Genomic DNA, 57671 nt, shown 5'->3' with positions numbered 1-57671 from the left:
TGTAATATATATTGGGCAAGGTGGTTGGCAGTCCATCGGTTACGCAACCCCCTCGGCGTTCGGTGCTATTATGGCTGTGCCTGAACGCCGAGTGTTTCTGTTTACAGGGGATGGAGCCTTACAACTGACAGCTCAAGAAATCAGCACCATGCTTTATTATGGATGCAAGCCTATAATTTTTGTCTTAAACAATGATGGTTATACGATTGAAAAATATTTGAATGTAAAAACAAAAAATCAAAAGTACAACAAAATTCCTCAATGGTCTTATACTAAGCTAGCGGAAGTTTTTGGAGGCAATGCGCTTACAGCTACAGTCCGTACCTACGGAGAGCTTGATCAGGCAATAAACCAAGCTGTAATAGAAAGTACTGAAAAACTCTGTATTATTGAAATGATTGTAAAAGATCCAATGGATGCATCTAGATATATGAAAAAGATGCGCAATTATATGGAGAAGCAGGAAATGCAGCGTACTCAGCAATAGTCTTGAATAGACCAGGAAGATAAGTCTAATTTTTTTAGAGGAATTCTGAAAAATTGTTAGGTGTATTTTAAGATATAAAGTTGATGAATGTTCGATATATTAGGAAGAAGCGTGTTTTGAAGAAGATAATCATAACACGCTTTTTTTATATTCAATTGCCATCCCTTATTTGATACTAATAGCACAGTCCAAATCATATTCTTATAATAGAAAGGGGTGTAAAGTTAATTGATAAAAGTAAAAGTTCGTTTACAACCCATTGTAAGTAAGATAAATCTACCCACTGTTTTAAGAACAACTATACTTCCAGGTGATTCAATTGAAAGATTATTTATTGCAACCCAAATAGGAGAAATCTTTTACATAGGAGACGGAGAAATAAGAACTTTTTTAGATATTCGGTCTCGAATCATAAAATTAGGGAAGTCTGAACAAGGTGGATATGATGAAAGAGGGTTGCTAGGACTAGCGTTTCATCCACAATTTTATTATAATGGTTTGTTTTATCTTCATTATTCATTAGCTGGAACACAAGGACCGGGCGCTCTTGCTGAACCTTTTAAGCCTAATCCATGTGACCTAAAAACGTTAAATTTAAGATGGATAAACAGGGAAACTCAATATGATCATATTGATACCGTAGAAGAATGGATTTTACAACCGAATGGTCAACCGCAAAAAAGACGTACATTACTTAATATAAGAAGGCCATTTCTTAATCATAATGGGGTTAATAGCCTAAGTTTTTCACCTGAAACTGGGGCACTTGTTTTAACAACTGGAGATGGTGGATCAGGCTATGATCCATTTAATTTAAGTCAGGATGATATGGAGATAGCCGGTAAAATAATTGAAATTGATGTAGCTAAGAATACACTTATCAATAATCCCCCTGTAGTCACACGTTTTGATGAACTTCCCTCATCTATTCAGGAAACTCTTACGGTAATTGCTAAAGGCGTTCGTAATATCACAGGTATTTCATTTCAAAGGTTTTATAATCAGTATATTAAATATGTGGGAAATGTTGGGCAAGATTTGGTGGAATCAATTTTTTCATTTGTTCATTATAGACCTATACCAGTCACTCAACTTGTTCAAGCTTCTTTAATGATGAGATCTACTTCTGATCAAGACGGATTTATTAACTTTGGTTGGCGTGGATGGGAAGGGAATTTTCCTACTTCTTTTATAAGACGCTGTGCTTCAACTCCCACTTTAGATGAAAAAATAATAGCTTATTATAATGAAACAGTTAAAACGTCAATGAAGCGGCTTCAACCATTCATTAGTTATTTTCATAAAGGTTCAGGACCTGATAAGTTTGATGGAACTGCACTTACAGGTGTCCAACCATATATGGGAAATGGAATTCCGAATTTAACAGGAAGTATTGTGTTTACCGATCTTACTCGGAAGGAAGAATCTAACTCCCCGGTTAGAGGGGGTTTAGCCTATACTCGTCCTAGTATAGATGGTAAATTAAATGATTTTAGTGTTATTGAAACCGATTATAATTTTGGATCTCAATCAGCTTATTATGTTAATTTGGGAACAAATCTGAATCAAACTAGATTATATTTAGGGGTTTATGAATCTACAAATGTGACTGATTTAAACAAAGGTACTATTTTTGAAATTGTTCTATAAGACATTACCATAAAAATTCAAACGGTAGGGCATGTTATATCTTTATGAAAATAAAGAGAGGGCATTTCAAAATAAATATAATTGCGAATTTAGAAAAAGGGTATTCAGCAATATCTTGCAAAATTTATGTTCATGAATTTATAGTAATGCCAATTGAATTAGCTGCTATTTTAAAATATTTTCAGAGGAGCAATCATTCTTACAATTTTATTATAAAGGCAATACCGCATAAAATACGTGGGAATGAATAGTATAGAAAATGACTGTTTGGATATTTTTGGGTGGTGATTTTAATCAAATGGTTTGTCCGTTATTGGTATCAATCAATGAGAGAGATAGATGGAGACCATATTCACTTGAAAAAGCTCCCTTTTGCAGCCAACTTGGTTATTACAGCCTTGCTGAGTACGCTTGCTGCCATGTTTCAATCAGCAGGAGGCTTGATGCCGGGTATAGGCTACTTAATTAGTTTTTTAGCGACATTACCAATTTTTTTAGTTACGTTCCTTTCTATTCGTCAAGGAATCCTTTCTTATATCCTTACAATTCTCCTTTTATTTATCATTCAGCCGAGTGAATTAATTATTTTTCCATTTACAACAGGTTTATTAGGTATAGCTATAGGTGTGTCTTTTTTCCAATTGAATAAGAGAATTTTGGTTGTTTCTTTTTCATCAATATGTCTACTGGCGGGGATCATGGTGATATTGTATGTATTCCGCTTCCCAGTACTGGGCCCTACTGTTAATACAATTATAGATGCAAAGGTTATTGCAATAATATTTATATTAAGTTTTTTTTACTCCTGGCTATTCGTTGAACTTTGTAGGGTATTTTTGAATAGATTGTACCGTTTTTTATAAATATTGACTAAATTCCATTGAACGAATAAGTGTTGTAATATTAGACGCTTTAAAAGGAGGGGCAAGATGAAGCTAGCTTTTAGTACAAATGCATTTACAACATACACATTACCCGAAGCTATTTCAGAAATTGGAAAGTTGGGGTATAAAGGGGTTGAAATTTTAGCGGATGTTCCTCATGCTTTTCCACCTGTACATACTGCTGATTGGGTAACTGATGTACGACAAGAAATAGAAAAATATGGCCTCGAGGTCTCAAATATAAACGGAAATACAGCAGCTGGATTTTTTCCATATTCTACTGGAGAACCTACATTTGAGCCTTCATTATGTAATGCAAGAGAAGAGGTGAGGAATCAGAGAATTAAATATACAAAACAATTAATAGATTTAGCTGTAATAGTAAATGCCAAAAACATCAGTATTACAAGTGGAAAGTGTCTTTCAGGAAACCCGCCAGATCAAGCAATTAATCATCTTATAAATTCACTAATAGAGATTATGGACTATGCTGAACGATGTGAAATCAACGTAGGGATTGAGTACGAACCTGGTCTTTTAATAGAAAATGGAAAAGAATTGAATGAATTAATTCAAATAGTGGGATCAAATAGGCTGGGCGCAAATCTTGATCTCGGGCATGCAGATGTAATAAGAGAGGATATTCCCACTTTATTATCAAGTTTAAAGTCTAGGATATGGAACATCCACCTAGAGGATATAGCAGATCACAAACACTATCATCTTATACCTGGTCATGGGAATATTGATTTTAATCAATTATTTAATTATGTAAAGCAAATTAAATATAAGGGATTTATTACAGTAGAATTATATACCTATTGCAATGATCCAGTACTGGCAGCAAAGGAATCTATAGAATTCCTTACACCATATTTTAAGAATAGCCTTTTATGAGGGGAGATAATTTATGAAATATTTTGATCCGCACATCCATTGTTATTCTCGTACAACCGATGATTATGAAAATATGAGTCTGGCCGGTGTACGCGCTGTTGTAGAACCCGCATTTTGGCTTGGAAGCGAACGCCGTTATCCTGAAACCTATTTTGATTACTTCCAACATTTGCTTACCTTTGAACCTGAGCGTGCTAAGCAATATGGAATCACTCATTATTGTTGTTTAGCTATGAATCCAAAAGAAGCAAATAACATTGATATTGCCTATCAAGTAATTGATGGATTGTCCGAGTATTTGCAACATGAACGGTGTCTTGCAATTGGAGAGATTGGATTTGATAGGATTACTCCTGAGGAAGAAGATGTGATGCGGAGACAAATGAAATTAGCTAAGGACCTCGATATGTTGGTTATGGTGCATACTCCCCATCAAAATAAGCGGGAGGGAACAAGAAGAACAATAGAAATCCTAAAGGAAGAAGGGCTTGAACCTGATAGGGTATTAATAGATCATAATAATTCAGATACTATTGATCTTTCCGTTGAATATGGAGGCTGGAGCGGAATGACAATTTATCCGACGAAAGTTTCAACTGATGAAGCAATTGAAATAATCGCACATTACAGCATAAATAAGATTATGGTTAACACCGCAGCAGATTGGGGACCATCTAATCCTCTTAATGTTGTAAAAACTGCGCTCGAGATGCGAAAGAAAGGGCATGCGGAAAATATCATTCAAGAACTAGTTTGGAATAATCCAGTTCGTTTTTATGAGCAATCTGGAAAATTAAAACTAGATTCATAAGGGGTGAAAAGATTATGAAACTTGCATATAGCAGTAATGGATTTAAAAGATATGACTTGTTAAAAACAATAGATGTATTATCTGAAATTGGATATGAGGGTATAGAAATCTTACTAGATATCCCGCACGCTTTTCCACCTGAGGTAACGAATGAGAAAATACTCATGATAAAAGACAAGTTGAAACAAAAGAACATGACTATATCAAATTTGAATGCATTCATGCTGTATGGAATAAAAGATAATTGGCACCCGTCTTTTGTAGAGGTAGATGAAACAGAAAGAAGACAACGTATAGAGCATACTCATAAATGTATTGACTTAGCTCAAAAACTTGGTGCAAAGACACTATCTACCGAACCAGGGGGACCCCTCATCAATGTAGGGAGGGAATGGGCAAATAAAGTTTTTATTTCTGCAATGGAAGAATTGGCTGATCATGCTGAAAAGTCTGGCGTAACAATCCTTGTTGAACCTGAGCCTGATTTATTAATTGAAACATCAGATCAATTTATAGAATTTAAGAAGGCTGTTCCTTCGCAGGCAATTGCATTAAATTTTGATATAGGACATTTCTTTTGTGTTGGAGAAGATCCAGCTGCATTGGTTTATAAATTGCTACCATATACACAACATTATCACCTGGAGGATATTGCAGCGAATCGCGTACATGAGCATCTAATTCCTGGTCACGGTGCTATTCCTATTCTAGAAGTTTTACAATCTATAAAGAAAACGGGTTATGACGGTTTTATTACCATTGAATTATACCCTTATGAAAATCATGCAATATCGGCCGCCAAAGAATCTTATGACTATGTGCAAAGTATCCTTAACAGCCTATGAGAAAAATTCGTACGTATTTTGAACTGATAAGATTTCCAAATACCTTTACAGCGATGGCAGATATATTGGCAGGCACCTGGATTGCAGGAATAGTTTTGAATCAAAGTTATTTTAGTAAGATTATTCTTCTAATGTTAGCGAGCGCATGCATATATGCGTCAGGGATTATTTTAAATGATTTTTTTGACTTTGAAATAGATAAAAGAGAGCGTCCTGAAAGACCTTTACCATCTGGTCGTATATCAATTCGTTCTGCTTTATGTTTTAGTTTTGTGCTTCTTACTGTAAGTATCATATCTGTATGTTTTGTTTCAGGTATCAGCTTTTTGATTGCTTGTATCCTCATTATGTTGGTATTTGTATATAATCGCTATTCAAAGCAGTATGATGTTTTAGGACCAATAACGATGGGGCTTTGTAGAGGCGTTAACTTGTTACTAGGATTGAGTATTGTACCAGATAAATTAGTAGAATTTTGGTGGTTAGCGGGATTAGGATTTATATATATTTTCACTGTTACTGTAATGTCTAAAGGTGAGGTTGGATCCGGCCTCTATCCTATACGAGTAAGAATTATGGCAGGAGCGGTCTTAACATGTGCTATTGCTATTTTGCTTTTGCATTTCTATGGTGTATGGGGAACAACTGTTATTACGGTAATAGTTTTTTTATTATGGACTTTTTCAGGGATTTTACCAGCATTAGCAAATCCAATATCATCTAATATTAAAAAAGCAGTAGGAACATGTATAATTGGTCTTCCATTATTGGATGGAGCAATTGCTGCTTCATTTGGAGGATGGCCAGCTTTCTTTTCAGTATCTTCTTTCCTAATTATAAGCTATATCATGTCTCATATCTTTCCCGTTACATAGATGAAAGGATGATATCTATGGAGAAAAAGAACGTGGTTGTATTAGATATTATTAGTTTGACGGAGGAGCATCTAAATGATGCTGAATTAACCCCAAATATTCAGAAGTTGCTAGATAATGGCCAGCACGCAAAAATTAAACCTGTATTTCCGGCTGTAACTGGTTCAATGCAAGCTACGTATATTACTGGAACCTCACCAGCTGAACATGGCATTATTTGTAATGGTCTTCCAAACTGGGATACTAAAGAAATAACAATGTGGAATCAAACGATGCTACCAATTCAAGGTAAAAAGATATGGGAGAAGTTGAAGGAAGAAGATTTGGCAGCTGAAACAGCAGTGTTGTTTTGGCAGTTCAGTAAGTTGAGCACAGCAGACTATGTAGTTACTCCTGCCCCAATTCATCTCGATAAAAAAACAATTATGTGGTGTGATTCAAAGCCGAGGGGGCTATACGAAAAATTGAGGGGGAAATATGGGGAGTTCGATTTGAAGAGCTTCTGGGGACCGCTCTCTTCAGTTAAATCCAGTGAATGGATATTAGATGCAGCAATAGATGTTTTAGAAGAATATAAACCAAGATTATCACTTGTATATCTACCCAATATAGATTATAACGCACAAAGGTTTGGGCCTGAAAGTGAAGCTGCGAAGAGATCCATTAAAGAAATTGACAGTTTAATTGGAAACTTTGTCGAGCAATTGGAAGAGCGCAACTTGAAGGAGCAAACACGGCTAGTTATTTTATCAGAATACAACTTTAAGACAGTTAATAGACCTATATTTATCAATCAAACGTTAAATAAAGAGGGATATGTGGCTATCAAGCATGTCGAAAATATGGATTTTCTCGATTTGGAGATGTCGAAAGCCTTTGCTTTAGCAGATCATCAATTGGCTCATGTGTATATTCAGGACTCACGTGATATTGGGGTAGTTAAAGAAATTCTCGAAAGAACACCAGGTATAGCCGAGGTATGGGGAGAAGAAGAGAAACGGGTTCATAAGATTAATCACGAGCTTTCGGGGCAGTTAATTGCTATTGCTGAACCTGACAGTTGGTTTGTGTACTACTGGTGGTTGAACGATGAACAGGCACCAGAATTTGCATACAATGTAGATATTCATAGGAAGCCTGGTTATGATCCAGTTGAGCTGTTTGTAAATTCAAAAACATTCCAAATACCACTAGAACCTGAGCGAATCAAAGGATCTCACGGTTTACCAGCAAAGGACAAAGGAGATTATGTGTCACTTGTAGTAACAGGGAGAGATTTTGAACTTCCAGATACATTAGAAGCGACCGAAGTTCATGGCTTGTTGCTAAAGCTTGCGAGAAATTAGAAGGGGTGAAAAAATGACATATCAGATGGGTGTGTTATTTGTCGGAGTGCTAGGTGCCGTTGCAACAACAACGATTTCCGGAATCTTTGCAGTCAATCAAAATCTTGCTCCACTAAGAGGGGTTATTTCTACAGAGAAAGAATTCGAGACACTACAGCTAACTCCAATCGATCAGATTGCTTTTGGTGGATGGGATATACAAAAGGATTCATTGATAGAAGTAGTACAAAAATATGGTATCATTCAGGAATCTATTTTGAAGAAAATTGAAATGAAACTCAATGATGTTCCTATTTGGCAAGCGCCACTAGCTAATGTAAATGATTTTGTTAAAGGGGTCTATAGTCTGACAGGAGAGCCTGAGAACTTAATGAGCGCAGTGAATCAAATTCAGGCAGACATTGAAGAATTTAGAAAAAAATATAATCTTGAGAGAATTGTTGTAATAAATACTGCTTCAACAGAAGAAAAGACAAAAAATCATTCGTTATATCAGTCATTAAAAGCATTTGAGACTGGGTTAAAGGAAAATTCACCAGATATTCGACCGGGCATGCTTTATGCTTATGCGGCAATAAAATCAAAATGTGCCTTTGTAAATTTTACGCCGAGTGTGATGACTGAGATACCAGCACTACAGGAATTAGCAGAATTACAGGCTGTTCCGACGGCAGGAAAAGATGCAAGAACAGGTCAGACTTTATATAAACATGTTTTAGGAAAAATGTTCAAACAGCGTGGATTGAATATTGTCGGGTGGTATAGTACTAATATCTTAGGGAATCAAGATGGTGCAATTTTGGAACATCCAACGCATTCCTCAACAAAAATTGATTCAAAATCCATTGGGCTAGAAAAAATATTGGGGTACAGTAATTTTGATCATAAAGTAAGAATTGATTACTTTCCTGTTCGAGGAGATAGGAAAGAGGCATGGGATACCATTGATTTTGAAGGTTGGTTAGGGGAACGGATGACAATGAAAATTAATTGGTTAGGTATTGATTCGATCTTAGCCGCTCCTCTAGTAATTGATCTGTCCCGTTTTATGGATCATGCACTTAGAGAGGGGGAAGTAGGAATAATGAAACATCTTTCACTCTTTTTTAAATCACCAGTTGGAACAGAGGAGTATGCCCTTGATCAACAATATCAAACATTATTAGAATATGTGAAGAATTTCGAAGATAATGTTTAGTATTTTTAGTGATCTAAGAGCTGAAAAAATATGAATGTATTATTTGGGATAGATATCGGTTATATTATCTGAAATAGGGAATTAATTAGGAGGGCTTAGTTAGAAGGTGTTTTTAATGCCATTCATTTAATATAAAATGCCCCCACAACTATTAGTGGGGGCATATGAAATTCTATTGTTTTAATGTTTATACTAGAAAGTTCTTAATTCATGCCATAAATAGTAGTTTTTAAAAATTATTCAATTTTATTTTCAAATCTGTACAGTCTTCTCTTTCATCATACTCAATGTAAGCTATGTGACCATCGGGGCGAATTAAAATGACCTCAATATTTTTTAATTGATAATCCTGTATTTCTCCTACAACCACCTTTTTGTGCGAATCAATGTTCATTTTATCTATTTCTTCTTTATAAGAAGGATGTATTAATAAAATATATTTACCATCTTGCATCAATTTAAAGAGTTTATAAGTTTTCTTATTTTGAGAAGAAATAGTAAGGTTTGTACATCTTTTCCCTATCAATGGATGCTTTTCTTTCGTATGCATAGAGGAATATAGAACCCCTAAGCCACTTACTCTTTCAGCTAATTCTTTATTCACCTCTGGGTATGTGAGTAAATGCGAGAATAACTCTCTTAATTCTATACCTGCATTTGAAAAGTTTATCATTAATTGTTCTTGTGCTTGTACTTCCTTGAAAAATTGTTTTCCCACAGCATGTCGTTCAATATGATAACTTTCTAATAGGCTTTCATATTTTTTTTGTTTTACAGCGAGTCCCAATTTCCATCCTAAATTAAAAGCGTCTTGTAAACCTACATTCAAACCTTGTCCTCCTGCAGGGAAATGAATATGCGCTGCATCACCTGCCAAGAATACACGCTTATGTTGATAAGTATTTGCTAGTTTGGTTGCATTTCCAAAACGAGAAAGCCATATTGAGCTTTTAATTTGAATATGTTCACCTGTAATACTATAAATACTATCTATAAGCTCTTTTTCTGTGACAGCAACATGAACAGGTATTGTCTGATTCGTAGGATCTACAATTGCAAAACGAAATACATTAGGTGCAATAGGTACCATTATTATTATCCCATTTTTATTGGATGTAGAAAAAAATGGGTTATCCGGTACATCTTCTAAAATGACATCACCTAATATAGCAGTAGTTGTTGTATCTGTTCCATTAAAAGATATATGTGATAACTCACGAACTACGCTTCTTGCGCCATCAGCGCCTACTACATATTGAACTTCTATTTTATATATTGTTTCTGCTTGTTCTATTTCTAGTTGTACGAATGTTTCATACTGTTTTAAATCTTTTAAAGTATGACCACGTTTAATGTCTACACCTAATTCTAACGCACGCTCTTCTAATATTTCTTCTGTAATAGATTGGGGAATAAAAAGCGTATATGGAAAATCAGTATCTAAATTTTTAAAGTTTAATCTTGTATCTAGGGCAGCAAAATGGCTTGTATCTGATTTTTTCCCTCTAGATAAAAATCGATTTTCAATACCTCTCATAGCCATTAATTCTAAGGAGCGGGGGTGAAGTGTGAGTGCTCTAGAATTTCTTATCCGATTTAATCTTCTCTCTACAACGACAACTTTTACACCTTGAATAGCTAATTCACATGCTGTCATAAGTCCAACCGGACCACCGCCAACTACTGCTACATCATAATAATTTTCCATGTCATACCCTCCATTTTTTTACTTAATTAAGAGCAAATACAAGAATTTGCACAATGGATTTGTAAACGATCTCTATTGTGCAAATATAATTATACTCAATTTTTGTTTCCTTGGAAACTAAAATGGATAACTTGAGATTTTTCCTATATCAAACATTCGATATGAAGGTTAATTGAATTCAATATGAGAAAGATAATAGGGTAATCTATTTTTAATTATTTAATGGAAGGGGTACGAGATTGAGATGAATAATTTATATAATGAAAAGACACATACATTGATTAAACAATTATTTCACAAGTTTTCACCAACAGCTCCTGGTTTTGCATATATTGCTAGTTTTGATAGCGGGGTAACTTATAAAGGTACGGTTGGCTTAGCTTCTATAGAGGAAAATCTGCCGATAACCACAAAGAGCGTTTTTAATATCGCCTCAGTTTCTAAACAATTTACAGCGTTTTCTATATTGCTCTTAGAACAAGAGGGAAGATTGGGTTTAGATGATTCAATTGTAAAGTTTGTCCCTTTTATAGGAACATATGCTGAACCTGTAACATTGAGACATCTAATTCATCATACTGGTGGGCTAGTTGATTATATGGCATTGGCTGAAGCAGCAAATATTAAATTTACTGATACATTAACTGTGGAAGAATCACTAAAACACCTTAATGGTCATCAAATTGCAAGGTTCCCTGTTGGCACAAAATTTGAGTATAGCAATACAGGATATTTTTTATTATCACAAGTGGTAGAGAAGGTAAGCGGCAAGTCTCTACGTCAGTTTACAAAGGATCGTATTTTTGACCCTTTAAATATGAGAGACACAACAATTATAGATTACTACCCAAATACTATACCAATTACTAGTGGGTATTCGAAGAATGAGCAAGGATCATATAAAATCTATGAAAGCCCTTGGGAACACACGGGGGATGGGGCAGTTCATGCAACAGTTGAAGACCTGGTAAAGTGGGGGGAGAATTTAACTACAGGTACCGTTGGTGGAAAAGAACTTGTTAAAAGAATGAGCGAAATAGGTCCAAAAATTTCACCAACTGGGAAGACGATTATTGACAATGAAGATTATGCTTTTGGACTAAGGCTTGCTGAAGGTTTTAACTGTCGGTACTTGGAACATTCAGGAAGTTGGGCGGGTTATCGTTCACACTTCATGCGGTTTCCACAAGAATATTTGTCCGTTGTAGTTTTAAGTAACTATGATGGATTTGATTCTAAAAAACATGCTAATGAAATAGCAGAAATTGTTTTAGAAAAGTAAAAAATAGAGGGTAGAAGTCAGTATTTATATTTGCTTTATCCCACGTTGTTTTAGGTGTAATTAATTTTGAGAACGGGAGGCAAGCATAAATTTATGCCTGCCTTTTTAGGTATTAAAATGAATAACGTTATTAAATTTATAAATATACACTGAAAAAACAAAATTCGGAATAAGTATGTTGCTTTAATTGCTAAAATATAGTGGGGAATTCAGGCATGAGGAAATCAAACACTTTTGTCTTTAGATAAATAATATTTTAATGGATTTATTGAATGTAATGAATGCTGGAGGATAAAACTATGAAATATCTAAGAAAAATCTTCAAACGAATTTTGCTTCTATTTTAATGATTATTGGCGTAGGAATACTATTTGGTACTAGCTATGGCCGAGAGCTTCGTATAACAATGGCTGGGAGTATAATAACTTCTTGGCATCCACAATATGCGAAGTATACATTCTTATCCAAAAAGGAACTAGATAAATTACAAGATAGAATTAATTATCCAAAATGGTCAAATAGTGATGAGCGTATTTATAAAAAAATAGCAGGAAAAAGATTAGAAGAATTTAAAAATCAGCCATTAGAAATTGATGTAGAAACGATTAAAAGTAACAAAGAAAGTCGCTTTCTTTTTGAAGGAAAGCTAGTTACTATTAGCAATCCCTTCAATGTTAAACTTGTTAGCCATCAAGGAACACAGGGTGCTAACAGGGGAGAAAAAATTAGTGTAATGGCAAAACGTAATCATGCACTTGTTGCTGTGAATGCAAGTAGATTTGCTGACGAAACAGGAAGGGGTGGAGGAAATGTTGCTACTGGAATTGTGATAGAAAATGGGAAAGCTATTAATACAAATATATATAAAAATACCCCTACAATTATTACGGGTTTAACAAAGTTTGGACAAATGGTAACAGGAAATTATTCTACCCAACAACTTTTGGATAAACAAGTCGTTTCAGTGGCGGGATTTATGCCACAGTTAATTGTTAATGGAGAAAAAATGATTACAGAAGGAGACGGTGGGTGGGGTTCAGCTCCAAGAAGTATTATGGCCCAAAAAGAAGATGGTACAAGACGGTAGACAGACGCATAGTATAGGGGCTACGTTAAAAGAGTGTCAAGATATCCTATATGAAAAAGAAGCTATAAATGCGATGGCTATGGATGGTGGTTCTTCTGCTACGCTATATTTAGGGGGGAAAGGTTATAAATTCGCCTTCCACATTATCTCATGAAGATCGTTATTTACCGAATGCTTGGGTGGTAACAGTAAATTCTAAGCAAAAAATACAGATGACAATAGATGGGGAAAAGGTATATCCAAAAAGATTAGATGAAATTGATACAAAAATTAAAACCCATGTATGAATTACTTATATAGATGAAAATTATGGTTAAAACCGTAGAATGTATAATGCATAAAATCCGTGAAATGAAATTCTTACACAACAAAGAGAAATGAAAATAACACTAAACTTTTTGATGAAATTCACAAAAAGTTTAGTGTTATTTTTAATACAGTTACACTTTCAAGTTCTATTAACTTGTAAGGTCATCTAACTTTAACCATTGAGATTTTCAAGAGCGTTCATTAAATTAGTTCCATCCGGACTACCTAATCCTGTACAAGCATCCCACCCGGAAGATGCTTTATAAGCGCCGTTTCCATTATTTACATTATTATTCCCGATTGTAATATCATGAAATATACCATTTTGAGCCGATAACTTATACAAAACTGGATTGATAAATCCGATTGAGTGACCCAATTGTTGATTGATATTTGCAATTAAACCAGCCCAAAGAGGAGCTACAGCGCTAGTTCCACCAGTAACAGTTTGTTGCCCATTCACTTCAATTTGATACCCTGTTTCTGGATCAGCATTACCTGCCACGTCTGGAACACCACGCCCACTTTTCCCCCCTGGATTAGCTGAAGACGGAACATGTGCATTTATCTGCCAGCTCGGAAGAGGGAATACATCACTCACTCCGCCACCAGTAGCAATTTGCCTTGCAGGACTATTGTTCCAAACAACCTCATTAGTTATTGTGTGATCGTTCCCTTCTAAACGTGTTCCACCACATGCTAAAGCAAAAGGACTAGATGCAGGGAAATCAGTGTGAAGTAATTGGTCTGGTGCAGAACCATCTTGGTTAAAATCTGATGAACCATTATCCCCCGCGGCACAACATACTGTTATGCCAAGTGTTGCAGCATCTTGGAAAGCTCGATCTAAAGCTATTCTAGCTTGATTTGTCCAGCTATCTTCAGATGCACCCCAACTTATAGAAATTACAGAAGGTTTGTTAATTTGATCATGGATGGCTCTGTTGATACCATGAAGAAATCCATCGTCGGTATTTGGTGCAAAATACATAGCAATTTTCACCCCAGGAGCAACTGCAGCCGCTACCTCAATGTCTAACTGCACTTCACCATCTGCAGCATCCCCTGTTTGGTTATGTGCTCCATCTACAAGTACATCAACTAGTTTAGGTTGAGAAACTCCTAAGCGATTAAAGTATTGTACTATATCATTAGGATTGTATCCCCCGCCAAATTCTACAATAGCGATGCATTGGTCCTTACAATTTAAAGATGGAAAATTATAAAGTTTTGCTACTTCGGGTGGTGTAAATGTTTTTCTTGCAGCTGCACTTACAACCTTATCTTCTTCCAACATACAAATATGTGGAGACACTTGTGGTCTGTTATCTAATCCTAAAACGGCTTCAACAATATCAGAAATTTCTTCTGGAACATGTACATGCCCTGTACGTCCGCGATATGTAAAGTCAGGATGCTCATATTGTGCAAGCTCCACACCAAATGCTGTACTGAATCTATCAACAGTTCCCGCTAACCTAACCGTTCCAGCAGCAGCATTTATGTCTTTTACCTCTAGTCCTTGTTCATTTGCAAATGCTTCTATCTTTTTCAAATCATTAGGATTAGCGCCATGCTTGGACTCAAACTCTTCATGGCTAAGGTGACCACGTTCTGAAAACGGACTAGTAGTTGCTTTTTCAATCATAGATTTCAACTTTTCAGTATTAGAAGGACGTTTAACAACAATGGTTACTAACATCTTTTCATTTGGGTCAGCTGAAGCCACCTTCTTTGCGTTAGATGGGACGTTACGTTCACTACCTGAAACCCTAACCAGATTCTTGTTCATTTTTTTACACCTTACTTTCATTATTTTTAATATTGTTAATTTGCTATATTGTATTGCTACTAAAAAATTAAAAGCAAACATAGCAACCTTATTATGTACTTATTAAGTATTTTTATACTCTATTAAAGAAACATGCATTTAACATATATATTGATTTAAGAAGATAGATAGGGAAAACATATTATATCTATATGTATATAAAGTGTTTTTGAACTTATAAAACTCAGATTCATATGTGGAATTATAATATTTAGTAGTTGTTATAATGTAAATAATCCAGTTCTATTCCTACAAATTCCAGCTGTTAAAGCAGAGTTTGCTAGTGAGAATACAGAATTTATAAAAAAGTTATGGTTATAGTAGAAGGAAAATAGTCTGTTTAGTTTCAAAGGAAACATTATAGGTACGTTTTATTTTTTTAGAGCAAGGAAAATATTGCTTACTTGATCGTTACGCTTAAAGCAGGAGCTCCTTAAAGATATTACTATTTTAATCCGGGTGTTTTTCTTAAGCAGCATTAATGTTTATTCATTAGTTCATATTATTTTTGTCTTTAATTTTTCATTTGGATTAGCTAGGGATGGTATATTTGGATTTTTTGATAATAATTCTTTCTTTAGGAATAAAAAACTCTTGAAGTGATTTAGGTTTTATGAAAAGCTAAATCACTTCAAGAGGAGGAGTAATACCGTTAAGGAGATCCCAAGTACTTAATCCAAAAGAATACTCGAAATGCGGATAATCAACTAGGGTAGTAAAACGCCCACCCCAATTTAAACCAAGTTTTTCTCCTATATACCCCATTTGCTTGAATTTTTTGATGTTACCCCAAGGTATAGAGTTATTTTCGTATGGTGCAGCATCAAATGCCAATCCCCAATTGTGGTATGATTCCCCGCCCCGAGCATTTGTAACCTTTTTACCTGGTTGCCATCTTCCTAAAGAAAATAAATGGTCTTGTTCATTCCAACTCCTAAATGCGGAATATATTCGAACATCTAAGCCATTAGCTTTTGTTAATTCAAGAAACTCTTTAGCCAACATCTCAACATATGGGTGTAAGGAGTGTAAGTGATTAGAGCTAGTATAAAATTCAGATTGAGAATTGGGATTAAACAATTTATGGCGTGTTCTAGGTGTAATATCTCCAGAAGGGTATAAATTTTGATCTTTTTGGTATTCTTGTATGGCTTGGGTAGTCGATACACTGAATAGCCCATCAAGTTCTCCAAAATATATCCCCATAGATTGCAGCTTCTTTTGTATTAATATTACGTTCTCAAACAATGATCTCCATGTGTTAACTTCTACTATTCCATTTGGATTTAATTTATTTTTTTCTTGAAAAATTTTTGTACATTTATTTGTTTTTTCGTCAAAAAAACCGGTAATAGCAAGCTTCTCGTAGTTTACTCCCAAACCGTTTAAATTTAATTGGAGGACTGTTACATAAGATCCTGTAGAGCCTAATTTTAAAGTGGGTAAATTCTCCATATTTCACCCCTTGATTTTAGAATACTGTTATTTATTATAGCTGAATTGAACTTTAATATGACTGGTACTAATCGTATAAGAAATAGCGGTTAATATATTCAGTTTTATTCACTCAACTTGCTAAAAGTAAAGTTACTTTATTTAAATATTTGTAAGTATTTTTTTCTATGCTTTAATTATAGATTTTAAAGGAGTAATTCAAAAAAAGTGCTTTATAAATCAACTGAAATCTTTAATTTATAACTTTCTTTGTTATAAGCAAGTATAAATTTGAATTACTTAAAATTATCTTTGTAAATAAGGTTATTTAACTTTTATAGTATGTAACAAAAGTGTAACTAGATTAATCTTTTGGATTGAAGAGTTATTTTGGATAGATTAGCAGAAGATAGTGAAAAAATAGAGTTGTACAAACGTGTGTTCTGATGATTTTAGAGAGGATTTGAGCAAGTATAAAATTGAGTTATATAAAATTATCTTTGTAAATAAGGTTATTTAGCTTTTATAGTATATAACAAAAGTGTAACTAGATTAACCTTTTGGATTGAAGGAGATTTAGGATAGATTAGCAGGAAGTGGTCAAGTATTAATAGAGTAGTCCATACTTATTTTTTTAAAATCTATAGAATCTTTAAAGAAAATAGGCAATTATATGATTTCAAAAAATAGAGTTGAGCATAATATCATGGATAAAGGGCCTTTTTATTTTGTTTATATACGAGAGTTTTAATATAAATAGGATTTGATGAGAGGAGAGATGAATTTGTATAATTATCCACCATATTCTTCAGGAAATTCTAAACCACCACATTCTATAGCAGGAGTGAGTGATGAAGGTCAGGAAGCTTTTTATCGGCAACCAAGTGGCAAGATATTTGCAAAAATATATGAAAAAGGTACAGAAAGACCGATTAAGGGTGTCAAATTATCAATTTATAAAATGACAAATGAAGGGCGTATTTTAGCTTCCCGACAAAGTGAGGTTATTACTTTATATACGAATGAATTCGGTGAAACAAATACAGTTGCCTTACCTACGCCTCCTAAAGAAAATGCGGCCGATCCATTAGGGCCTAAACCATATTCAGAGTATGCAATTTCCATTGAAGCTACAGGTTATGCACCTGTAGTACTACGTGGTACACAAATTTTTGAAGGTGTTACTGCAGTTCAAAAAATGGAACTTATACCTATTAGTGGCGCGGATGGACGGGATTCTGTTGAAATAATTGATATTCCGGAACATACATTAATCGGACAATATCCTCAGCAGGAATCGCAGCAGGAACTACAAAAAGAAATCAAGACACAACAAGAGACAAGAGAAGATAGCGATAGAGATATTGTGATACCTGAATTTGTTATCGTTCACGATGGTCATCCAAATACGCCCGCACGAAATTATAAGTTAAGATTTAAAGATTATATAAAAAATGTGGTCGCTTCCGAGGTTTATCCGACTTGGAAAAAAGAAGCATTGTTAGCCAATGCTCTTTGCATATTGACTTTTACATTAAACCGCATTTATGTAAATCCTTATAAAGGAAAAGGATTCACCATCACAAGTAGTACACAGTTTGATCAACAGTATGTTCATGGGAGAAATACCTTTGAATCTACTGATGATGCAGTGGAGGAGGTATTTAAGCAATATCTTGCAAAGCATGGGGAAAACACACCATTCTTCACGCAATATCGTGCTGGTAAAAAGCAACCATGCCCATTTGCAAGTCGACCAGGAATGCTTTATCAATGGGGGACAGCATGCCTTGCAGAACAAGGAATGAGTTATATGGATATTTTAAAATACTACTATAAAAATATAGAAATTCGTTTAGCTGATTTTATAAAAGTAATTAAGTCATTCCCAGGATATAATTTAAAGGAAGGAGATCAAAATACTGCTGTTGAAACCATTCAAAAATATTTATTCCATATAAGAAAAAGATATACAGATATTCCTGAAGTAAGAGTAAACGGTACATTCAATTCAAGTACTGCAAACGCAGTTAAGGCTTTTCAAAGACAGTTCCAAATTTCTGAAAATGGGGCTGTAGATGAGGTAACTTGGAATAAAATGAATGATGTATATGTGTATGTTACTAATCTCCCTGGCATGTATCCTATTTTGCACAATGGTAGTCAAGGAGAAAAAGTAAGGGAATTACAAAATTTATTAAAGGATTATGGTTTTTACGAGGGTCAATTAGATGGATTTTTTGGCCTTGGAACTGAAAAGTCAGTGAAAGAGTTTCAGAAGATAAAAAGTTTTACTGTTACAGGAGTAGTGCGTAAAGAACTATGGATAATCCTTGAAGCAATACAATATACTCTAGGAACTTCCCGAACGCCTTTAACAAGTAATTCAATGCCACAGCAAACGAATACAGGTTTAAATCTTAAAACACAAGCGCCTTCTCAAAATCAAAATCCAGTATCTATTTATCCCTCTTCTATGACAAATGTGTCCAATTATCAGCAAGCTCAATCATTCTACAATAATAATAGATATTATCCCTTTTCTTAAATAGTGATGTATGTAAAAGTGACAAGGAGTAATTAAATGAACAGACATAGAGGGAGGACGAATAGATTTGAATGAAAATTATTCTTATCCATTGGATTTAGGACAGCAAATTTATTATCAACCACATCTATTTTTTAATGAAAATCAAATTTATTATGATACACGGCATTCTAATCGGGCATCAACTGGTAAATTAATTGTATCTGTTTATGAAATGAATACAGATAAACCTATTAAGGGTGCAAAGGTATTCATTCGTAAGCAAGAGGATAGTAGTCAAGTTATTGCTACACTCCAAACAAATGACATTGGTTTCACAAGTCCCATTTCTCTATCAGCGCCTCCTAAAGAGTATTCTCAGAATCCTTCAGGACCTAAACCTTATACAGAATATGTTCTTACAATCGAAGCACCTAACTATGGAGTTAAAATAATTAGAGGTGTACAAATCTTTCCGGAAACTACAGCGAAACAAAGAGTGGAAATGGTTCCTGTTAATCGAACAGGAGAACGCCAATTAATTGAAACAATTAATATTCCTCAACATGCATTAACTGAATATTATTTAGAGAGACAACTTCGATCAAACTATCCCCGTTTTTCTCACTTTCCTCAACATGCAAATAGCTTAAACATCCCTCAATACATTATCGTTCATGATGGAAATCCTAATGAATTAGCTCCAAGATATAAAGTGGAATTTAAGGAATATATAAAAAACGTAGCTGCTTCAGAACTTTATCCAACATGGCCTAAAGAAGCTATTAAGGCTAATATAATTTGTATAACATCTTTTGTATTAAATCGTATATATAATGAGCATTATTTGGAAAGAGGGTTTACTATTAGTAGTACTCCTTTGTTTGATCAATCTTATAATTATGGTAGAAGTACGTTTTCTCAAATCGATGATATAGTTGATGAGATTTTTAATCAGTACATTGTAAAACCGTATAGTATTGAACCAATACTAATTAATTATTGTAGTGGCATAAGAAATGAATCAAATGAATACTTCTGTAGATGGGGAAGTGTATATCTTGCTGAGCAGGGGAGAGATTATTTTAGTATAATTCGTGCCTTTTATCCACTATCAGAGATTAACTTTTTATAATTAACAAGTTAATAATGAAAATCTAGAAAGGAAACTGAACATTGTTATTATTAGAAACATTATAGGATATGAAATACTACTTGAAGCGTTAAGATTTTTTATGTGGTACTCAAAAATAAATATAAATTTAAAACCATAGAAGTAATTAGATTCTATGGTTTTTCTATATGTAGTTATTAAAAAGTATATATTAGGTTTACTCTGTTAAAATAAAGAAAACTTTCTCCTTAAAAAAGTAAGGGAGTAAATATTAAGCTTTTTAACTAATATTTATTAGATTTATGAAAAAAATTCAAGAAGAACTCAATGAAAAATCAATGTAAATATGCAGCACATGAAGTGACAGGTACTGTTAAAGTGGCTGGGCAAACTAAAGATATTAGTAGAAGGGTTTACCGTATGAAAAGTATAGATTGGGATTACGTCGCCTCACCATCCGTTAATAAAAGCGGAAAGTCGAATCTTCAATTAGCTTTAGAAGGCGGGGTACATTTTACAAAAGATAACCACAAAATTGAGTTACATCATTTAACGCAAAAAGAACCTGGAGCAATGGTTGAAATACCAGCTAATAAACATGATGAATTCACTAAAGCATTGAATGGTTTTGTAGAAACAGGAGAAAATTTTAGAAACGACAAAGAGCTATATAAACAGTATAATAATTTTAGAAATAACTATTGGAAAATGAGAGAAAAAGAACATTTAGAAGGGAAATAAATAGATGAATGACAAGATTATTTCAATCATTTCCACATATGAAAAAGATGGTGATTTTATGGGAGGGGTAAATGAAGATACAATTCGAGAAGCAGCACAAATGTTAAACACTACGTTCCCAAACAGTTATCATTGGTTTTTAAAACAGTATGGTAGCGGCGGACTGGATGGTATAGATATCCATGGTTGTGAGACAACAGCTGCATATTCTTCCGTTGTTTACTACACCAAGTTATATAGAGAAACATATAACCTTCCTGAACAATACATTGTTTTAAATGATATCGATGGTACTGTGACATGTTTAGATACCAATCAAATGAAAGATGGCGAGTGCCCTGTTGTCTTTTGGAGTCGTTTTTCAAAGGAACTGTATGCCATTACTTATAAAAACTTCAGCGACTATCTATTAGATTCTTTACAAGAATCTGTAGATAATTTGTATGATGAGGATTAATTGATTATTGAATACTAAGAATCATATTTTATGTAATAATATATATTTATAGGTTTCAGATAATTTTACTGTTTTGATTTACAAAGAAAAAGCCGATTATCTTGAAGTGCACCCCAATTGTTAGACACAGTCTAACAATTGGGGTGCACTTCATAGGAAGATACGGCTTTTTTATGCATAAAGAAAAGACACCCTAAGGTGCCTTCCTCCGACTTGAACCACTTTAATTTTAATAATATGCATTTGGACTTTCATCCAAATAATATTTTACAATATTAAGTGATATTGATGATTGAGAAATATGAATTGAATCTATTGTTTTACTTTTAAGCTCTTTTCGTATTCTTTAGCTTCATCAACATTTTTAAATGTTTTTAAATCGAATATCTTTTCTCCATCAATACATACAACTAATACTCCATCTTGAGCTTGAAGAACACTACCTACATTACCTTTTCCAAGTGAAATACTGAAGGGATTCTCTACATTTAATGATTTCTTTTTAGCAAGATAATCTTTAAATGGCATACCAATGGATAGTTCGTCTTTTAAGCCTTTAATAGTGTTACCAGAAGTAGTTGTTGGTTGTTCCTTTTTTGTAGCCTCTTCTTGCTGTTTGCGTTGCTTTTCAGCCGTCTCTTGTTCTGCTTTCTCCTTTTTCACAGTCCCTTTTCCTTCAGCTTTCTTTGCTTTCTCCGCTTCCTTTTGTGCTTCTTGCTCAGCTTTAGATTCTTTGGAAGTACTTGCTGTCTCGTTAGATGAACATGCTGCTAATCCCATAAATAAAGCGAAACAAGTAAGTGTTGTTAATAGTTTTTTGTTCATAGTATGTATCCCCCAGCGTTTAAAATGTAAGATTTACCTGAACTATCATAACAAATATAATCACAACTATTTTGTCATATTATGTCGAAATGAAATAAAAAAAACACCCAAAGGCGCCTTCCTCCGACTTGAACTATCCTGTATTAATGCCCTACCGATTAATAAATTAAATTATAAAAATAATTTGTTATACTTCCGTGTACCCTAGCTGATATAATGTATAAGGAAATTATTGGTTCACATATATTAGGGAGGCATAAGTCATGATAGATATAATCGAGGTAATCTTGTCATTCTTTTTACTTGTTACATATTCCATTCGTTATCTATTTTCAACAGGCGAAAATAGGAAACAAGCAAAAGCAGATCTAAAGGAATTTTGGGCTAGTAATGAAGGACAAGGATTATTTGGTGCTGCTGTGGGACTGGTAATTTCTGTAATAATTTTTGGTTATTTGTTGACGACGCAAATAAATTTTTAACTAAGAAGAAAAGTATTAAAGAAAACAAGATATTAAATAATATATAAGGATCTCGCCATTTCTGTTGGATGGTGAGTTTTTTAATGTACAAAAGAAAAGACACCCAAATAAGAGTGTCTTTTCCCATAGTTTTTAGCAGAAGCAAGAAGCTCCAACAATAATTAATAAAATAAATAATACAACTAATAAAGCAAATCCTCCTGCAAAGCCACAGCCGCCACCGCAACTACCACCAAAGCCCATAATAATTCCTCCTTTAAATAGTAGGAGAAAAATAAGGAGTCACTCATGTATCTTAATGGATTCAAATTACTTTATGTTTTTATGGATTAAATGAGCAGGTCCTTTTGAAAATAAGGGAAAGATGATCTAAGGCGCTTCACCTGAAGAGGGGTACGGCCAGCATTTTTGAAAAAAACACGCTAAGAGTATTCAAAGTTTTATGCAAAAAATAGGGGGACACCGGGAACCATAGGGAAGCCAAAATGCGTTCTAGAATAGGAATGTATAAAAAGATGCATAGAGTGATAGAAAAAGGCGAATCCCTTCTGAGATTAAGGGGGCACTTTTTTCTTCGCTACCGATAATGTTGCGTTATGTTAACTTTCTATGAATATCATATTCAACCAAAATTACCCTTATTGATGGTACAATTAAAGCCTTGGAGGGATATTATGGGGATTATTTTATATTTTTCATTTTATTTTGGAGTACTGTTTCTTATAATTGGTACTGCATTAGTTTTATTTATTATGGCTGCATTACCAAAAATCTGGAGTAAAAATCTATCATTCGTAATGATCGGTTTAGGGATAAATATACTTACCATTCCGTTATCTTATTTTATAGGTGGGATGGCAACAGATTCTCCTGATAGTACTAGGTTAGATTTTTGGAAAGGATTTTTCTTTATTCAAAAAATACCGCTCTTTTTACTGATTTTTTTATTATTTTTAACTGTGGTGTTGTGGTTTATTCGTAAGAATAAGAAAAAAGTAAACATGTAGAATTTTAAAACGACTTCCAATAACGAATTTTATGTAAATTAGCCTCTCTTGTAGGAGCTAGTTTTTTCTTAGTGTGGATTTTTTCAAAAATGCTGACGGTACCCCGCATAAAGAAACTGTTGAAATAGCCTGTTTGTAAATGAATTGTTGCTTTCCGTGACTAGAAACTAGCACTGAAAATTTATCAACAGCGATAATGATTCCTGGCACCCTTATTCCATTTATTAAAAATATCGTTACTAATCTTTTTCCCTCTATTAACTTCTTATAAAAATTTTCTTGTGTATGCATTAATAGTTTCTTCCTCTCTTTAAATGTTCTAATCTTTTTAGATCCTTCTTATGGATGCAAAAAGAACGGTATAATTATAATGTTTTCGATATATTAAGATTTTAGGATTTTATTATATTGTTATTCTTACACAGAGATCCCATATAAAAATAAAAGTCCTCACAATGAAGTGAAGACCTTTGTTTTTTTTCATCCACCAGTATGGCCGTGAGCATATTGTACGATTTTATCCTCGCTAAGAGCTTTTTGTGTATCAGTTACATTGCTAGCGTTAAACATAAACGTGAATACGGCTGTTAATCCAATTAAGCTAGACATTACTTTTTTCATTTTAAAGCCTCCTTTTCAAAGTTTTGTTCTTCTGCTTGATGGCTAAGATAAAAATAATCGCTTGCTTTTGAACGGTTATTTTCTTGGTGGAATAAAACTGCTAATTTTTTAGCGTATTTCTGTACGTACTCATGTAGATTTTCTCTCTCAAAATAAGAGGTTCCTGTTTTAATTGTCTTCTCTAATTCGTCAGCAGAGACCTTTTGATTTAATTTTTCTAAAATTAAAAAGTGATGTTCGTATTCTTCATTCTGTAGCTCTTTACAAATCTCTAAGCCTTTCACTATAAGATTAGAAGTTTCTTTGGACTCACCGATTTTCATATGCTCCCTAGCTTTAATAAAGATTGCTTTATAATCTTTAGGGAGTTCTTGTATTACTTCAGAGAGGTATCGTATTGCTAGTTCAGATAAATTTTGACCTGAATACATTAAACCTAAGTTATGGCGTACAAACGTGATATTCTTTTCTTCACCAGATTTTTTGAATGTATTAATAGCTGTAATGAAATGTTCTTCAGCTTCCTCAAATTGTTTTAAATGAGTACAAGCTAATCCAATTAAATTATCACATAATCCAATATTAGTTTCATATCCTGCATGCTTTTTAAAGATATCCTTTGCCTTGGTAGCTTCTTTGATTGCAGCAAGCGGTTTATAAATATGATAATGGAAAGTTGATAATTTAAAATGGAATTCAGCATGCTCAATTTCATCGGGAATGTGTTTTAAGAGTAATTCAGCTTGATTATAATGTTCTTTTGCACATGTAAAATCACCTGTTATATTTGAATGAATAGCTTTAAAGAAGTGGTAGTAGTATTGTAAGAACTGATCTGCAGGTTCACCCAATGAATCTACTTTATCAAAACTATCTTTTCCAATACTTAAACTATCAAGCATATATTGATGACGAAAGTCTAAAAGAGCATAGTATAAAAGTAGGTTTTGATCTTCTTCAATGTTATGTATTTTTTGATCAATCTCAAGTTTTAAATTATGTGCCTTTCCTACATGTCTGGCACGTATCTCTGTATACCAGTCATTTAACATTTTGGTAACTTGCTCGTTCCCCTTTACTGAAACAATCATTATATATTCCCCCATCCTATAGAAGTATGCTAATGTTATATATTACCATTGTAGCAAAATCCCCTACGCATTTAACTATTTTATATTTATTTTTCAATAAAATTCAGAAAAAAACAGTTAATTAAAGTATCCTACTGTCCAGAGATAATAAAGTTGTTTAATTTACAATAAATTCGTTTAAAACATAATAAAGTTATTTAAAAAATGCTGGTCATGTTCTTCAACAATTGAGCCATTTAATTGAATAAGACTACACAAAAAGTTGCTTTCCCTTACGTAAGGAAAGTGACTTTTTAGCTTGATTTCCCCCTTGTTATTAAGCTATTTATTTTAAGTTCTTTTGACAAATATTGAAAATATTATTGACTATTCAGTTGAACTGTATTACTTTATTATTAAGTTGAACTATATAGTCGAACTGAATAAAGGGTGAGGATATGAAACATAAATTACTACCGTTGTCTGAAACCATGCATTATATTTTATTAGCTATGCGTGAGCCACTCCATGGCTATGCCGTAATGCAGAAGATAGAAAAGATAAGTAACGGTACTGTTACTTTAGCAGCTGGTACATTATACGGTGCGATTGAAAACTTGAATAAGCATGGTTGGATTGAATCTGTTGGAGAGTCAGGTCGGAGAAAAGTTTATATGATAACTGCGGAAGGAAGTGCCATTTTGAAAATGGAGCAAAATAGGCTATTACATATTTTATCCCTGTACGAAGGAAGTGAATCGAATGAAGAAAGCTAAGATATTTTTTGATATCGAAAAAGAGGAGGAATGGCTGAATGAGCAATTACAAAAAGGCTATCGTTGTACAAATATTAGTGGATTAGGAATATACACTTTCGAAAAAACCGACAAGAGGTATGTGATGCGACTGGATTATCAAGATTATTTGTCAAAGAAAAAGTTTAAAGATTACAGAGGGATATATGAAGATTTCGGTTGGAACTATATAAAGGGGCCCTGGCTTAGTGGAACTCGATATTGGCAAAAAGAAGATGATGATCAAAATGAAATCTTCTCGGATCGCCAATCAAAGAGCAATTATTATAAAAGATTGATGGGTTATTCATCTGGTATTGGTATACTGTTATTGCCTTATTTTCATATGCTTTACAAGAATTCAGGTGTATATTTAACTGAAGGTCTTTGGAGTATGAAAGGTGCATTGTTTTGGAAAGCATTATTATTTGAAACTCCATTTGTCCTTTTGAGGTTGCTTCCAGCCCTTATGCTTGTTTTCATTGGTATCAGCTTCTATAAAACTTATCAAAAGTATTCAATGTTAAAAGAAAAATAAACGTTTTTGAAATCTTCCAGGATCGCGCGCTATTTTTTGAATAAACCTTAGATTTCCAAACGACTTTATTGTTATATTTTTGAGTACAGTGAAGTATCTGATATCGAAAATTAAATAACTATATTTTAACCCCGTCCTAAATTTAGTACGGGGTTATGCTTGTTTTAGGTATTAAAGTTAAATAACTTTATTGTCTTTATACACCTACTTATATTTGAATCATAACTCTCACTTTAATAATTCACGCAAACGTGATATAGTTGAAGTAATTCGAATTATATCACGTTTGCGTGAAAGGAGAATGAATTAATATGAAAGCGGAACGGATTTTTGAAGGTACTAGTGCAGATGGTATATGGAATAAGGCTATATTCAAAGTAAAAGAAGGTAGCTACTATTATATATCTGAGAATAGTACGATTGAGGTAACTGACAATGAGTATCTAAACGTAGAAGTGTTAGAAGAAGTCCATCAGGGAGAGGATCATAATTTGTTTGCGGTAAAAGGAGACGAAAGAGACATGATGCAGCAGTTAAAGATGGACGGATTTAATTTTGAAAATGTTGATTGGGGAGACCTTAATCTATTGGATAACGAAATTATGAGTAGTACGGATGCAATAGAAGAGTGGGGAATCGAATCATCGACATTACGTAAAAGAATAAATGATTTCCCAAAAGGCTCAATCCGTAAAATTGGTACGACATATGCTGTGACTCGATTTGGAATGCGTTGTGTTTTCGGTTCGAATAAGAAATAAGTAAAAATAAAGTAGGGGAGGTAGCGTTCGATGAAGAATCACACAAGGAATTCTAAGGGGCAATTACTACAAACTAATAAGAAATGGTCTCACCTAAAGCAAAAACAGCGTGAAACCATATTAACTTGGCTGAGAGAGGCTTATATAGAGAAGATTAAGGTTCATAACCGTAGATTAAAACCGAGAGAACATGAGGATGTTCTAGAAAGTGTAATGAGTAAAATCTATGATCGTGAAATTTGGATTCCGGATTACGAAGTCGAAAAGTATTACAAAGGAAAAATAAATAAATGGTATAACAAACATATTTTATTGGAAGAAAAAAGTGAAAAGGAGGAGAATATATGAGACATAGTATCGGAAATGCGAGTACTTCATATATAATCCGTCTAATTTTAAATGATTTAGACACATTTATTACAGCTGGAAAAAGGGAATTTGATTTTTGCCCAGAATCGGGACTATCCTCTGTTGAGGAGTTACTTGCGGATTGGTTGGAATGGTTTAATTATTACCCACAAGGTATATCGCCAGGTGAATTAAAAGAAATTGAAAGGGAGATAGGTGAATTGATGGGGAGTATGTTTATATGGTCTCATCATATTGAAGAAAGAGAAGGATTTATAAAGCAATTTAGCGATTATTTCGGGAAATATATAGGTTTCTTTAAATTAGTTAGAGATGTATATCTTGAAGAATTGAAAGATAAGTTGTTATATTAATATCTAAAAAATATTATCTAAAAATGTTAGGATATATAATATCTAAGAAAATAGTTGAAGAGTAGGGTTGCTATATTAAGATTCGTTTTTTATCTAGCAACTAGGACAGTATAGAAAATTTATAGGTGTAGGTGAATGTAGCGAAAAAACCAATTTATTTAAATTCTTTAATGATAGTAAAGTTAAAGAATTAAAGGAAATATACTTGAATATAAAAGCCAATATGGTTATTGCATTTTTTAAAATGATAGTGGTTAATAGAACTTAGATTTATTACTAATAAATTAAGTTAAAACGGGAGGATACAATGGTTGAAGTAAATGAAATTAAAAGAGTTGGAACAGAAGAAAATAGAAAGAGAATAAGTAGTTTTATAAGGAATAATAACAAGTCTATCAATTTAAAATTAGGGGAAATTTCAAAATTGGAACAAATTGGTCAAGGCGGTAACGGGCTTGTTTATGCTGGAATTCAAAATAATAAAGAGGTTGCAATAAAATTTCTTATAGAGGATACACAATCCAGTAAATTAGACCGTTTTAAAGCAGAATATTTTAACGTTAATTTAATAGAAGATCGTACTAACATTGTTAATTATATAAATTATGAAGAAATTAAATTTGATGATGGTTATTTAATTCCTGCTATTATTATGAAAAGGTACGACAAAGCACTAAAGAAGTTTAGAGAAGATACTCCTGAAATAAATGAAAAGACTTTTATAAAATTATTTAACTTTTTACTTGATACATTAGAAAAAATACACCAATATGGAATAATACATAGAGATATTAAGCCTGAAAATATTCTAGTGACAAAAGAAATTGACTTTGTTTTAACTGACTTTGGTATTGCTAATTATAACCCTGAGTTATATATACTAAAAGCAAAAACTGAAAAGAAAGAACGATTAGGTAATTATGAGTTTTCAGCTCCTGAGCAAGCAAAGAAAGGTGTTTCTCCGGCCCCTTCAATGGATATATATGCTCTTGGTCAGGTGTGTCAATGGTATGTATTTGGAGAAACCCATAGAGGAACAAATAGAAGGAGAATTACTGCTGCCTTTCAATCAGAAGAAATAGAAGTTATAGAAATAGTATTAAATAAGTGTCTTGATAATAACCATGAAGGACGATACCAGAGTATTAATGAGATACGGGAACATATAGAACAAATTAAGAAATCCAGAAGAAAAGTTGATCCCTTTGACGAGATGTATATGTTAAATGATGCTATTAGTGCTACATGCCCATTCGTGTCTAAAGGTCTACAATTTGTTGAAGATGAAAAATATATAAAAAGACTAGTTGAAAATATTAACAAACAAAACTTCAAACTTAAACTTTGGTATAACACTGGAATAGGAAATCTTGATTTCGGCAGTCTAAAGTATTTGGGTGATAAAAAGATTTTGTTAAATTGTAGAGAAATAAAAATCAAAGGAATATGGCTGTATATTGGTAGTGTTTATGATGATTTAATCATGCTTGAAACGGAAGATAACGAACCTTTTATTATAGATGGAGAAGAGACATATAGTGCACTTATAATAGACAATAAACACATAGTACATAGTCATCACCTGAATTCAGGATATGTAGAAATTGAGGACGAAGTATATCGTCTTAGTGAACTTGAAGTAGAAGATCGTGATAGATCAAATCCTTATAAGTATTATTTTATTGGTACTCAATATCACTGTTCAATATTTTGGAGAAATGATCGTATTTTGAATGATTTTCAAGAAAAAAGAATAGCCAATAGAAAAACAGTAGCAAATTTAATAGAAGATTTAAGAATTGAAAAACATGAAGAAGTAGTATATAGATTATAGTGCAATAATAATGTTTTTATAAAGAAGGACCATACATCATAATAAAGTTTTCCGTTGTGATATAGGTGAAGAAATACCAATATAACGAAAATGTCTGTTATTATATTGAATTATTTACTTTCAACTAACAAGAGCTTATTTAGATAACACATGAACTATTTTGCATTTTCAATATTCCAGAATCGGGCACTATACTGGAGAAAGATTTGCTGAAATGAAAAGACTTTTTATAAAATAATGATTCAATTTAAAAAATTAAGAGTGTGTTTCGATTAAATTTTTTGGAACTCGCTCTTAATTTTTGTTCATTTATCAAGGTTACTAGAACAAATTTGATCAAATAATATTTCAAAGCTACAGTAAAAGATGGATATATCAAATGTTTTACTGAATAAGAGAACAGATATAAAGGTGTAGCTTACCCAAAATAATTGCATAAATGTAGATTTTGTACAATTATTTGTATTTTTTATTCAAATTGTCTTCTTTCCAAGCGATCAACAGCCTCACGTTTCTTCTCATTATTAATATTTGTATAGATACTAGTAACTTCTATAGAAGTGTGGCCAAGTTGATCTCGCAGTAATACAAGATCCTTGTTTTCTTTATAATGGTTTGTTGCATATGTGTGCCGTAGTTTATGAGGGCTACGTTTCTCATCAAATGCACTTGAATACTTGTCACATAACTTCTGTATAGATCTAACAGTTAACTGTGTATATTTCCCCTTATAATTTGTTACGAAGAGTAAGTCTTCATCTTGGGGGCAGTTATATTTACCAGGACGAACTTTAATGTATTCCTGAACATCATCTAAGCAAGAGCGGGTAGCTAATATAGAAGATCTTTTATTACCTTTACGCGTCACTTCTACTTTCCCTTGACGGAAGTTTATACTAGATATAGTAAGACTAGCTACCTCGGAAACTCGAAGGCCAGTACCTAAAATAAGGCTTATGATGGCTATGTCTCTTTCTTTATCACGCTGAAAAAAACTATATTTCTTTGGTGATATATCGTTCAACATTTCACCATAATCATTTGCTAGAAAAAAGGATTTTTATAAATAATATTTACTAATTATTACTTAAAATAGGAATGAGTGGTATAATTCATCTGAAAGTTAGATAGTAATTTATCATAAAAAGAGAGGAGAAAGAGAATTAATGAGTTTTTTTAAAGAAATAATAAGTTTTTTCAGTGTTTTAGATTTAGGACCCAAAATTTTAATGGCAACTTTAGCTACAATGGTCTCTACAACTGTAGTAAACTTAATTCAAATAAAACTGAAAAACAATAAGATAGATTCAGAAATGGTTAGTATCTACAACCAGATTCTAAATCAAAGGAATGTAAAAAAGGAAAAATCAAAAAATAGGAAAAGTCTTAGTAACTTCATAGCAAGTATGTTTGCAATTATATTAATTAGTGAACTATCAAAGTCAATGGAAAAAACAAAGAAGAGAAGGATGAGAGCAAAGAGAAAAAATAGAAATAAACTTATTATCTCTGCATTATTTTTAGAGAGTAAGATGAAAAAAATACATAAAGCTTATTTTACTATAGGATTCGGAAGTATATTATTACTAGCATTATCGTTTTGTTTTGCAATTCCCTTATACATAAATATAATTCCTTTTCTTTTTGCAATATTAGCTTGCAGTTATCAATTTTTACTTAAGTATCGAATAAAGAATGGTTTGTTTGGAACAAATGATTATGAAGCGAGGGAACTAGTAGAATTTATTATCCGAAATAATGATAAAATTAATGGAAATAAGATTTTCAATGAAGAAGCAATATGCAATACTATTGTAGATTTTTCAAATTATGTGAGGAAGGTGCAGTTATTAAATGAACATTGATTTTGATAAAATTACATCTTACTTATATAAATCGATAGATATCCTGTTACTAAAGCAGCCAGAAAGAACAGCGTATGGTATCGTACTTGGTGTTGTGCTTATTGGAGTGAAAAATGTTGTAGCTGAATTTACCATAGGAAAGATTAAGAGTGCTATTCATAATTTTAATACAATCTCAGTTTTTTGTTTAGGTATTATTCTAGTAAGACTAGATATACTTTTTAAGCGAGAGCCCTTAAATAAAGATGTAATGATTAAACTGAACACTCTCAAGGCAATAATTAAAGAAGGGAATTTTACTCAAAAGGAGCAAAGAGAAATATATAGAAAATTTATACAAAATATATCCTCAGATATTGATTTAGGTGAAAGTAAGAATAAAGGTAACGCTACAGAGCAAAGTTCTTAATTCAATTAGCATTAATAATTAATGATTTTTCAGAGGTTTCAATTCATAATATTGAACAACGTATGCCGTTATTCATTTTGAGATGAAATGTGTCTTTTGTTCTAATAAACGATAATTTTTGGCATAGTCATGTGAATTTAGTGAAGAAAAATCTGAATTTAGGTCTGTAGCGCTATATTGGTACCAAAAGACGCTTTTAAGTTTCAATAATAAGGTAAAATAGTAAAAAGCACCTTGTTTAGGTGCTTTTTTTTAATGTTGGCATCAATTCATTTTTATTCGAACTGCCTTTTTTCTAATCGATCTATAGCTTCACGTTTCTTCTCATTATTAATATTTGTATAGATACTAGTAACTTCTACAGAAGTGTGGCCAAGTTGATCTCGCAGTAATACAAGATCCTTGTTTTCTTTATAATGGTTTGTTGCATATGTGTGTCGTAGTTTATGCGGGCTACGCTTCTCATCAAATGCACTTGAATATTTATCACATAACTTCTGTATAGCTCTAACAGTTAACTGTGTATATTTCCCCTTATAATTTGTTACGAAAAGTAAGTCTTCATCTTGAGGGCAGTTATATTTAGTAGGACGAACCTTAATGTACTCCTGAATATCATCTAGGCAAGAGCGAGTAGCTAATACGGAAGATCTCTTATTACCTTTACGCGTCACTTTTACTTTCCCCTGACGGAAGTTTATGCTAGATATAGTAAGACTAGCTACCTCAGAAACTCGAAGCCCAGTGCCTAAAATGAGGCTTATAATGGCTATGTCTCTTTCTTTATCACGCTGAAAAAAACTATATTTTTTTGGTGATATATCTTTCAACATTTCACCATAATCATTTGCTAGAAATTGAAGAAAAGCAACATCATCTTTTTCATTAAAAATCATGTTTGCAACGTCATCTGCTCTTGCTGCTGCATCTACTTTCTCCTTATGCAGTTCAATTTTCTTCATTACATTACGTGAAATGTAATTTTCCCCTTGTTCATTCTCTGTATTTTGAGCTAAGTACTTGAATAGGGATTTTAAAGCAGAGAAAGTTCTGTTTATTGCTCTTGTCTCAATACCTTCTCCCTGGAGATATCTTTGAAAAGTTCTAGCTTCATTTAATGGTAGATTTTCTAGTGTTGTAATTGGTACATCACATATATTAGTGACCACCTTACCGTTTTCAACGGCTAATCGATTACTTATAAGCCATTTTAGAAACTTTTCAAATTCAGTAATGTAAGCATACAATGTAGCGGGGGAGAGGACTGTTTTCATTTCTGCATACTCTATGATATACCAGGGCATTTTAATTTTATGTTTATCTATTAGTATTTTAAACTTTTCTTTTTCTTGGTTACTTATGTTGTACACCTCAAATCAAATAATGTAAAATAATTTTTAAACTAATACTTAAACCGATATTTAAACTAACTATTTTAAAAAATAAAGGGGGGTGAAATGTCTAAGAAAATCTATAAATTATTACATAATAAAAGCCACAACTCATAAGAGTGTGACTTAAATGTTTTTATTCAGCTTTGAAGCGTAAAGTGATTAAAACTCCTAGTGTGAGTTCAGTAATTACAACTACATCTTTTTCTTTTTCATCATCATAATCAACTGATTTTGTTTTTCCGCCTACAAAGTTAGCTGAAATACTTGTTATTGATTCTGAGTCCAGTAATTTGCCAATCTCAATATTTTGCTTCTTAGGTACGTGACCTATGTGAAATTCTTTACCGTCTAAATTAACAATTACCTTAATAGCATTTTTATCGAATTCGTTATTAGGATCTTTTACAAATGAGATATAATCGCCAAATTCAACATCTTCAAATTCAGATGCTTCTATCCACATTTCTAGTAATTCTTTATTAGTATATCCACCGTATGATTCAATATTATATTCTTTGGCAATTGCACGAGCAATTCGTTTTAGAAGTGGCTGTATATCTTTACCTTTGTCATTATCAAAAGTAACCCCTGCGACATTAAAAGTAAGGGGGTTACTGGTATCTAATTCAATTGGTAAAGGGGCTGGAATTGTTTCCGATTCTTGTTCTAAAGTCTGTTGTTCGGGTATGATTTCTTCAGTTTCTGTTCTAGACTCTTCTACATATGTATTTATTACTTCCACGACTTCTTCATTGATATTTTCTACTTTAGATTCATGATGAGTGTGGATGTTCGTGTTAACATGATCTATTGCGACTGTATTAGTTTCTAAATCGGATATTCTTCGGACTTCTTTTCCCTTTGCTTTAAAATCCTTTTTATATTGCTTAAAATCCTGTTTATCAACTCTAAATTTCTCGCCAGTAGTCACATTCTTCACTACGTATGTTTTAACTATGTATGAATAATAGATAATAAATAAAATATAAGATATCACAAGAGTTGGGATAGCCAAGATAATTGCTGTAATAAACAATATAACATCTAAGGCAGTAGGTATTCGTTGTAAGATTATTCTCTTTCCGGCAGCAGCTTCAGATTGCTGTAACTGTTGTATACGTTGTATCGATGCAATTGAATCATAACTCATGAAAAAACCTCCTTGAAATAATACCTAAATCATACCAATTTCATGCAACAACTGTAAATATTACATTTCGATAAATTCATTAAAGGTATTAATATGTTTTAATGCGAACTTACCCATATTCCAAATGTAGTTGATTTAAAAGTATCATTTTGGTGTAAGAACTTAATTAAGTAAAGGTTATGAAAGTATTCCATACGGAGTGGTTTCCATTTTGTAAAGAATCGTAATTGAATGGTAATATTATTATAACTAGATTTTAAAATTCAAACACCTTCTTTCATTGTATTATTATGGAAGGAGGTGATGAGATAGTGAACCAAACTCAAGAATTGGTTAATGCACTTGCTCCTATTGTAAGTTTAATTGGTGGGGTTGCATTTTTATCTTATTGTATTTCGGAGGGAATTCCGAATTTAATTAATAGCATTAGAGATTTATTCTAATTAGTTGTTGTCTAATTTAATCGAAGGAATGCCTTTTATTTTGTCGAATTATACAAATTGAGAAGGTGGTGAACAACTTGGAAAGTAAAACAATGATAAGAGTAAATCTTGTTGATGGTAACAAGCATGTATTTGAAATGACCTTAGAGCAATTCGAAGGGAAAGTGACAGATACAGATAAGTCTTTTAGGAAAAAGCTGTATCGTATAGAGGATGTTTTAATTAATCCTGAGCATGTTACTTCAGTCGTTCAATTTGAAAAGAAACCAGTAAAAGTAAGAAGTACTAGAGGTATATATTAATAATTATAAAAGCATTCCACATGGAGTGCTTTTTATTAAGTAAAGATTATAATATAGAGAACTATCCTTTTAATTGAATAGCGAAGGAGAGATAATGATTTGGATAAACTTATAAAAGAAATTATGAGCAGTTTGGATAATGAAAATTATTTATCTGCGTTAGCTTTAACACTTACACTACCCGATATTTGTGGGGAAATCGCATATCCTGAAATTAAGGGTGTAGGGAAAAGGTATGCTCAATGGTATAACGAGTACATACATAAATTCGAAAATCCTGATGGAATGGAAAATGTCGATAGGTTTGATGGTGATGCAGTTTATAAGTTGCGTTGTAATTTTCTCCATGATGGATCAAGTGATATTAGAGAGTATATGAGAGGAAAATATAATCAGACAGTATCTAAGGATTTCGTTTTTGAGTTAACGGATACTATGACTTCTTATAGTAAGTCTTGGGAAAACAATGAAGATGATTGTAGTATAAGAATTGAAATAGGAGTAATCGACTTTTGTCATAAAATGTGTTTAGTTGCTGGGAATTTTTATAATGAAAATTCGGAACAAAATATTTTCAACAATATTATTATTTCTGATGATTTATATAAGGTTTTGCGGCTTAATGATTCAAATAAAGCTTAAGAATACAATCAATCAATAGTTATAAAAGGTCATGTTTAAATAACGTGGCTTTTTATTATGTGATGAAGGGGAGAGATTATAATATACTAAGCTGTAGCTCTTAAAGGGTTTAACATGGCTCAAAGCGAACTTCTCCATATTTAACTGAAAGGGTTAATTCGATGATTATTAGAGAAGGTATTGAAGTCACTAAAATAACTTTAGATGGTTATGAATTACCGATTCCAGAAGGATTTTCTGAGTCCTTACTTCGTGCTGGATATTGGCGAGTTGGTGAAAAAGTAGAAAAGATTAATCGTGAGGAAATTCTAGCGAATTATGATGGGAAAGTTGTTCTGAAAGATGGTGAATTACAAACCATACTAACTTACAAAGGAAAGAAAAAAGTTAAAAAATCATGAATGAAAGAGGGAATCTTATAGAAAGAAAAAAACGAACATATTAGATAATCCACCAAGCGAGGAAACAGCACTAAAAATAGCGGAATTTTTTATGAGAACTTTGGTACCTCTTATATTGGCGGAAATGAAAGCCACAGAAGTAGCTAAAAAGAAAGAAGATAAAAAGGAAGTAATGTAATAAGTTAAATTTTCTATATATTAATAACCTTATGTGGTAATATTCACAACATAAGGAGGGGGCAAAGTGTTAATTTTCACATCGATTATTTCAGTAGCTACATTAATTGTATCAATCTATAATGGTAGAACATTAAACAAAAATAAAGAAAAAGATCGTAGGATTGCTGTAGAATTATCAGAGAAGAGACGAATGCAAAATGACTTGTTTGAGCATATTACAAAAGTTCTTGATCTTGGCAGAAGATGTCTCGAAGAAACGGATGAAAACGAAAAACAAAAGATGAAATTTGAATTACTAAATCATAAACCTTTTATTTGGATTAATTTAGATAGGAAAAATCATTTTCAGAAAGATTTAAGAACGAGATGTAATCTATATATTATGTCGTGTGCTGATTTTGTAGAATCATCGAAAGAGGAAGCAAAGAATAATTATAAGCAGGCTTCTAATCAACATAGGAACCGTATATGGGTTTTAATTGATAATTATATTGAGGAAGAAAATAAATCAATTGAAAAATTAATGTAGTCACATTCAAAGAGTGTGGCTTTTTATTATATTCTGGATATATAAGTCTGTTAAAAGTCTATCCCTGATAACATTTGCCCACGCTTATTCATCGAAAAAGTTCCCCCAAAAACCTCCCCAAAATCATTAATTTTATTTAAATTATTTTACAAACCATAAGAATAGTAAAAAACCCTAGAAAAGGCGTTATAATAACGTTTCTAGGGTTTTTAATACTAGTATCTACAAAGCGATTTAATTAACGAGAGTAATACTCTACACATATCCTTACCTCAAAACTATATTTATTTATCGTCTAAATTCATTATATAGGATCTTACAGTTTGTAATAAGAACCCTTCTTGGACAATATCGGCATCCGTGGCCATATGAATGATTTTTTATTTTAATTTATGTTCTGTATGAAAAGGGAATGGTTCCGCGTTAATTTTAAAAAAATATCTTTTACATATGAGGAATATTGATCCTGTTTTCATATAGACATCCCATTAATTATTATTGTTATTACATCCTTGCGACAATTAATTAAACGTCAAAATATTTCGAACATGTACCGCATTAATTGTAGGGTTATCATTTTAAGATATTTTATTTTTACTAATCATATAACTGAATATCATCAAATACGATTTAAAAGCTAAATAAAAAATATTTTTTATTTAGCTGAAGTTTTATACCAAAAGTTATTACAACTTTTAGTTATGAATTTTACAATGTTAATATATTTAATCTATTAAGCGTAATACTATAGAATTATTATAGAAAGATTATATAGTTAAGATAAAGTTTATTTAAAACATGGTTTTACTATATTGTAAACTAGGAGTTGTACTTTAGGAAATTTGAGGGAAGAGGGACACAGGTTGTAGAATCTATTTTATAAGTAAATAATTAAGTTCAATTCTACATTAAATCCTTGTTTAACGTAACCAACAATTGTAGGAATCTAAAATTTCTATTTATATCCATCGAGAGAGAGTCTTTATATACCAATTATAGAAGGATTTAAATTATGTATTTTTTACATAATAAAATCAAATTTAAAACGAATAATAAATAGCTGAATAAAGTATGTAAAGGGATAAAAGTTCAACAATGCAAAATTGCTGAACTTTTATCCCTTATTCTTTCCTATTCTGCCTAAACTATCTTTAATAGTTGTTTCCCCAAGTTGTGTATATAGCAAAGCTGTATCTTGACTCGTATGCCCAAGTTGCTGCATCACTTGTAACGAGTCTTTTTCTTCCATATATAATTTATTTGCCAATGTATGTCTTAATTTATGAGGAGACATTCTTTTACCGTAGGCCTTAGTATATTTTTCTACGATATCTTGGATAGCCCTAACCGAAAGAGGCTGTGCAGTATGTTTATACTTCGATAAAAACACATTTTTTAATTCTTTCCCTGGAGCATATTTGTTATCTCGAATTTCCATATATTTTTCTAGATCATTTAATGCAATTGGGGTAATCCATACAGAATCTTCTTTGTTTCCTTTTCGGATTACATCAATGAGTCTTTCTTTTAAGTTTATATCTTCCATACGAAGATCCGCCAATTCACTTACACGAATGCCACTGCCAAGAAAAAGGGAGAGGATTGCTACGTCGCGATCTTTATCTCTTAGGAAATAGAACAACTGATGTTTTGTTAAAGATTTTTCGTGCTCATACTTAACGTAATTTAGAAACTCTTGATCATCATTATTATGAAATATTTTAGATCTCATACGTTTTGCACGGGCATTTAATGTTTCTTTATCTTTATGTATTTCAATTTTAGCCATTACATTTCTATAAAAATAACATTCTCCATCTTCGTTCTCTGACAGGGAGGTAAGGTATTTAAATAAAGATTTTAAGGCTGAAATTTTCCTGTTAACAGAAGAATTCTGCATGTTCTGTTGTAGTTTTAGAAATCTCATAAAGTTTTCAACATCTTTTTTCTTTAAATTCTCCAAATCAGCGAAGGATATGTCTTTAATGGGTTTTAATTCAATAACTTGTTCAGATAATAGCCAATTAAAGAAGACTCTAAAATCATATACATAATTGAGTAGAGTAGAGGGAGAGGCATCATGCAATTCTTTGTACTCCACAAATTCTTCTATGTAAAAGGGCATTTCATTTAGATTTTCGTATAATTTTTTACGATGTACGGATTTTTGACGTTGCTTGCTGTAGTCCATAAAAATCACCTCATATATAATATAACAGAAAACATAAGCGAACACAAGTTCGCGTTAAATTCAATTTTTACACAAACTTATTTACATAATTAAATTATGAAATACTAAAATACATTCAAAATTGAATGGTATAGTTGTAGTTAGTCAAATAAAAATTATAGCTATCTAAGTAATAAATTTGTATAAGACCATAAAAATTATTGTAAAAACTACATATAAATGTATGTAAAATAAAACAATTTTTATATATAAATTGATACAAAAAATCAATAAATGAAAACAGCTTAAAATTCGTTATCTAACATGAATTGGCTAATTTAATCATGATTATGAGGGGTTAATTAGATCAATATAAGAAAAAATCCTATATATTAAAAGATAATTTACTATAAAAATTTTTAACGAATAGTTTAGTATTTACTGATTTCCATATAAAATATGAATTATATAGACACATACCAATATACGGAGATTCATGCTACGGAGCTCGAAACCCCTAAATACTGTATTAGATTTGTATTTATCCATCTTATTGTTCGTAAAATTGGTATTTCGTGCGAACTTGGTGTTTGCTGTTTGTTTTTAGAATTAATAATCACACCCTTCTATTATTAACTAATGGCCTAGAGTGTTTACTATATCGGTACATTTTTATAAGTTACACTTTCACTTAACCTTTTCTAATATTATTCATACGTTAATTTTGAAAAGCTCATTATTTAAACAAAAAGTTTATTACAGAAACAACCAGCTTTTTTTAAATAAGGATGTAGAAAATCGAATCTTCTCTGATTCCAATTATTCTCTCTTTATATTAAAAATACCCTATAGAATAGATTATTCTATAGGGTATTTTTTCATATGAATTCTCTTATATTGAATTTGCCTTATACGAAAGAAAAAACACTTTTATATAGTATAACTTCTTATTTATTAAGATATTTTATTAAAGATCGCCATTTGTTTTAACTAGTTTGTCTTCAACGATTCTAACCATTGAACCATTTGCAACTTCATTTCTTATTTGACTACTATATTGATTAATACTCCAGAAATAATTGTTGTAAGCAATTGTTCTACCAACTTCATTATTATACAAGTCCATTTCCTTATCAACGCCACTAGAATATTACTCATGGGCATCTGTCCAAACTTTTGCTCTTGCAACACCCACATCACGACCTTTAATAGCACCTAATTCTTTAGCAAGGGCTGCACTCCAAAAAAAGTGCCTAAAAGCATCACCATTTCCTTGATAAAGAGTTGAGTTGCTGTGGTATTTCTCTGAAGTTGTCTTCGCTTAAACGGAACAAGCCCCATAAATATCTTTTTATTATTGTACCTATAACAAATTATATACTAGCAGCCCTCCATCAAGATATTATTTAGAAACAATATTAAAATAACAAATATTTTCTATACGTGGATTCCATGTTTTATCACTTTATACATATAAAAAATCCTACAATACTATACTTCTATCCTCCTACTTTTCCTTTATTATCTCAACTTTCATACTGTGGAACCATATATGTCCCTCACCTTTTAGGGTTAATCCCACAGATAGACGTTTAACATCAATAGGGATATCTACAATTATCGAATATTCTTTCCAACTATCTTTTTCTTTAATTGAATCACATTCTAATGATTTCATTTCCCATAAATCATTAGGCTTTTCACCCCTTATCCATAAGTCTGCGTACTCCTGAATAGATTTAGTTCTAATCATTCCAGACAATTTAATTCTTTCCCCTAAATATAAATTTTTATTTAGAAAGCAAAATACTACACCATATCCTTCTATACTTTGTATCGAATGCAAATAATGGACAAATTTATTTATTCCATTGATATCAAACGTATTATATAAAAAGTAATTACTAGGTGTCTTACCTCCAAGCATCCATTCTGTCAAAAAATTTTCATTCATAATCTCCATCCTCCACATCTATTATACTTACTACTACAATACCATTTACTTTATATATTCTTTTTGATTTTTTTTGCTAAAATTATTCCTTTAGCATACATGCGCACTTTCCCGCTGCAATCGCCACCTATTATTATTCCGTTAATATTAAGGCGTGGCGGTTGCCAGAACTTATTTAAAGTCTTTATCCTTTCTCCTTAGAGATTCCTTGACTAGGAGTAGTTACATTGCTAGCTGCTCTTTTTTTATATTTGTACTATCATGACTTGTTCTGTACTCTTTTTTGAATTGTAGATAGGATGATTGCCTATTTAAATCGGAATGTAAAATTCCAAATAGGACCAGGTTGCAAGATGTGTTTCAACCTAAAAATAGCAATTACACACTTAAGCCCGAACTTCACCCAAAATTCTTTATTCTGTCTGGTTTCCAGTCATAAGGGTGTTGTTCATTCAAACAGTATGATAGGAGGTTATTACTTTTACTTAACATAGATATTTTGTTTTCATGTTATATCTAGATTATCTATACTCTCTGGTGTTATCTCAACAATATGTTTAACCATATCATATATACAGGCGTTTCTTTACTATGTTCACACAAACTATCTAATGTTGTATCAACGTAAGACGCTCCGAACTTCGCCTAAGATATTGACTTATAGAATTTCTTTACGTCTTCCCTAGCCGTTCATATCACCCACCACTCCTTGTACTAAGAGGAAGTAATTTGTATAACTCCACCTTATATTAATTCCTAAATTACTTATTGTTTATATTTTTAAATTGTTATATAATATTTAATATCTTTACTTATATGCGATTAGATACATCGGAATTAGAAAAAGGGATCTTTCGAGATTCCTTTTTCAATTTAAAATAAAAAAGAAGCGAATTCGCTATCTATCCATCTTCCCCGCCTCCCATTGATTACTTTATATTATTTAAATACATCCTCCTCATTTAAATCTTTTTATTCAAATGTTATAATTATAAATGCCCACTATCATTTTGAATCGAGGTGACAACCATGAGAAGTTTTGGTTCATTATTGATTTCTACTATCTTTTCAACAATTCTTTTAGTTTGGAATTCCCTTTCTTTCTATCCTGGATTCACAACAGGACATACATACTACTGGGTTAACGGAATCATATCCTTAATTTTCCTTCTATTCTTTATCCTAAACATACGAGATATTATCAAAAAAAACTACAGAATGCCTGGAAAATAAGAGTTGATACATATGTGGAAAAAGATTAATAATTATAAGTTTCCTCTAAAATATTTGAAATTTATGACTTGGTTCTTCCCAATTATCGGTTTATTATACGCTTATGAATTCTTCTCTGCTCTAATGTTCCACCATGAGGTTCGTTGTCTCAAGTTAATATGCATGACAATAATGATTATAGGATTTATTGATATTAGAAAGAAGCTTAAAAAGAAAGATTCTAGAGCGGCATGAATCAACAAAAACTCTTGAACTCATTTCTAGTATTCACATTATTTTTTCGGGACTTACTTAATTAAGGCATTATCAGGCGAACCTGCAGATCTGCAGGCTTTTTTGTAAAGTAAAAAAGCATCCTCTATCTAGATGCTTTTCATTCTCTTTTTCTAAATAATAACAAGACCATACACGATGCAGCCTCCCCCTAATAATATGAAAAGTTGTGGAAAATTAAAATCTAAGGAAATAAGGTCGACAAGATATTCGAAAGTTAACCCAACCTTTTCTTTTAAACTTCCACCTTCTACTTCCCTAATTTCATAAATGAAGGTCAAGCAAATAATAAATATCCCTAAACCTATTAAGTATATACCCAAAATTAATACATCCTTTTTTATCTGATATTAACATAAAAGAATATATAATATGAGAAATCATTTTTTAAATATAAAATAGCGGTGGATTTTCTACTTTAATTTCTACATAACCCATTTTTCTTTTTCCTTCTTATAAAGAACTTTACGATTTACACCAGTAACTTCACACTTTATATCTATTTTCTTTGCGATTAACAGGCAGCTCAAAAACGTGCTCCATTTTAGGGTTTTTATCACCGTACTTTTTAGGCATTCTCTTATATACGCAAGTTGTTTAGCAAGGTCTATCCATTCTCGTTAGCGCATCTTAATTTTGTATTCGCTTGTTTTGATAATTATTTATCCACATATTATTTATTTCTTTGCTTCCATACTCCATTTTCTTTACGATAAGTATTCTTGCCATCCATAAAGTCAGCTGTATTACCCGGAATGCTATATTTCTTATTTTTTTTCTTAGCTTTCTTCTTCAACCTCTTCTCTTCTTGAACAGCTTGTAAATCCGCCTTCCATTGTTTCAACAAATCCTTTTCACGTCGCATCGAATTTGTACCCCTTGGTTTAAAATGTGTACCAAATAATTAGATTCTACCTATTTATATAGAATCCTTTAATCAAAATTTCCATTTCGTTCAAATTCACGTTTAATATGTATTTTCTATGTAACTGAGAAAAAAGCACCCGTTATGGATCCTTTCCTTATCTTACCTGCACAATTCCATTGTCATCTTTGCTACTGCCCCCGTTACCAACGCTAAAATCATGCACAATGTAGAAATGAACCACAAAATTTTTTTCATCGTATTCCTCCCTCTCTTTTTGTTTTTCTTCCCTTACATCATAATGGGATTGGAATCATTGTTGGGAAAACTATCGATTTCTATGATTTAGCAAAGATTTATGTTTAAATCCATTGCCTAACGCCTCTACTCTTTCAAACAGGATTTTTATGATATGTATGCAGGATTCCCTCTTACATGTACCGAAACCTCAATAGGGAAACATTCCACTAATTACCATACTCATTTTATACCATTACATTTTGGAGGTTAAACAGGATGAAAAAAAAGAAATTACAAAAATCAGCACTTTCTTTTGCCTTACTCTTTTCTTTAGGTGCTTCTTCTTTCTCACTTACAACAAAGATTCATGCAGATACACAAGAGGTACAAACTGCAGAAAAGAAACCAGTCTCTTTAACGGAGCGTACGTCTTTATTTTTTGAATATCTCCAGCAAGATAAATATTCAGAGGCACTCCAATTGACGTCTGCTGCTTTTCAATCCAAATTTACGGCAAACATATTACAAAGTTGGTGGACACAAAGTGGAGGAAGTAGGATTACAAGTATGGGAACACCTGTTATACAAGAACGAAACTTGGTCCATCAAACAGTTGAAGTTCCAGGAGCTATCGAAGGAACTACTATTCCATTACTCCTTAAATTCACGCCTGGTGGCAAAGTTGATGAAATTGGCGTAAGGACTGGGCCAGAGAAATCTTATACCATCCCAAATCCTAGCTATGACCGACCTGATTCCTACCAAGAACGTGAAATCGTAATTGGAAATGCTACATACCCGTTACCAGCAACATTAACGGTTCCAAAACATACACCTGGCGAACAAGTACCTATTGTTGTACTTGTTCACGGTTCTGGTCCGCAAGATCGTGACAGTACATTTATGGGAGCTAAAATCTTTAGAGACCTTGCAGCTGGTCTTTCATCAAGCGGTATCGCAGTGTTACGTTACGAGAAACGTTCCTTAGAACACGGTTTTAAAATGACTGCAGAACCTGTTACGTTAGACCGAGATACTACAGATGATGCCATCTATGCAGCAAAATCAGCAGCACAGCAGGAAGGTATTGACCCAGATAACATCTTCATTCTCGGACATAGCCAAGGTGCTGGCACCATGCCACGTATACTAAGCAAAGCACCTTCATCACTTGTAAGAGGAAGTATATTAATGGCACCACCTGCACGCCCTTTTACTGACATGCTCCTTGATCAGTATCAGTACCTTGGGGCACCAAAGGAGTATATTGATGAACTAAAAAAACAATTCGCTTATATTGAGGATCCTACTTTTAATCCAGATCACCCACCAGCCGGTTATAATTATCTTTCTCCACATTTCATGTATGATGTGACCCGTTGGCATCCAGTTGAGGAAGCGAAATCACGAAAAGAGCCATTACTGATTCTACAAGGCTCACGTGATTATCAAGTAACAGTAAAAGAAGAGTTTACGAGATGGCAAGAAGGTCTTTCAAGTCGCAGTAATGTTCAGTTTAAAGAATATCCGAAATTGAATCACCTCTTCACGGAGGGCGACGGTGAATTAAGTCACCCTAGTGAATACGAAGTCCCTTCAAATGTTCCAGCGTATGTCATCCAGGACATCGCTACATGGATCAATGCGACAAAGAAATAAAAAAAACAACAAAAGCCATCATGCAATTATCATTGCGTGATGGCTTTTGTGATACTAATGATTCCATAAACGTGATACTGACATATCTTTTATTCTCTTTATTGTTTCAACAGAGCAAAAAAGATGCCACCTCTTTTGAGAGAAGGTTCAGATTCTAAAATATATCCAATTTCATCATTTTCTCGGTCGGAAGTATGCTGATTAATTTGGAAACTGCCTGTTGATTTTTTGTAACCATTAAACTATGTCATTTATGGCCGGTTACATCACTTCGATATTAAATAACGTCCCCAACATTCCCTTCTAATGCTTTCAGACTATAAGTCTCATAAGTTGGTACTCTAGAAGACCAGTAAGTGTAGAAGTTTTCAACTACAGTCCAAGTATGAGAGGTTTTAAGTACTACACGATTTCTATTCGCATTAACAGCTTATGAAACGAAATTCGTGCAATCTTCCCCGTCATTCCAATGCTGTAATTGCCAAATCTAGGATTTCGTCCCTTTGCTCATCATACTGCATAACTAGCAGCTGCACTTCCATTTATATTAAAAAATAATACTATGCTTGTTGCGAGAGGTAAAAACAAACGTACGTTCCAATGTGATGTACTCGCTAGCAGGTAGAGTCATAATCTAATTTCTACACGTAATGTATTTATTATCTTTTGTGTTTGTTTGCAAGTAAGTACATCCTAGACTTGATATTTTCACAGCTCTTATTGGCTTCACATCTTGCTATCTCTGGTCCATCAGTGCAAGAATACGAGATTTATTTCGATATGTAAGAATGCATATTATTTCTCTTGGATGTTATGATATACTCTCTTTGTGAGCTGATACAATATTTCTTTAGATTGGAAAACTAAAACCTCATTAACCCAAGTTGGGGGCGCCTTATGGCGTCTTTTTTTAGGTTCGACTACTAGTCTTCTAGAACAATTTATTTCTTCTTTATTATTAGATCATTTTATTATCAATCTTTTTTATTAATAAAACTATATTTCAAATCCTGATTATTTAATCGTGTACTTGCATATTAAAAAAATAAATCCCTTTGTTTGTCTTAAACAAATATTCTTCATAACAGCATGCATAATAACCTCCTGGATCTAAGTTAATCCAATAAACTTCTTCTGGTTCTTGTTTGAATACATTTAATAACTGCTCTATTACATATTCCTTCGAAGTCGATCCATTTAAATCATATCCGTGTGGTATTTTCCCAAACCAATAAGACTCCCCATTGGTATATTGGCAAATTAGGAATTCTTTTTTCCATTCTTTCAATTGTATGAGTTCTAATGTGTCATTACTAGTAGCGTGTGTCGCCTTTTTGGCAAGTTCAAAAATATTATCCTTTTTATTTTCTGACATAATACTAAGCCCATAATAATTACTTACATATTCGTCTGCATTTATTGCAGCAAAATCGCTTAAGATTTTATTAATTGTATTCATTTTTTACTCCTTTTAAATGTTGTTTTCAAATAATGTTTGTTCAAAACCTCTTATCAACTCACATTATATGACTCATCCCTTTTATTTGCGGTTATTTAGATTCTTTCTTAAAAACCAATTTATTGTAATATTACTTTACTATATTCTTTACTTAGTCTCTCAGATGTTTCTACCCATAAGTTACCTGCTTCTGTTATAACCTCTATAGCTTTATTTGAATTTTTAGGGTTTGGTTTCTTTACATAGTCTATTTGATATTGAAAACCAGTACTGTACATCTGCATAGCTCTATCAATATCTTTATGCACCTCTGCGAACTCTTTTGGTACTTTTAACTCTCTAGCTTGTACTGACAAGTCTATTGATTCTTCTGCTAATTTTAAATACTTATACTTGCTATGTAATGGAAGGTCTTCTCCTATAAGTAAATTATCCATCTCAGTTACCTTGTCTTCCATCTCTAAAGCTATGTCTGAAAGAGTGTTAATATATTCTTCTATTGAATAGTTACCTACATCTACAGGTTTAACTTTATCTATCTTACTTTTTGATTCTGCCTTACTTTCTTCTAGTGGTTTGCTTTCTGACTTGATGTTTACTTTATCAAAGGAACAAGCACCAAACAATAATAGGATCGGTACAGTAAAACCTATTAGTTTCTTAATCTTCATTTCTCCTACTCCTTGAATGATAGTTTATTGATGCGGAAAACAGGTTACCTATTAACGAGTAACCTGTTAATATCCCTTGTATAAATGACTATTTGCGTCTCTCTGCTGTTACTGTATTACCTTTTTTCGTGTCTACAATCTTTAGATAACCATTCTTAAATTCTTCAACTCTGTAGTCTACTGCTACTTCCATGTATTTTGCATCTACCGTCTTACCGTCTTTTACAAACTCTTTTGGTATAAATGTAATTTCCTTCTTACTTCCATTGTAGTGCCATGTTCCTGTCATATGATTGTCTTCGTAAGAAGTCTTTCCTGAATCATCGTACATCGTGTATGTACCATCTTCTCTCAAGTTTAATCCTGTGTGGAATACAGATTCCCTGTAATTACCCCATTCTCCGAATAACTCTTTACCGTCTGATGCTATTTGTATGGAATCATTAGACTGAGAAGTTGTAGAACTATTAGATTTGTTTGGAAAAGGGTTAACTTTATCTTTTATAGCACCTTGAATTGGCTCAGAACCAGTCTTCCAGAGTTCAGTACCTTGTCTGATTAACTCTTTAAACTCTTTCGACTTCTCTTCATACTTAACTAAATCTTTTGAATCTGACTTGATTATCTCAGCTTGTAGCTTGTATGCTTTACTGTAACAATCTACTGCTTTTACAAGGTCTTTGTGAGTATCTTGATACTCTTTGGGTGGTTCTACCTTGTCAAATTTAACAATAACCTTCTGTAACTCAGCTTCTTCTTTTAGAAACTCTTTCTGAACTGCCTTAATATCTTTAGAAGTGTTTACAGCTACCTCAGTTATCTTTATAACCTGCTTCATTAACTCAGATGATAACTCTGACATATGAGCTGGATACTTCTCTTTAGTTAACTTCTCCTTAGTCTCTACTTTAGATTCAACTTTTTCTTTCGGCTTTGCTTCTGTTTTATCAGTTCCACAACCTATTAACAACATAAATGGTACTGCTAATGTGACTAGTTTCTTTGCTTTCATTATGTATGCTCCCCTTAGGAATTATTGTAATTAATTAACATATTTTACCGTAACATAAATTATATAAATAAGATATGAAGTTTTCTCATCCTTAAGAAAAATTTCAAATGTTTTAACAATATGAAGACATGTATTACGGTTGTAGAAAATCCCACTCCTTATGCTTTTTGAAAAAATCCCCTAGAACTAATAATTTATCCAAAAAATCTCAACTTCTATATTTCCTTATTTAAAGGAGATCATTGAATTAGATGGGGATTTTCTGTACCTGATCGTGCAGAATATGTATATCAAGAAGAGCATAAGAATTATGAATACAATGGATCATGCTTTTTGAACGGTTTACCATTTGAATATGGTTTACTGGATGGAACACAGAAGGTAGACAGCGAGATGATTAAATATAAAAAGGATGATAGAGTTTTAGTACAAGGCAGGAATGCCATTTATATGTACGAAGAAGGAAAAACTCAATAGGACCAGTTTGCGAATGTACATAATTTCTTTTCAGCTGCTGTCAGGAAAATAAAAGAAATTCCCTTTAAAATAAATAAGATTAAATAAAATTCAGTTCATGTATTATTATAAAAGTATATGAATCTAGAAATTAATACTAATAGGTTCACTTACAAAAGATTTGTGTTTTTTTATTAATAATAAAACATGATAGCATGACGGCTTTCCGAGAAACTGAGGTACTCCTTATAGTTGTTCGTTACTAAAATATCCAAAACGTTTGTCGTTTTCTTCTTCCAGCTCTGTATTTTTTGCTTTTTCATTGCTTTGTTTAAGGGAAGCTATCATAACGCTACAACAATCTAAAAATAGTAAAGTTGAAAATGGAACTAGTATTATTTCACATAAGATAAAGCACTAAAAAAACTGTGCACAAAAACTTGTATGGTAATAAGTTTTTGGCACAGCTCTATTATTTGATCCCTTTCATAAGTACCTGAATCTTTGGAGCCATAAAATATAAAATAACACTGAAAACAATTGATAAACCGCCAATTGCGCCAAAATAAATAATCTCTGTTTCAGGATTATATAATCGAACGAGCTGTGCATTGATAGCTTGCGCGGATGCACTGGTTAAGAACCATAGACTCATTGTTTGAGCAGAGAACGCAGCTGGTGCTAATTTTGTAGTAATAGATAACCCTACCGGTGATAAACAAAGTTCCCCGATTACGACTAGAAGGAAACTAATGACTAACCAAATTGGGCTAACAAGGGATTCGGTACCATGGATATATGCAGGAATAATCATCACTAAGAATGATAAACCAGCAAATAATAAACCGATAGCAAATTTATTTGCTGTACTTGGTTGGCGTGAATTCAGCTTTACCCAAAGCCAAGCAAATACTGGTGCTAGTAAAACAATATAAATAGGGTTTAATGATTGGAACCATGAAGATTGAACCTCCAATCCTACAAAGTTTAACTGCGTACGTTGATCAGCATAACTAGCTAAGATGATTGCTCCCTGCTCTTGAATCGCCCAGAACATTGTAGCAGCGATAAATAGTGGTATGTAAGCAATTAAGCGAGATTTTTCAACTTCTGTCGTCTTTGGACTACGATACATAAAGACAAAGTAGCCTGTTGGAATTAGAATACCTAAGATACTTACAAGTAAAGTAAATCGATCAATCGTTAAAATACCTGTTGGAATTGTTAACACACAAACTAGTGCAATTGCGATAATACCAATACTAAACTGTATAAGGACCTTTTTTCTTTCCTTGTCTGTTAAAGGATTTGGTACTTGCGTTCCTGCTAATCCTAGATTTTTCTTTTTCGTAAGAACATACATAATTAATCCAAATAGCATACCAATTGCTGCCACACCAAAACCTAAGTGGAAGTTATACTTTTGACCAAGTGTTCCAATCACAAACGGAGATAATAGTGCTCCTAAATTAATACCCATATAGAAGATACTGAAACCTGAATCACGACGAGTATCTGTTTCACTATATAAATCACCAACAATACTAGATACATTCGGTTTTAATAACCCTGTTCCAAGTACTAAAAATACCATTGAGATAAATAGTGTACTAACCGTTCCTGGTAGAGCTAATATGAGATGACCGATCATTATTAAAACGCCACCCCAAAATATTGTTCTACTTGAACCTAATAGGCGGTCAGCAATCCACCCACCAATAATGCCTGACATGTAAACTAACGAACCATAGATGGCCATAATGGATGCAGCTGTGGCATGATCCATCCCTAAGCCACCTTTTGAAATGGAATAGTACATATAGTAAAGTAATATTGCTCTCATTCCGTAGTAAGAAAATCGCTCCCAAAATTCTGTAAAGAATAAAGTAAATAGTCCTTTGGGATGTCCAAAGAAACCATTTTGCGGAACGCTGCGAATAATATCGCTTTTGTTAAGCTTCTCCATAAAAAGACACTCCTAATATACAGATATAATGATTCTAATTAAGTATATAACAAAAAATAGAAAATTTAAACAAATATTAATTCGTTAAATGATTAGATTTTTTAGAAAAAACTAAATTATATATTGTTTTTAATGTTGATTTCATTTAAATTATATAATATAGATATAATAATTCAAATGTTAATACTGTATAAATATAAATATAAATGTAGGAGGATTTACATATTGTCAATGAAAGTCATTACCATAGAAGATATTTATCAAGAAATATTGGATGGAAAACGGAAACGATTCCCTCCGAATACTTGGAAAGAAGATATGGATAATAAGCTCGCCCGCAGAGTAATCACATATTTATTACACAATATCTTAAAATGGGATAAGGAAGATATCAGAAAAAAATGGAACACTCAATTACTTGTAAAGTATAAATTACGAGGATTACTTAAACATAGATACGAAAATAGCCCTTTTAAAGCAATAAATGATTTATACCCAAGTGAGTTTAAAGAATGGGAGTTTGGTATGACTCCTTTAAATTTTTGGACGAAAGAAAAGGCATTAAAGATTTTGAGATGGATGATTGAAGAAAAAAAAGGTTTATCGAACGAAAAGCTCCTACGCGTATACGGCAAAAAATGGTTGGAGAAAAACAAACTAAGTGCCCCTCTGGCTATGTACTGGAATAGTAGTCCGTTTGCAATGATTAACGATTTGTACCCTAATCGTTTTAAAGAATGGGAATTTCTCATGACGCCCAATAACTTCTGGACAAAAGAAAAAGCATTAGAAGCATTGAAATGGACTATTGAAGAAAAAGAAAAATTATCGCCCGAACAAATACTGGATGTATACAGTATAAAATGGCTAAAGACTCACAGATTAGCGTCTCCATGTCAATTAATGTGGGGAAATAGTCCATTTAAAATGATAAACGACTTATATCCAGGTCGCTTTAAAGAATGGGAATTTAAAGTTACACCAGTTGGCTTTTGGTCCAAATGTAAAGCACTAGAAGCATTAAGATGGACCATTGAAGAGAAAGAAAAACTGGATGAAAAACAGCTATTAAACGTATTTAATCAACAATGGCTCATAAAACAAAAATTACGGACACCCTTACAACGCTATTGGAAAGGAAGCCCCTACGGGATGCTTATTGCTTTATATCCAAATCGTTTTTCTAAAGGTATGTTAAAAGGGTACTGTAATAATTAAAGTGGAAATGTAAGTATGCAGAGACGCCCTTTGGTGTCTCTTTTTGAAATCCTATGTAAGTACATTCTTATGTGCCTATCGCTTTATTTATTGAAGAAAGTGAACCTGTTATATTATTTCCCAATCCATCTCGTCAAAGCCATACCAAGAAACCCAGCGCCCATCCCTATCAGCCACCCAGTTTGGGCGCTCCCAAACATAGATCTCACTCCCGCGCCAAGGAGTCACCATATCAAAAAAGAAAACTGTACGTTTGAACACAATTTAGACACAAAATATCCAATTCCTTGTATACTAAGGGAGCGGATATTTATTTTACTGTTTTATATAGTGTACAATTTCTCGCTTACGAGGTCTGTGTAGCAACCAAACCAAATCTTACGTTAAGTATTAGTGGGCATCAAAAATAGTAATGACTAATCCAGATTAACATCGATCCGATTCACAATTAAATATACCAATATGTTCAATGGATAAATAATACAAACGGTATGAAGAGAATTTCTACTCTGTTTATACCGTTTTACATTTGTTTATACGTTTCATATGAAATTCGTGGGAAGTTGTCAGCATTTCTTTTATAAATAAGACTCAAAAGTTACCATACCTGATAAAGGAAATATTAATGTAACTCTAGTTCCTTTATTCACTTCAGATTCAATGCCAATTTTCAATCCTAATTTTGAACATAGTTTTTCGCAAAGATACAAGCCCATTCCTGTACTTTTGCTAAATCTCCTGCCATTCTCTCCAGTAAATCCTTTCTCAAATACTCTATTTATATCTTTAGTTACTATGCCTACTCCATTATCCTCTATAGTTAGTATTACTGAGTTAGTTTTCTTAATTGAGTATATACGTATCATTTGTTCTTTGTTATTTGAGTACTTAATAGCATTTCCTATTATTTGATTAATAATAAATTCAACCCATTTCCCATCACTATATACGATTTCATCAATATCCTGTATATCTAATTTTATTCTCTTATGAATAAAATCCCTATAGTTTCTTTTAATTACATTCCTTACTACATTATCAAGGTTGATTGGCTTGATAATAAAGTCTTTATTAACGTTATTGCTTCGAGAATAATACAGAACCTGTTCTACAAACCCCTCTATTCGATCCATTTGAGAGTCAATTTTATTCGTTACTTCATTTTGATTATTTTCAATTATAAGCTTCGTAGAAGCTATTGGTGTCTTAATTTCATGCACCCATGTCTCTATATAGTCTCTGTAATCCAACTGCATATCTCTATAATACTTTACATTTTCATGCATATCTCTACTTACTTCTTTCAGTATAGCGTTAAGCTTTTCTCCATGTATAAAGTTTGCTTCCTTTACTACCTCTGGAAGCAAGTATTTTTTCTCCAAGTTTTCTAATATGCCATTAATCTCATTATAATAATTTTTACATCTTATAAATTCTATAGCCATATATGAAATCAATGGAAAAAACCAAATACAAAAGACAAAGAATATGATAATGAACGGAACATGCGCAATCAGCAATATACCTGCTAGTATGATATATACCAGTACATTAGATAGTATTACTACTATTTTATCTTTAATAAATTCACCTATATTCATGGCATTATATACCCTAAGCTTCTTCTTGTTGCAATCGGATTTTCTATACCTATCTCTTCAAGCTTTTTTCTTAATCTATTTATATTAACAGTTAAGGTGCTATCATCCACAAAATAATCAGATTTCCATAAAGTTTCTATGAGTGAATCTCTTTTTACAATATTCCCACGATTATTTATTAAGCATGAGAGTATTTTAACTTCATTTTTAGTTAATTCTACAGACTTGTCTTGATAAGTAACTGTTGCATTTGAAAGATTTAAAGTAAAATCCCTATACATTAAGATATGATTCATCTTGAAATCTCCAGATGTTCTTCTTAAAATGTTTGTTACTCTTGCTAATAGTATTTCTGTATTATAAGGCTTTGTTATAAAATCATCTGCTCCTAAATTCATGCTTATTAGTTCATCTACATCACTATCTCTACTTGTAACCATGAAGATTGGAACATCTGAAGTTTTACGTATTTCTCTGCATATATAATAGCCATCAAAAACAGGAAGATTTATGTCTAGTAATATAAGGTCTGCATTCTCATTTTCTATATATTTGATAATATGATTAAAATCTGTGGGAGCCTTTACTTCATATCCATACTTTATAAAAAAATGTTGTAATTCTTCTCTGATGATTTCGTCATCTTCAATCAGAATGATTTTTTTCATGACTTTTCCCTCCCTACAGAATATAAGGCTATTACATCTTAAAAAACAAGGTGTAATAGCCCTAATAAGCATTATAAAATCAAGTATTACTTTTTACAATATTTTTATACCCGACATATGTCGTGTAGAAGTATCCTACATAAACTACAAGAACTACTAAGCCAGTCATCAATGCTGGTAATGTAATGTCTGTTGGTTGAATTGTGTTAATAAAATTATTGATTACATAAATTCCAACTATAGAATGAATTAGGGCAAGAATAACTGGTAGACTAAAGTATACGAAAGTTTGAATAAAAATCGTTTTGTCAATCATGGTTCCGTTTGAACCAATTCTCTTCAAAGATTTATATCGATCTATGCTATCACTGGCTTCTGATAATTGTTGAAGAGCTAATACAGCCATACTCGTTATTAGAAATACAATTCCTATATATATCCCAATAAACATTATGATCGTTTTCAATCCCTTACTTTCTGCACGAACTTCATCCTTTGATTTGCCTGATATATATACAATATTTAATTTCGGGCCATTTTCGTCATAAAAGCCCTTTGCAACGTTATCATATTTTTTATTATATTCTTCTCTATTTCCATCTACATAATTTACATTAAGTACGGATGTACTAATTTTGTGGTCTGATACAAACTCATCATTTATAACGATTGCGAAGAAATTAAGTTGCGCATCAGAAGTGTAAAGATTCTCTTGTATAACTTTAGCGTTTTTTACCAGATATTCTTTTTCTTTAATATTCACCTTATTACTATTTTTTAATCTTTTATTTATCGGATTAACCAACCGGTTAATATTTGATAAAAGTACAACTTCATTGTTATTTAAAGTAATTTTCTTTTCACCTTTGAGATTTAAAATTTTATTATAATCAGATAATTTAATGATATTCGCACCGCTATCCCTATAATCTTTAAATGCTTCTGGTATTAAGTCCCCCACTTTCATCTCTGTTGAATATACATTATAAGATACATATTTTTCGTTATTACTTAGTTTAAAATTTGATTTATTTAATACGTCTTCTATAGCGTAACTTTCATCCTTATTCACCAACACAATACTGGCATCAAATGGTGTTGTTTCTTTTATTGTTGCGCCCATCATTCTGTTAAAGCTGATTCCTGTAGATAAAGTCACCATTGTAAGGAATAACATTAAACAGATTACAGACATGGATATAAAATTTGTATTAACCTTACTATTTATTTGTTTGATGATAAATATATTTAAACCCTTAAAATAGACTTTTTTATTCTTCTTTACAACATATAATATAAATCCAGATAAACTAAAGAAAAACAGAAATGTACCTAATATGCCAAGAAGGATTGATACCACGAGCATAGGATTTTGATAATTCAATCCAATTCTTAGTACAGTCACATATGCATATCCAAGTGATGCTACACACATAATAAATGTGATTACATAGATAAGAGGATTTCTAAATTTTACATCTTCATTTTTTCTACCTGCTGTTAACAAATCAATTATTTTGTATTTAGAAACAACATATACATTAAATAACATAACAAGAAAAAACATGATTCCAAAGTATAATACGCTTTTACCTATAGCACTTGTTGAAATTATAAATTTATATTTATTGATGGGTAATTCAAATAACTTTAATGCAAATGTAGATAACCCCTGCGATACTCCAATACCTATCATAAGTCCACTCACTAAAGATATAACACCAATTAGAAACGTCTCTGTTACTAAAATTCTGGATATGTTTCTTCTTCCCATACCTAAAGTCATGTATATTCCTAATTCTTTTTTACGTTTTTTAATTAAAAAATTATTTGCATACAATATTAAACCACCTAATATTACGGATACAAATACTGACACATCTGAGATAGCGTTCATTACTGTAGGCACATACTTTCTATCTGCAGTGTTAATTTCCACAAGTGCCTTTTGTGATTCAATGGAGTTAAAGCTATAAAATATACAAACAGCCAGTGTTAGTGTTAAGAAATATATTGTATAATCTTTAAAACTTTTCTTTATATTCCCAATAGCAATCTTAGAGTACATTATTATCGTCACCTCCAAGAAGGGTTATAACTTCGATAATTTTAGTAAAGAATTCTTTTCTGGAATCATTTCCTCTTACCAACTCGATAAATATTTTGCCATCATTAATAAATAGAATTCTACGAGCATAGCTTGCTGTAAATGCATCATGAGTAACCATAAGTATTGTAGCTTTTAAATCTTTATTAAGACTTTCAAATCTTTCGAGTAATAATCTAGCTGATTTGGAATCTAATGATCCTGTTGGTTCATCTGCAAGTACTAAAGATGGATCTGTTACGATAGCCCTTGCCGAAGCAACCCTTTGTTTTTGTCCGCCTGATATTTGATAAGGGTATTTGCTTAATACTTGTTCAATGTCTAAATATTTTGCAACCGATTGTATTTTTCCATCAATTTTTGAACTTGCCTCACCTTTTATAGTTAACGCTAGGGCAATATTTTCATAAGCGGTAAGGGTATCTAATAAATTAAAGTCCTGAAATACAAACCCTAATTCATTTTGTCTAAACTTATCTAGTGACTTTGATTTTAACCGAGTAATGTCACTATTATTTATCATTATTTTCCCCGTAGTAACATTATCAATCGTTGATATACAGTTAAGTAATGTAGTTTTGCCACTTCCTGAAGGCCCCATTATCCCAACAAATTCTCCCTCATCTACCTTAAAACTAATATTATCTATAGCCTTTGTTACATTATC

Annotated in this window: 54 protein-coding genes and 4 pseudogenes (2 of these 58 cut by a window edge); 34 read left to right on the top strand and 24 right to left on the bottom strand. The window is 32.3% G+C overall.

The features are described 5' to 3' along the window. The 9 genes from AB6801_RS19965 to AB6801_RS19925 all read left to right on the top strand — a co-directional run. Positions 1-487 carry the end of an alpha-keto acid decarboxylase family protein gene (locus tag AB6801_RS19965; protein ID WP_330939362.1) on the top strand. 1232 nt of this gene lie to the left of the window's left edge, so the window shows 487 of its 1719 coding nt (coding positions 1233-1719); the start codon falls outside the window, past its left edge; it ends in the stop codon at positions 485-487. Positions 488-715: 228 nt separating this feature from the next. Continuing rightward, the gene (locus AB6801_RS19960; protein WP_330939363.1) at positions 716-2137 is read left to right on the top strand and encodes a PQQ-dependent sugar dehydrogenase; all 1422 of its coding nucleotides are present in this window, start codon (positions 716-718) and stop codon (positions 2135-2137) included. Between the two features lie 326 nt (positions 2138-2463). Continuing rightward, the gene (locus tag AB6801_RS19955) at positions 2464-3000 is read left to right on the top strand and encodes a hypothetical protein (protein WP_330939436.1); all 537 of its coding nucleotides are present in this window, start codon (positions 2464-2466) and stop codon (positions 2998-3000) included. Positions 3001-3066: 66 nt separating this feature from the next. After that, entirely contained in the window at positions 3067-3918 is an 852-nt protein-coding gene (locus tag AB6801_RS19950; RefSeq protein WP_136986037.1) for a sugar phosphate isomerase/epimerase family protein, read from the top strand. A 13-nt stretch (positions 3919-3931) separates the two neighbouring features. Beyond that, positions 3932-4729: a TatD family hydrolase gene (locus tag AB6801_RS19945; protein ID WP_103652916.1), complete on the top strand. Its 798-nt coding sequence runs from the start codon at positions 3932-3934 to the stop codon at positions 4727-4729. 14 nt (positions 4730-4743) lie between these two features. After that, positions 4744-5574: a sugar phosphate isomerase/epimerase family protein gene (locus AB6801_RS19940; RefSeq protein WP_103652915.1), complete on the top strand. Its 831-nt coding sequence runs from the start codon at positions 4744-4746 to the stop codon at positions 5572-5574. Continuing rightward, positions 5571-6449 carry a UbiA-like protein EboC gene (eboC, locus tag AB6801_RS19935; RefSeq protein WP_330939364.1) on the top strand — a complete coding sequence of 293 codons (879 nt, stop codon included), beginning with the start codon at positions 5571-5573 and terminating at the stop codon, positions 6447-6449. The genes AB6801_RS19940 and eboC overlap by 4 nt, the downstream gene beginning before the upstream one ends. Positions 6450-6466: 17 nt before the next feature. Continuing rightward, positions 6467-7795 carry an alkaline phosphatase family protein gene (locus tag AB6801_RS19930; RefSeq protein ID WP_330939365.1) on the top strand — a complete coding sequence of 443 codons (1329 nt, stop codon included), beginning with the start codon at positions 6467-6469 and terminating at the stop codon, positions 7793-7795. Positions 7796-7808: 13 nt separating this feature from the next. Beyond that, positions 7809-8993 carry an inositol-3-phosphate synthase gene (locus AB6801_RS19925; protein ID WP_330939366.1) on the top strand — a complete coding sequence of 395 codons (1185 nt, stop codon included), beginning with the start codon at positions 7809-7811 and terminating at the stop codon, positions 8991-8993. A 229-nt stretch (positions 8994-9222) separates the two neighbouring features. Here AB6801_RS19925 and AB6801_RS19920 read toward each other — a convergent pair whose 3' ends face one another. Beyond that, positions 9223-10701: an FAD-dependent oxidoreductase gene (locus tag AB6801_RS19920; RefSeq protein WP_330939367.1), complete on the bottom strand. Its 1479-nt coding sequence runs from the start codon at positions 10699-10701 to the stop codon at positions 9223-9225. A gap of 244 nt (positions 10702-10945) precedes the next feature. Between AB6801_RS19920 and AB6801_RS19915 the strand changes: the two genes are divergently transcribed. Together AB6801_RS19915 and AB6801_RS19910 are read left to right on the top strand one after the other, a co-directional pair. Then, entirely contained in the window at positions 10946-11983 is a 1038-nt protein-coding gene (locus AB6801_RS19915; RefSeq protein ID WP_330939368.1) for a serine hydrolase domain-containing protein, read from the top strand. Positions 11984-12282: 299 nt separating this feature from the next. Beyond that, positions 12283-13357: pseudogene (locus AB6801_RS19910) on the top strand (phosphodiester glycosidase family protein). A 194-nt stretch (positions 13358-13551) separates the two neighbouring features. Here AB6801_RS19910 and AB6801_RS19905 read toward each other — a convergent pair. Together AB6801_RS19905 and AB6801_RS19900 are read right to left on the bottom strand one after the other, a co-directional pair. Then, positions 13552-15171, bottom strand: coding sequence for a S53 family peptidase (locus tag AB6801_RS19905; RefSeq protein ID WP_330939369.1), 1620 nt, complete (start codon positions 15169-15171; stop codon positions 13552-13554). Positions 15172-15831: 660 nt separating this feature from the next. Then, positions 15832-16665, bottom strand: a complete 834-nt coding sequence (locus AB6801_RS19900; protein ID WP_370941147.1) for a peptidoglycan-binding protein — start codon at positions 16663-16665, stop codon at positions 15832-15834. A 763-nt stretch (positions 16666-17428) separates the two neighbouring features. Between AB6801_RS19900 and AB6801_RS19895 the strand changes: the two genes are divergently transcribed. The 4 genes from AB6801_RS19895 to AB6801_RS19880 all read left to right on the top strand — a co-directional run bounded on the left by AB6801_RS19895 (position 17429) and on the right by AB6801_RS19880 (position 21483). Next, positions 17429-19192: a peptidoglycan-binding protein gene (locus tag AB6801_RS19895; RefSeq protein WP_098330016.1), complete on the top strand. Its 1764-nt coding sequence runs from the start codon at positions 17429-17431 to the stop codon at positions 19190-19192. A 67-nt stretch (positions 19193-19259) separates the two neighbouring features. Continuing rightward, positions 19260-20306 (top strand): SpoIID/LytB domain-containing protein, encoded by a 1047-nt coding sequence (locus AB6801_RS19890; protein WP_098330015.1) that lies wholly within the window; start codon positions 19260-19262, stop codon positions 20304-20306. 306 nt (positions 20307-20612) lie between these two features. Continuing rightward, the gene (locus tag AB6801_RS19885; protein ID WP_240528384.1) at positions 20613-21026 is read left to right on the top strand and encodes an HNH/ENDO VII family nuclease; all 414 of its coding nucleotides are present in this window, start codon (positions 20613-20615) and stop codon (positions 21024-21026) included. Positions 21027-21030: 4 nt separating this feature from the next. Beyond that, positions 21031-21483 carry an SMI1/KNR4 family protein gene (locus AB6801_RS19880; RefSeq protein ID WP_098330014.1) on the top strand — a complete coding sequence of 151 codons (453 nt, stop codon included), beginning with the start codon at positions 21031-21033 and terminating at the stop codon, positions 21481-21483. Between the two features lie 312 nt (positions 21484-21795). On the opposite strand, the gene AB6801_RS19875 is transcribed toward AB6801_RS19880, so the two are convergent. Next, positions 21796-22308: a hypothetical protein gene (locus AB6801_RS19875; RefSeq protein WP_370941146.1), complete on the bottom strand. Its 513-nt coding sequence runs from the start codon at positions 22306-22308 to the stop codon at positions 21796-21798. 272 nt (positions 22309-22580) lie between these two features. On the opposite strand from AB6801_RS19875, the gene AB6801_RS19870 reads away from it, so the two are divergent. After that, positions 22581-22790, top strand: a complete 210-nt coding sequence (locus AB6801_RS19870) for a hypothetical protein (RefSeq protein WP_098330025.1) — start codon at positions 22581-22583, stop codon at positions 22788-22790. Between the two features lie 132 nt (positions 22791-22922). On the opposite strand, the gene AB6801_RS19865 is transcribed toward AB6801_RS19870, so the two are convergent. Next, positions 22923-23033 carry a YjcZ family sporulation protein gene (locus AB6801_RS19865; RefSeq protein ID WP_000505681.1) on the bottom strand — a complete coding sequence of 37 codons (111 nt, stop codon included), beginning with the start codon at positions 23031-23033 and terminating at the stop codon, positions 22923-22925. Between the two features lie 431 nt (positions 23034-23464). Between AB6801_RS19865 and AB6801_RS19860 the strand changes: the two genes are divergently transcribed. Next, complete coding sequence (locus AB6801_RS19860; protein WP_141532392.1) at positions 23465-23797, top strand: hypothetical protein; 333 nt, start codon at positions 23465-23467, stop codon at positions 23795-23797. A 108-nt stretch (positions 23798-23905) separates the two neighbouring features. Here the strand turns inward: AB6801_RS19860 and hfq are convergent. The 3 genes and pseudogenes from hfq to AB6801_RS19845 all read right to left on the bottom strand — a co-directional run. Further along, positions 23906-24088: pseudogene (gene hfq, locus AB6801_RS19855) on the bottom strand (RNA chaperone Hfq); the annotation flags it as partial. Between the two features lie 189 nt (positions 24089-24277). Beyond that, positions 24278-24418 carry a hypothetical protein gene (locus AB6801_RS19850; RefSeq protein ID WP_000757474.1) on the bottom strand — a complete coding sequence of 47 codons (141 nt, stop codon included), beginning with the start codon at positions 24416-24418 and terminating at the stop codon, positions 24278-24280. Next, the gene (locus tag AB6801_RS19845) at positions 24415-25509 is read right to left on the bottom strand and encodes a Rap family tetratricopeptide repeat protein (protein ID WP_330939373.1); all 1095 of its coding nucleotides are present in this window, start codon (positions 25507-25509) and stop codon (positions 24415-24417) included. The genes AB6801_RS19850 and AB6801_RS19845 overlap by 4 nt, the downstream gene beginning before the upstream one ends. A gap of 437 nt (positions 25510-25946) precedes the next feature. Between AB6801_RS19845 and AB6801_RS19840 the strand changes: the two genes are divergently transcribed. The 6 genes from AB6801_RS19840 to AB6801_RS19815 all read left to right on the top strand — a co-directional run bounded on the left by AB6801_RS19840 (position 25947) and on the right by AB6801_RS19815 (position 30137). Continuing rightward, positions 25947-26264 (top strand): PadR family transcriptional regulator, encoded by a 318-nt coding sequence (locus AB6801_RS19840; RefSeq protein ID WP_098330011.1) that lies wholly within the window; start codon positions 25947-25949, stop codon positions 26262-26264. Beyond that, complete coding sequence (locus AB6801_RS19835) at positions 26251-26820, top strand: DUF2812 domain-containing protein (protein ID WP_330939374.1); 570 nt, start codon at positions 26251-26253, stop codon at positions 26818-26820. The genes AB6801_RS19840 and AB6801_RS19835 overlap by 14 nt, the downstream gene beginning before the upstream one ends. A gap of 311 nt (positions 26821-27131) precedes the next feature. Beyond that, a complete protein-coding gene (locus tag AB6801_RS19830; protein ID WP_330939375.1) occupies positions 27132-27581 on the top strand; it encodes a helix-turn-helix domain-containing protein in 450 nt (149 codons plus the stop codon). 30 nt (positions 27582-27611) lie between these two features. After that, complete coding sequence (locus tag AB6801_RS19825) at positions 27612-27929, top strand: transposase (RefSeq protein ID WP_330939376.1); 318 nt, start codon at positions 27612-27614, stop codon at positions 27927-27929. Beyond that, positions 27926-28303, top strand: coding sequence for a hypothetical protein (locus AB6801_RS19820; protein ID WP_001216408.1), 378 nt, complete (start codon positions 27926-27928; stop codon positions 28301-28303). The genes AB6801_RS19825 and AB6801_RS19820 overlap by 4 nt, the downstream gene beginning before the upstream one ends. Positions 28304-28610: 307 nt before the next feature. Continuing rightward, positions 28611-30137, top strand: a complete 1527-nt coding sequence (locus AB6801_RS19815) for a protein kinase domain-containing protein (protein ID WP_370941145.1) — start codon at positions 28611-28613, stop codon at positions 30135-30137. 469 nt (positions 30138-30606) lie between these two features. Here AB6801_RS19815 and AB6801_RS19810 read toward each other — a convergent pair. Then, positions 30607-31188: pseudogene (locus tag AB6801_RS19810) on the bottom strand (tyrosine-type recombinase/integrase); the annotation flags it as partial. A gap of 115 nt (positions 31189-31303) precedes the next feature. On the opposite strand from AB6801_RS19810, the gene AB6801_RS19805 reads away from it, so the two are divergent. Both AB6801_RS19805 and AB6801_RS19800 read left to right on the top strand, forming a co-directional pair. Next, complete coding sequence (locus AB6801_RS19805) at positions 31304-32002, top strand: hypothetical protein (RefSeq protein ID WP_370941144.1); 699 nt, start codon at positions 31304-31306, stop codon at positions 32000-32002. After that, complete coding sequence (locus AB6801_RS19800; RefSeq protein ID WP_370941143.1) at positions 31992-32411, top strand: hypothetical protein; 420 nt, start codon at positions 31992-31994, stop codon at positions 32409-32411. Before AB6801_RS19805 ends, AB6801_RS19800 begins: the two co-directional genes overlap by 11 nt. Positions 32412-32686: 275 nt before the next feature. Here the strand turns inward: AB6801_RS19800 and xerS (AB6801_RS19795) are convergent, their stop codons facing one another. After that, positions 32687-33772 (bottom strand): tyrosine recombinase XerS, encoded by a 1086-nt coding sequence (gene xerS, locus AB6801_RS19795; protein ID WP_370941155.1) that lies wholly within the window; start codon positions 33770-33772, stop codon positions 32687-32689. Between the two features lie 166 nt (positions 33773-33938). Further along, positions 33939-34955: an HIRAN domain-containing protein gene (locus AB6801_RS19790; RefSeq protein WP_000119471.1), complete on the bottom strand. Its 1017-nt coding sequence runs from the start codon at positions 34953-34955 to the stop codon at positions 33939-33941. 311 nt (positions 34956-35266) lie between these two features. Between AB6801_RS19790 and AB6801_RS19785 the strand changes: the two genes are divergently transcribed. From AB6801_RS19785 to AB6801_RS19765, 5 genes are all read left to right on the top strand, one after another. Continuing rightward, the gene (locus AB6801_RS19785; RefSeq protein ID WP_001077079.1) at positions 35267-35398 is read left to right on the top strand and encodes a hypothetical protein; all 132 of its coding nucleotides are present in this window, start codon (positions 35267-35269) and stop codon (positions 35396-35398) included. A 77-nt stretch (positions 35399-35475) separates the two neighbouring features. Beyond that, entirely contained in the window at positions 35476-35700 is a 225-nt protein-coding gene (locus tag AB6801_RS19780) for a hypothetical protein (RefSeq protein WP_000444415.1), read from the top strand. Between the two features lie 99 nt (positions 35701-35799). After that, the gene (locus tag AB6801_RS19775; protein ID WP_000359346.1) at positions 35800-36342 is read left to right on the top strand and encodes a hypothetical protein; all 543 of its coding nucleotides are present in this window, start codon (positions 35800-35802) and stop codon (positions 36340-36342) included. Positions 36343-36503: 161 nt separating this feature from the next. Further along, complete coding sequence (locus AB6801_RS19770; RefSeq protein ID WP_000586753.1) at positions 36504-36743, top strand: hypothetical protein; 240 nt, start codon at positions 36504-36506, stop codon at positions 36741-36743. A gap of 244 nt (positions 36744-36987) precedes the next feature. Beyond that, entirely contained in the window at positions 36988-37452 is a 465-nt protein-coding gene (locus AB6801_RS19765; RefSeq protein ID WP_098781631.1) for a hypothetical protein, read from the top strand. Positions 37453-38566: 1114 nt separating this feature from the next. Here AB6801_RS19765 and xerS (AB6801_RS19760) read toward each other — a convergent pair. The 4 genes and pseudogenes from xerS (AB6801_RS19760) to AB6801_RS19745 all read right to left on the bottom strand — a co-directional run bounded on the left by xerS (AB6801_RS19760) (position 38567) and on the right by AB6801_RS19745 (position 41576). Beyond that, positions 38567-39643 (bottom strand): tyrosine recombinase XerS, encoded by a 1077-nt coding sequence (xerS, locus tag AB6801_RS19760; protein WP_086412521.1) that lies wholly within the window; start codon positions 39641-39643, stop codon positions 38567-38569. A 946-nt stretch (positions 39644-40589) separates the two neighbouring features. Next, positions 40590-40748 (bottom strand): hypothetical protein, encoded by a 159-nt coding sequence (locus AB6801_RS19755; protein ID WP_370941142.1) that lies wholly within the window; start codon positions 40746-40748, stop codon positions 40590-40592. A 24-nt stretch (positions 40749-40772) separates the two neighbouring features. Beyond that, positions 40773-40877, bottom strand: a pseudogene (locus tag AB6801_RS19750) (DUF6973 domain-containing protein); the annotation flags it as partial. 252 nt (positions 40878-41129) lie between these two features. Beyond that, positions 41130-41576 (bottom strand): AraC family transcriptional regulator, encoded by a 447-nt coding sequence (locus AB6801_RS19745; RefSeq protein WP_370941141.1) that lies wholly within the window; start codon positions 41574-41576, stop codon positions 41130-41132. Positions 41577-42605: 1029 nt separating this feature from the next. Between AB6801_RS19745 and AB6801_RS19740 the strand changes: the two genes are divergently transcribed. Together AB6801_RS19740 and AB6801_RS19735 are read left to right on the top strand one after the other, a co-directional pair. Further along, positions 42606-42809 (top strand): hypothetical protein, encoded by a 204-nt coding sequence (locus AB6801_RS19740; protein WP_370941140.1) that lies wholly within the window; start codon positions 42606-42608, stop codon positions 42807-42809. A 12-nt stretch (positions 42810-42821) separates the two neighbouring features. Beyond that, complete coding sequence (locus AB6801_RS19735; RefSeq protein ID WP_370941139.1) at positions 42822-43043, top strand: hypothetical protein; 222 nt, start codon at positions 42822-42824, stop codon at positions 43041-43043. Positions 43044-43755: 712 nt separating this feature from the next. Here AB6801_RS19735 and AB6801_RS19730 read toward each other — a convergent pair. Beyond that, entirely contained in the window at positions 43756-43947 is a 192-nt protein-coding gene (locus tag AB6801_RS19730) for a hypothetical protein (RefSeq protein WP_001250601.1), read from the bottom strand. A gap of 516 nt (positions 43948-44463) precedes the next feature. On the opposite strand from AB6801_RS19730, the gene AB6801_RS19725 reads away from it, so the two are divergent. Continuing rightward, positions 44464-45846, top strand: coding sequence for an alpha/beta hydrolase family protein (locus tag AB6801_RS19725; RefSeq protein WP_370941138.1), 1383 nt, complete (start codon positions 44464-44466; stop codon positions 45844-45846). 1018 nt (positions 45847-46864) lie between these two features. Here AB6801_RS19725 and AB6801_RS19720 read toward each other — a convergent pair. The 4 genes from AB6801_RS19720 to AB6801_RS19705 all read right to left on the bottom strand — a co-directional run bounded on the left by AB6801_RS19720 (position 46865) and on the right by AB6801_RS19705 (position 51410). Next, positions 46865-47305, bottom strand: coding sequence for a hypothetical protein (locus AB6801_RS19720; protein ID WP_016078416.1), 441 nt, complete (start codon positions 47303-47305; stop codon positions 46865-46867). Between the two features lie 119 nt (positions 47306-47424). Next, positions 47425-47976, bottom strand: coding sequence for a hypothetical protein (locus AB6801_RS19715; RefSeq protein WP_370941137.1), 552 nt, complete (start codon positions 47974-47976; stop codon positions 47425-47427). A gap of 88 nt (positions 47977-48064) precedes the next feature. After that, a complete protein-coding gene (locus tag AB6801_RS19710) occupies positions 48065-48988 on the bottom strand; it encodes a DUF3994 domain-containing protein (protein WP_206906075.1) in 924 nt (307 codons plus the stop codon). A gap of 928 nt (positions 48989-49916) precedes the next feature. Beyond that, on the bottom strand, positions 49917-51410 hold the full coding sequence (locus AB6801_RS19705) for a peptide MFS transporter (RefSeq protein WP_370941136.1): 1494 nt from the start codon (positions 51408-51410) through the stop codon (positions 49917-49919). Between the two features lie 177 nt (positions 51411-51587). Here AB6801_RS19705 and AB6801_RS19700 point away from each other — a divergent pair, with 177 nt between their 5' ends. Continuing rightward, positions 51588-52628 (top strand): DUF4046 domain-containing protein, encoded by a 1041-nt coding sequence (locus AB6801_RS19700; RefSeq protein ID WP_370941135.1) that lies wholly within the window; start codon positions 51588-51590, stop codon positions 52626-52628. 578 nt (positions 52629-53206) lie between these two features. Here AB6801_RS19700 and AB6801_RS19695 read toward each other — a convergent pair. From AB6801_RS19695 to AB6801_RS19680, 4 genes are all read right to left on the bottom strand, one after another. Then, positions 53207-54229 carry a sensor histidine kinase gene (locus AB6801_RS19695; RefSeq protein ID WP_088360904.1) on the bottom strand — a complete coding sequence of 341 codons (1023 nt, stop codon included), beginning with the start codon at positions 54227-54229 and terminating at the stop codon, positions 53207-53209. Continuing rightward, positions 54226-54897 (bottom strand): response regulator transcription factor, encoded by a 672-nt coding sequence (locus AB6801_RS19690; RefSeq protein WP_087948260.1) that lies wholly within the window; start codon positions 54895-54897, stop codon positions 54226-54228. The genes AB6801_RS19695 and AB6801_RS19690 overlap by 4 nt, the downstream gene beginning before the upstream one ends. Before the next feature lie 79 nt (positions 54898-54976). Then, the gene (locus AB6801_RS19685) at positions 54977-56965 is read right to left on the bottom strand and encodes an FtsX-like permease family protein (protein WP_370941134.1); all 1989 of its coding nucleotides are present in this window, start codon (positions 56963-56965) and stop codon (positions 54977-54979) included. After that, a protein-coding gene (locus tag AB6801_RS19680) for an ABC transporter ATP-binding protein (RefSeq protein ID WP_001244403.1) crosses the window boundary here: on the bottom strand, positions 56955-57671 show its 3' portion. It continues 51 nt past the right edge of the window; the window shows 717 of its 768 coding nt (coding positions 52-768); its start codon lies beyond the right edge, outside the window; the stop codon is at positions 56955-56957. Before AB6801_RS19680 ends, AB6801_RS19685 begins: the two co-directional genes overlap by 11 nt.

The organism is Bacillus sp. RCC_6_1 (genome assembly GCF_041360755.1).
Lineage (GTDB): Bacteria > Bacillota > Bacilli > Bacillales > Bacillaceae_G > Bacillus_A > Bacillus_A cereus.
The sequence above is the reverse complement of the archived record's forward strand: the minus strand, read 5'-3'. Positions and strand labels throughout refer to the sequence as shown.

Excerpts from the sequence above, each read along its gene's own strand:
- AB6801_RS19710 (WP_206906075.1), bottom strand. The coding sequence starts at position 48,988 with ATGAAAGCAAAGAAACTAGTCACATTAGCAGTACCATTTATGTTGTTA.
- AB6801_RS19770 (WP_000586753.1), top strand. The coding sequence starts at position 36,504 with ATGATTATTAGAGAAGGTATTGAAGTCACTAAAATAACTTTAGATGGT.
- AB6801_RS19865 (WP_000505681.1), bottom strand. The coding sequence starts at position 23,033 with ATGGGCTTTGGTGGTAGTTGCGGTGGCGGCTGTGGCTTTGCAGGAGGA.
- AB6801_RS19725 (WP_370941138.1), top strand. The coding sequence starts at position 44,464 with ATGAAAAAAAAGAAATTACAAAAATCAGCACTTTCTTTTGCCTTACTC.
- AB6801_RS19730 (WP_001250601.1), bottom strand. The coding sequence starts at position 43,947 with ATGCGACGTGAAAAGGATTTGTTGAAACAATGGAAGGCGGATTTACAA.
- AB6801_RS19825 (WP_330939376.1), top strand. The coding sequence starts at position 27,612 with ATGAAGAATCACACAAGGAATTCTAAGGGGCAATTACTACAAACTAAT.
- AB6801_RS19860 (WP_141532392.1), top strand. The coding sequence starts at position 23,465 with ATGGGGATTATTTTATATTTTTCATTTTATTTTGGAGTACTGTTTCTT.
- AB6801_RS19715 (WP_370941137.1), bottom strand. The coding sequence starts at position 47,976 with ATGAAGATTAAGAAACTAATAGGTTTTACTGTACCGATCCTATTATTG.
- AB6801_RS19705 (WP_370941136.1), bottom strand. The coding sequence starts at position 51,410 with ATGGAGAAGCTTAACAAAAGCGATATTATTCGCAGCGTTCCGCAAAAT.
- AB6801_RS19800 (WP_370941143.1), top strand. The coding sequence starts at position 31,992 with ATGAACATTGATTTTGATAAAATTACATCTTACTTATATAAATCGATA.
- AB6801_RS19790 (WP_000119471.1), bottom strand. The coding sequence starts at position 34,955 with ATGAGTTATGATTCAATTGCATCGATACAACGTATACAACAGTTACAG.
- AB6801_RS19900 (WP_370941147.1), bottom strand. The coding sequence starts at position 16,665 with ATGGAGAATTTACCCACTTTAAAATTAGGCTCTACAGGATCTTATGTA.
- AB6801_RS19755 (WP_370941142.1), bottom strand. The coding sequence starts at position 40,748 with ATGGACTTGTATAATAATGAAGTTGGTAGAACAATTGCTTACAACAAT.
- AB6801_RS19950 (WP_136986037.1), top strand. The coding sequence starts at position 3,067 with ATGAAGCTAGCTTTTAGTACAAATGCATTTACAACATACACATTACCC.
- AB6801_RS19745 (WP_370941141.1), bottom strand. The coding sequence starts at position 41,576 with ATGAATGAAAATTTTTTGACAGAATGGATGCTTGGAGGTAAGACACCT.
- AB6801_RS19805 (WP_370941144.1), top strand. The coding sequence starts at position 31,304 with ATGAGTTTTTTTAAAGAAATAATAAGTTTTTTCAGTGTTTTAGATTTA.
- AB6801_RS19930 (WP_330939365.1), top strand. The coding sequence starts at position 6,467 with ATGGAGAAAAAGAACGTGGTTGTATTAGATATTATTAGTTTGACGGAG.
- AB6801_RS19690 (WP_087948260.1), bottom strand. The coding sequence starts at position 54,897 with ATGAAAAAAATCATTCTGATTGAAGATGACGAAATCATCAGAGAAGAA.
- AB6801_RS19820 (WP_001216408.1), top strand. The coding sequence starts at position 27,926 with ATGAGACATAGTATCGGAAATGCGAGTACTTCATATATAATCCGTCTA.
- AB6801_RS19720 (WP_016078416.1), bottom strand. The coding sequence starts at position 47,305 with ATGAATACAATTAATAAAATCTTAAGCGATTTTGCTGCAATAAATGCA.
- AB6801_RS19840 (WP_098330011.1), top strand. The coding sequence starts at position 25,947 with ATGAAACATAAATTACTACCGTTGTCTGAAACCATGCATTATATTTTA.
- AB6801_RS19735 (WP_370941139.1), top strand. The coding sequence starts at position 42,822 with ATGTGGAAAAAGATTAATAATTATAAGTTTCCTCTAAAATATTTGAAA.
- AB6801_RS19875 (WP_370941146.1), bottom strand. The coding sequence starts at position 22,308 with ATGAACAAAAAACTATTAACAACACTTACTTGTTTCGCTTTATTTATG.
- AB6801_RS19940 (WP_103652915.1), top strand. The coding sequence starts at position 4,744 with ATGAAACTTGCATATAGCAGTAATGGATTTAAAAGATATGACTTGTTA.
- AB6801_RS19850 (WP_000757474.1), bottom strand. The coding sequence starts at position 24,418 with ATGAAAAAAGTAATGTCTAGCTTAATTGGATTAACAGCCGTATTCACG.
- AB6801_RS19845 (WP_330939373.1), bottom strand. The coding sequence starts at position 25,509 with ATGATTGTTTCAGTAAAGGGGAACGAGCAAGTTACCAAAATGTTAAAT.
- AB6801_RS19700 (WP_370941135.1), top strand. The coding sequence starts at position 51,588 with ATGTTAATACTGTATAAATATAAATATAAATGTAGGAGGATTTACATA.
- AB6801_RS19955 (WP_330939436.1), top strand. The coding sequence starts at position 2,464 with ATGAGAGAGATAGATGGAGACCATATTCACTTGAAAAAGCTCCCTTTT.
- AB6801_RS19740 (WP_370941140.1), top strand. The coding sequence starts at position 42,606 with ATGAGAAGTTTTGGTTCATTATTGATTTCTACTATCTTTTCAACAATT.
- AB6801_RS19905 (WP_330939369.1), bottom strand. The coding sequence starts at position 15,171 with ATGAACAAGAATCTGGTTAGGGTTTCAGGTAGTGAACGTAACGTCCCA.
- AB6801_RS19685 (WP_370941134.1), bottom strand. The coding sequence starts at position 56,965 with ATGTACTCTAAGATTGCTATTGGGAATATAAAGAAAAGTTTTAAAGAT.
- AB6801_RS19695 (WP_088360904.1), bottom strand. The coding sequence starts at position 54,229 with ATGAATATAGGTGAATTTATTAAAGATAAAATAGTAGTAATACTATCT.
- AB6801_RS19945 (WP_103652916.1), top strand. The coding sequence starts at position 3,932 with ATGAAATATTTTGATCCGCACATCCATTGTTATTCTCGTACAACCGAT.
- AB6801_RS19925 (WP_330939366.1), top strand. The coding sequence starts at position 7,809 with ATGACATATCAGATGGGTGTGTTATTTGTCGGAGTGCTAGGTGCCGTT.
- AB6801_RS19830 (WP_330939375.1), top strand. The coding sequence starts at position 27,132 with ATGAAAGCGGAACGGATTTTTGAAGGTACTAGTGCAGATGGTATATGG.
- AB6801_RS19880 (WP_098330014.1), top strand. The coding sequence starts at position 21,031 with ATGAATGACAAGATTATTTCAATCATTTCCACATATGAAAAAGATGGT.
- AB6801_RS19885 (WP_240528384.1), top strand. The coding sequence starts at position 20,613 with ATGAAAAATCAATGTAAATATGCAGCACATGAAGTGACAGGTACTGTT.
- eboC (WP_330939364.1), top strand. The coding sequence starts at position 5,571 with ATGAGAAAAATTCGTACGTATTTTGAACTGATAAGATTTCCAAATACC.
- AB6801_RS19915 (WP_330939368.1), top strand. The coding sequence starts at position 10,946 with ATGAATAATTTATATAATGAAAAGACACATACATTGATTAAACAATTA.
- xerS (WP_086412521.1), bottom strand. The coding sequence starts at position 39,643 with ATGGACTACAGCAAGCAACGTCAAAAATCCGTACATCGTAAAAAATTA.
- AB6801_RS19835 (WP_330939374.1), top strand. The coding sequence starts at position 26,251 with ATGAAGAAAGCTAAGATATTTTTTGATATCGAAAAAGAGGAGGAATGG.
- AB6801_RS19920 (WP_330939367.1), bottom strand. The coding sequence starts at position 10,701 with ATGGAAAATTATTATGATGTAGCAGTAGTTGGCGGTGGTCCGGTTGGA.
- AB6801_RS19815 (WP_370941145.1), top strand. The coding sequence starts at position 28,611 with ATGGTTGAAGTAAATGAAATTAAAAGAGTTGGAACAGAAGAAAATAGA.